Source organism: Variovorax humicola (assembly GCF_037889915.1).
GTDB lineage: Bacteria > Pseudomonadota > Gammaproteobacteria > Burkholderiales > Burkholderiaceae_C > Variovorax > Variovorax humicola.
The window spans coordinates 1-54,628 of record NZ_JBBKZV010000018.1 but is presented as its reverse complement, the minus strand read 5'-3'; the positions used below and the strand labels follow the sequence as shown (position 1 = coordinate 54,628).

Below are 54,628 nucleotides of genomic sequence, written 5' to 3'. Positions count from 1 at the left end.
AGCCGTCACCGCCTCCGGAAAGATGCATGCGGACGCCACCGACACCGCGCACAGCACGCCGATCGCGTCATGGCAGCGCTTCGGGATGAAGGTCCGCGTGTTGAGCGTGCCGCCATCGAGGGCGGGCGAGACCAGCGTCATCTTCGGCACGACCTTGTTCGTCACGTCGCCCAGCCCCATCAATGCGCCCGCCTTCAGCCGGATCGATTCGATACGGGCCTTGAGCGTCGCATTGGCGTCCAGTTCGGCGGGCGATTCATAGCCGGTGCAATCGAGGTCGGCGGCCCGCATCAGCACGACGGGCATGCCGTTGTCGATGCAGGTGACAGCTACGCCATCGATCGAATCGCAGGCATGGCCAGTCGGCAGAAGCGCGCCGCAGCTCGACCCCAGAATGTCCGAGAAGCGAAGCTCGATCGGCGCAGCGGTTCCTGGCACGCCGCTGATCTGCGTGCTCCCGTCGTAGCGCATGCGCTTGCCGGGCGTTTGCAGCACGGCGTCGCAATACGAGGCCGTGTTGACCATGCGGATGCGCACCGTCGTCTGGCCGTCCTGGGCGCTCACCAGGCCCTGGTCGACCGCGAACGGCCCTACGGCCGAGAGGATGTTGCCGCAGGTCGGCGCGTAGTCGATGCGCGACTCGGCCGCGACGACCTGTCCGAACAGGTAATCGACGTCGGCACGCGCGTCGCTGGAGCGGGAGACGATCGCGATCTTCGTGGTCAGGGGGTTGCCGCCGCCGATGCCGTCGATCTGCTTCGCGTCCGGAAAGCCCATGGCCGCGAGCAGCACACGATCTCGTTCGATGGCGCCGGCAGGCAGGTCGTCCGCCAGGAAGAACGCGGCCTTGGATGTGCCCCCGCGCATCAACACGCAGGGGACGCCGTGAAGGGTGGAGTCGGTTGAGGGAGGCATGACGCAAAGTGTCTGCAATTCGCGCACCGCTCGGCGTCAGTTCTGCTTATTCTGCGTTCTGACTTATTGATCGAGTAGGGTTTACCCGAGATGGGAACGACCAAGCTTTCCTTTGAGGCTGGCGTAAAAAGCAAACTCCGATGCCGCCAAGAAAACTTATCGACAACCAGCCGACGGTAGATGCCGCGGCGGCGCGCATCAACCTGCGCCACTTGCAGGCGTTTGCCGCGGTCGCGGCCCATGGCAGCGTGACGCGTGCGGCGGAAAGCCTGTTCCGGGTGGCGTCCGCCATCACGCGCGCGGTGGCCGAGCTGGAAGAAAGCCTCGGGACGCCGCTGTTCGAGCGCAAGGCACGGGGCATGTTGCTGAACGCGTTCGGCGAGGCCGTCCAGGCCAGGGCGAAGCGCGTCGAGGATGAATTCGCCGCCGCCTGCGTTGAACTCGCTCCCGCGGAGCCTGTGCCACGCGGTGCCAATGCGGCGCGGCTCGATGCCCGGACCTTGATGGCATCGATGTTCAACGGGCGCCGGTTGGCCATCGTGGCCGGCTTGTCGGAGATGCAAAACATGCCGGCCGCGGCACGCGCATTCGGCGTCACCCAACCGGCCGTCAGCACCCTGGTCAGCGAACTCGAGGCCCGTTGCGGCCGTGAACTCTTCGTGCGCTCGGCGCGCGGCGTGACGCCGACGCGTGCCGGCCTCGCGCTCGCGTTCCGGTTCAAACGCGTCCTGGCGGAACTGCGCAGCATCGATTCCGACATTGCAGCGATCGGCGGGGTGGTGCAGGGCAGCGTGGTGGTCGGCGCATTGCCTCTGGGCCGGACCCTGATACTGCCGTCGGCCATTGCCGCGCTGGTCAGGCAGCACCCGAGGCTGCACGTGAGCACGGTCGAAAGCCCGTATGAGGCGCTGGCGGCCCAACTGCGAAGCGGCGACGTGGACTTCATCCTCGGCGCATTGCGGCCCCCGGAGAGTGCACCAGACCTTACGCAGGAAGTGCTGTTCGACGACTGCATCTCGTTGATTGCGCGACTTGGCCATCCGCTTGCCGGCTTGCGGGAAATCGGCTTCGACGACCTGCGAAATTCCCAGTGGGTACTTTCGAGGCCCGGTTCGCCCTCGCGTGACCTGCTGGAGCAATTCTTCCGCGATGCCGTGCAGCCGTCGCCTGCGCCGACAGTGGAGACGGGCGACCTCGCCATCCTGCGCGGCTTGCTGTTGCAGAGCGACATGCTGACTGCCATATCGGCGCATCAACTGCACTACGAGATCGAGGGCGGCTCGCTCGTCGTGCTGAACCTTCCGCTCGAGAAGACGCAACGAAAAATCGGCATCACGCAGCGTGCGGGGGCGCTGGCCTCGCCGGGGGCGCGGGCCTTGATTGCGGAGATCAGGGAGGTGGTGGCGCTCAACGAGTCCGCGCATCGGCCGCGCGCTGGAACAATCCCCAGTCACAGCAACAGGAGCAGACATCCATGAGCAAAACAATCATCCATCGCGTCGGCGTGCAGTTCGGCGATTGCGATCCCGCGGGGATCGTGTTCTTCCCGAATTTCTCCCGCTGGACGGATGCGGCGTCGCACAACTATTTCATCCAGTGCGGACTGCCGCCCTGGCATTCGATGACCGAACTCCCCGGCTGCATTGGCTGCCCGTTGCTGGAGATTCACACGCGCTTCGTCGCGTCGGCAACCTACGGCGAGCAACTCGATATCTCGACCCAGGTCGAGGAATGGCGCGGCAAGGTCTTCATCCAGCACCATCGCGTGATGCGCGGCGACACGCTGATCTGCGAAGGCCGCGAAACGCGCGCACTTTGCGTCAAGCAGGAAGGCGGGCGATTGAAGGCCATTCCAGTCCCCGGATTCATCCTCGACGCTTGCGCATGATTCTCGGGAACTGAATCGCTGAGGGAATCCACCAAGGCTTTACGCTGACCGCCACGGCGCATACTGGCGGCAGACCCGCGCCAATCCCCACAGAGGCCGCGGGCGGAAGACAGGAGACGTCTTTGCAGCGAACCAACATCGCCAATCCGACCTATTTCCACAAGGTTGTCGATTGCCAGTATGCGTGTCCGGCCCACACGCCCGTCCCGGAATACATCCGGCTGATCGCCCAGCGCCGTTACGGCGACGCCTACATGATCAACTGGGTCTCCAACGTCTTTCCCGGCATCCTCGGGCGCACCTGCGACCGGCCTTGCGAGCCGGCATGCCGCCGCGGCCGCGTCGAGGAAAGCAACGCGAAAGACCCCGAGCCCGTGGCCATCTGCCGGCTCAAGCGCGTGGCCGCCGACATGAAGGAGGACGTGCGTTCGCGCATGCCGAAGCTGGCGCCGAAGAACGGCAGGCGCATCGCCTGCGTCGGCGCCGGGCCGGCCTCGCTGACCGTCGCACGCGACCTGGCGCCGCTGGGCTATGACGTGACGGTGTTCGACAGCGACGCCAAGGCCGGCGGCTTCATCCGCACGCAGATTCCACGGTTCCGGCTGCCGGAATCGGTCATCGACGAGGAGACGGGCTACATCCTGGACCTGGGCGTGCATTTCCGCAGCAGCGAGCGCATCGAGTCGATGAAAGCGCTGATGGCGCAAGGCTGGGACGCGATCTTCGTCGGCTGCGGCGCACCGCGCGGGCGCAACCTGGACCTGCCCGGCCGGCAGGAGGCAGCCGCCGGCATTCACATCGGCATCGACTGGCTGAACTCGGTCTCCTTCGGCCATGTCACGCGCATCGGCCAGCGCGTGATCGTGCTGGGCGGCGGCAACACGGCCATGGACTGCTGCCGTTCGGCCCGCCGCCTGGGCGGCACCGACGTGAAGGTCATCGTGCGCAGCGGCTTCGAGGAGATGAAGGCCTCGCCGTGGGAGAAGGAAGACGCCCAGCACGAAGGCATTCCCATCATCAACTTCCACGTACCGAAGGCCTTCGTCCACGAGAGCGGCAAGCTGGTCGGGATGCGCTTCGAGATCGTCCATGCGCAGTACGACGACAAGGGCAACCGCAAGCTGGTGCCCACCGGCGCGCCGGATGCCTTCTTCGAATGCGACGAGGTGCTGGTGGCAGTGGGGCAGGAAAACGCTTTCCCCTGGATCGAGCGCGACTGCGGCATCGACTTCGACAAGTGGGGCTTGCCCACGCTCGACAAGGACACCTTCCAGTCTTCGGTGGCCAATGTGTTCTTCGGCGGCGATGCGGCTTTCGGCCCCAAGAACATCATCACGGCGGTGGCGCACGGTCATGAGGCCGCCGTGTCCATCGACAGGCTGCTGCACGCCGAGGCAATCTACGTGCGGCCGCCGCCGATGACCAACCTGGTGTCGCAGAAGATGGGTATCCACGAGTGGAGCTACGACAACGACACCTCCAACGACCTGCGCTACAAGGTGCCGTGGGCCAAGGCCGAGAAGGCGCTGGCCAGCATCCGCGTGGAAGTGGAACTCGGCTTCGATGAGGCCACCGCGTTCAAGGAGGCCGAGCGCTGCCTCAACTGCGATGTGCAGACCGTGTTCACCGAGACTGCCTGCATCGAGTGCGATGCCTGCGTGGACATTTGCCCGATGGACTGCATCACGTTCACCACCAATGGCGACGAAGCGGACGTACGGCCCCGGCTGAAGGCGCCCGCCCTGAATCTGGCGCAAGACTTGTATGTCTCGGGCGGGCTCAAGACGGGCAGGGTGATGGTCAAGGACGAGGATGTCTGCCTGCACTGCGGGCTCTGCGCCGAGCGTTGTCCGACAGGCGCCTGGGACATGCAGAAGTTCCTCCTGAAAATGACCCCGGCCGGCCCGGCGTGCCGCGACGCGAAGCCTGTGCCGCAAGGAGTGCCAGCATGAACGTCCGCATGCATTTGCCGCTTCCCCACATCGAAGCCGTCAACGATTTCGTCATCAAGTTCGCCAACGTCAATGGCTCGGGCTCGGCCTCGGCCAACGAACTGTTTGCCAAGGCCATCCTGCGCATGGGTGTGCCGGTCAGTCCGCGCAACATCTTTCCCAGCAACATCCAGGGCTTGCCAACCTGGTACGAGGTGCGCGTGACCGAAAAGGGGCACCTGGGCCGGCGCGGTGGCACCGACATGATGGTCGCGATGAATCCGCAGACCTGGGACGCCGACGTGGCCGAACTCGAACCCGGCGGCTACCTGTTCTACGACAGCACGCGTGCGCTGCCGCCCTCGAAGTTCCGCGACGACATCCACGTGATCGGCATGCCGCTGACCGAGATCTGCAACGCGGTCTACAACGATCCGCGCCAGCGCCAGCTCTTCAAGAACATCGTCTACGTGGGCGCGCTGGCCATCCTGCTGGGCATCGAGCCCGAAGTGGTCGAGAAGCTGTTCGGCGAGCAATACAAGGGCAAGGAAAAGCTGCTCGCCTCCAACGTGCAGGCCCTGAACCTCGGTTGCGACTTCGCAAGGGAAAACCTGCGCGACAAGCCCGTGGGCCTCAAGGTACGCCGCGCCGACCGCGTCGGCAACCAGATCTTCGTGGACGGCAACAGCGCCGCTGCGTTGGGCTGCGTATATGGCGGTGCCACCGTGGCGGCCTGGTACCCGATCACGCCGTCGTCGTCGGTGGCGGAGGCCTTCCAGAAGTACTGCGCCAAATTCCGCGTGGACCCTGCCACCGGCCAGCACCGCTTCGCCATCGTGCAGGCGGAAGACGAGATCGCCTCGATCGGCATGGTGGTCGGGGCAGGGTGGAATGGCGCGCGGGCCTTCACGGCCACCTCAGGGCCCGGTGTTTCGCTGATGACCGAGTTCATCGGGCTGGCCTACTTTGCGGAGATCCCCGTCACCCTCATCAATGTGCAGCGCGGTGGCCCTTCCACCGGCATGCCGACGCGCACGCAACAAGCCGACATCCTCTCCTGCGCCTATGCCTCGCATGGCGACACCAAGCACGTGCTGCTGTTCCCGGAAGATCCGCACGAGTGCTTCGAGCATGCGGCGGCGGCGCTGGACCTGGCCGACCGCCTGCAGACGCCGGTGTTCCTGATGACCGACCTGGACATCGGCATGAACCAGCGCCTGTGCAAACCCTTCGAATGGGACGACAGCCGTGCCTACGACCGCGGCAAGGTCATGACCGCGGAGGAGCTGGAGGCGGGCAAGGATTTCGGGCGCTACAACGATGTCGATGGCGACGGCATTCCGTGGCGCACGCTGCCCGGCACGCATCCTACGAAGGGCAGCTATTTCACCCGCGGCACCACGCGCGATGCCTACGCCCGCTATTCGGAGCGAGGACCCGACTACATCTACAACGTGGAGCGCCTGCTGAAGAAGTTCGCGACCGCCGCGACCATGGTGCCGCAGCCGGTGAGCCGTGCGGCCGCGCAAGAGACCGAGCTCGGCGTGATCTATTTCGGCTCGACCAGTCCGGCGATGCACGAGGCGCTGGAGGAACTCGAGGAAAGCGGCATCCACCTCGACGCGATGCGGCTGCGCGCCTTTCCGTTCGCGGACAGCGTGTCGGCGTTCCTCGCACAACATTCGTGCGTGTACGTTGTCGAGCAGAACCGCGACGCCCAGATGCGCAGCCTGCTCGTCAACGAGCTCGAAATCGATCCGGCCAGGCTCGTCAAGGTCCTGCATTTCGACGGCACGCCCATCACGGCGCGCTTCATCGTCCAGGCCATCAGCGCGCATGTGCATGCGCACGCCCTCGATTCGAAGGAAGCCGCATGACCTACATCGCCAAGCCCCGGCTGCGCCATCCGACGCTGGCCACCAACAAGGTCGGCTATACGCGGCGCGACTACGAGGGCAAGATCTCCACGCTGTGCGCCGGTTGCGGCCACGACTCGATCTCGGCCGCCATCATCGAGGCCTGCTGGGAACTGGACATCGAACCGCATCACGTCGCCAAGCTCTCGGGCATCGGCTGCAGTTCCAAGACCCCGGACTATTTCCTCGGCGCATCGCATGGCTTCAACACGGTGCATGGCCGCATGCCCAGCGTGCTGACCGGCGCAAACCTGGCCAACCGCGACCTGCTGTATCTCGGCGTTTCCGGCGACGGCGATTCGGCCTCCATCGGGCTCGGCCAGTTCGCTCATGCGATGCGGCGCGGCGTGAACATGGCCTACATCGTGGAAAACAATGGCGTCTACGGCCTCACCAAGGGCCAGTTCTCCGCCACGGCGGACCAGGGTTCGAAAAGCAAGAAGGGCGTCATCAATTCCGACAGCCCGGTGGACCTGGTCGCGATGGCGCTGCAGTTGGGCGCCACCTACGTCGGGCGCGGGTTCTCAGGCAACAAAGCGCAACTTGTGCCACTGATCAAGGGTGCCATCACCCACGGCGGCGCCGCCTTCATCGACGTCATCAGCCCCTGCGTCGCCTTCAACAACCACCCCGGCAGCACCAAGAGCTACGACTATGTGCGCGAACACAACGAGGCGGTCAGCCGCATCGACTTCATCAGCAGCCGCGACGAAATCACCGTGAACATGGGACCGGGCGAGGTGATGGACGTGCGCCAGCACGACGGCACGCTGCTGCGCCTGCGCAGCCTGCATCCGGGCTATGACCCCGGCGACCGCTATGCCGCCATGGCCTACATGCAAGAGCACCAGCAGATGGGCGAGGTGGTGACGGGCCTTCTCTACGTCGACCCGCTGGCGACCGACCTGCACACCGCACTCAACACCAGCGACCGGCCGCTCAACGCGCTGGGCGCGGCGGAACTCTGCCCCGGTGCGCGGGCACTGGAGCGCCTCAATACCTCCTTGCGTTGACAGAAAGTCGGCTGCAACGTAGAAATTGCCGAGGAGGGCGCAACATGGCCGAACGTACCGTATTCCAGTCCATCTCGCGTAAGCACGTGGTCAGCATCGGCCCACAGGCCAGCGTGCGCGATGCGGCATGCGTCATGACGCGCGCCAATTGCGGCAGCGTGCTGATCATGGAACCACCCGACCTGCTGCTGGGCATCCTGACCGAGCGCGACCTGATGACGCGCGTGCTGGCGAAGGGACTCGACACCGAGCGCACCTCGGCGCGCGATGTCATGACGCCCAACCCGATCTGCGTGCCGCCGGAAACGCTGGTGTCCGACGCCGTGGTGCTGATGCTCGAACGGGGTTTTCGCCACCTGCCGCTGGTCTCGGGCAAGAAGATCCTCGGCGTGTTCTCGGTGCGCGACGCGCTGCCGCGGGAGATCGGCACGGCGCTGAGCCAGACCGAATTCCATGAGCAGGTGAACGACGCGCTGGGTTAAGAAATTTGTTGGGCAGGGCGACGGATTCGCAGGGCCGGCCCGTTCAAGCTCTGTCGACGCTTCGGCGTCCCCACGGAGTTCCCGATGAAAACCTGCCTGCCCGTCGCCGCCGCCATGGCCGCGGCCACAGCCATCCTGTCCGGCTGCGTCGTCGCGCCGGTCCCGCCCCGCGCCGCGTATGTCGCACCGGTGCCGGTCGCGCCCCCGGCGGTCTATGTCGCGCCCGCCGGCGTCGCCTACCTCGCGCCCACCTATGCGATGCCGGGCCCGGGCTATGTGTGGCAGTACCACCCGCGCTACGGCTGGGGCTGGCGCCATCCCGTCCATGGCTGGCAGCGCGGCTGGTACTGACGTGCGGCGCGGCGGCCCCTTGCGACATGTCCATTGGCTGACCTCGATGAACCCGACGACGATCTGCTGGCGCGCCTCGCCCGCGACGAGCCGCGGGCCGCGCATGAGCTGGTGGCCCGCAAGCTGCCGCGCCTGCTGGCGCTGGCGCAACGGATGCTCGGCCAGCGCGCCGAGGCCGAGGACGTTGCACAGGAAGCCTTCCTGCGCGTATGGAATCAGGCGCCGAAGTGGCGGCGAGGCCAGGCCCGCTTCGACACCTGGCTTCACCGCGTGGTGCTTAATCTTTGCTACGACCGGTTGCGCAGCACACGCGCCGCGCATGAACAGGCCGTGGACGATGTCCCCGACATGCCCGACGCCTCCCCGACGCCCGAGCAGCACGTCGGCAACGACCAGCGCAGCGAGCGCGTCGCAGCGGCGCTGGCGCGCCTGCCCGCACGGCAGCGGGAGGCGCTCGTGCTGCAGTACTACCAGGAGCTGCCGCAAGCCGATGCGGCCGCGCTCATGGGCATTTCCGTCGATGCTCTGGAAAGCCTGCTGCGCCGGGCGCGGCAGGGCCTGCGCACGCAGTTGCTGGACGAGGGGCCACCGCCATGACACCTGAACGCCTCGTACAACTCGCCGATGCCTGGGGCGCCGACCTGCGTCGCTGGCCCGAATCCGAGCAGGCCGCCGCACAGGCGCTGCTGGCGCACGATGCTGGCCTGCAGGCCGTCCTGGCCCGTGCCGCCGACCTCGATGCCATGCTCGATCTGCACGCCGTCGCGCCGCCCGATGCGCGCCTGCAGCGCGCCGTGCTGGCCGGCGCTCCCGGCGCTCCCGGCGATCAGCGGGATCAGCGGGATCAGCGGGATCAGCGGGATCAGCGGGATCAGCGGGATCGGCTCGATCAAAGCGAACAGCGCGATCAGCGCAATCAGCGCAATCAGCGCAATCAGCGCAATCAGCGAGATCAGCGAGATCAGCGAGATCAGCGAGATCAGCGAGATCAGCGCGGACGCCCGGAGGGCCAGCGCAGCGGCTGGCAACTTCCCCGCCACTGGTGGTGGCCCGGCGCAGGCGTGGCCGGCGTCGGCCTGGCTGGAACCGTCGTCGGTGCGATGGCGGTCGCTACGGCACTGTCGACCGTGGCTCCGGCGCCCCGGTCCACCGGCGCAGGTGGAACCTGGGCAACCACCGTTTTCGACGGCAGCAGTGCGGCCGAATGGAGCGAGGAATGAGCGCCAACGACAACCGAGCCCGCCTGCGGACCTGGATGCTGCTGTCCATGCTGCTGAACGTGTTCCTCGTGGGCGGCATTGCGGGTGGCGCGTGGCGCTGGTGGACCACCGAGGCGCATGCCGAACACGTGGCTCCGGTCGCGCAGACATCGGGGGGCGAGTCCGCCGCGACGGCACCGCAGCGCGGCCTGCGCTTCGCCGCCGATGGCCTGTCGCCAAGGCAGGCGCAGGCCTTTCGCGTCGGCCTGCGCGATGTCCGGCGTGAATCCGTGGACCTGATCCGCGCCAGTCGCGACGGCCGCATCGAAGTGGCTCGCCTGCTGGCGGCGCCCACGTTCGACCGGAGTGCCATCGACACAACGCTGGCTCGCACCCGGGCCGCCGATATCGCGCTGCGCGAGCGGGTCGAAGGGCATGTCGTCTCCTTCGCCGCGGCGCTGCCGCCCGCGGACCGTGCCACGCTGGTGCAAGGGCTCGCGGCCCAGCAGGGATCGTTTCGCGTACCGCCCTCGCCGGCCAGGCCTTGACTTGACTTGAGCACGGAGCTTCACCCATGACCCCCAGCGCAATCGCCCTCAATCGATTCGGACTTGGTGCCCGCCCCGACGAGCCGCCGCCCGCCGACCCGCGCCGATGGCTGCTCGAACAGTTCGGGCGCTACCAGCCGCAGCCGGCGGCCTGGTCGGGCCAGCAGCCCACCGATACGCTGCTGGCGGGCTACCAGGCAGCGCTGCGCGACGTGCGCAACGCCTCCGATGCCGAAAAGGCCGCACGCCAGTCATTGCGTCGCAGCGCGCGCGACGATTACCTCGCTGCCGTCAACGCGCGGCTGGCAAGCGCGCTCGATACGCCCGCACCCTTCGTCGAACGCCTGGTCCATTTCTGGGCCAACCACTTCGCGATCTCGATCGAGAAACCCCTCGTGCTCAACATGGCCGGCGCGTACGAGGCCGAGGCGATCCGCCCCCATGTGCTGGGCCGCTTCGACGAACTGCTGAGGGCCGCGGTGCGGCATCCGGCCATGCTGGTCTACCTCGACCAGGCGCAATCGGTCGGGCCTGACAGCGTGGCCGCGCGTCGGGTGGCCGAACGCAACCCGCAGCGCCCCCGCGGCCTGAATGAAAACCTGGCACGCGAGATCCTGGAACTGCACACGCTCGGCGTGCGCAGCGGCTATACGCAAGCCGAGGTGACCGAGTTCGCCAGGGCGCTCACCGGCTGGAGCCTGGCAGGGCAGGTGGGTGGCGGGCAAGGCGGGCAAGGCGGGCAAGGTGGACAAGCTGGGCAAGCTGGACAAGGCGACCAGCCCATGGCCATGGGCGATCCGCAGCCCGGCGGCTTCCAGTTCCGCCCCGCGCTGCACGAGCCCGGCCCACGCACCTTGCTCGGCCGCACCTACCCCGATGGCGGCGAGGCGCAAGGGCTTGCGATCCTGCGCGACCTCGCGGGCTCGCCTGCAACGGCACGGCATGTCGCCACCAAGCTGGCGCGCCATTTCGTCGCGGATGATCCGCCGCCCGCGCTTGTCGATCGGCTCGCGGCGGCATTCCTGCGCAGCGGCGGCGATCTGCCGACCGTCTACCGCGCGCTCATCGAGTCACCCGAAAGCTGGATCGCTGGGCAAGGCAAGTTCAAGACGCCATGGGACTGGACGGTGTCGTCCCTGCGCGCACTGGGCCGACACGAACTGAAGGCCGCCCAGGGCGCGCAATTGCTCAACCAGTTGGGCCAGCCGGTATGGCGACCCGGTTCACCCGCAGGCTACGACGACATCGCCGCCAGTTGGGCCGCGCCGGACGCGCTGGTGCGTCGTGTCGAACAGGCGCAGCGCTTTGCATCGCTGGCTGGAAACAGCGTCGACCCTCGCGCGCTCGCGCCGCGCCTGCTGCCGGGGGATGCGCTGAGCGACTCCACGGCCACCGCCATCGCACGCGCCGAGAGCGCAAGCACCGGCCTGGCGCTGCTGCTCGTGTCCCCCGAATTTCTTCGGAGATAGATTTCATGACCGATTGTCGATACCCTCGCCGTGATTTCCTGCGAATAGCGGTCGGCAGCGCTGCATTGACGCTGGTCGCGCCGCGCCTTGCACTCGCCGAGGCCGCCACCCAGCGACGCTTCGTCTTCGTGATCCAGCGAGGCGCGGCCGACGGACTCGAAACGCTTTTGCCCTATGCCGACCCCGGCTACGCGCGGTTGCGCGGCGCACTGGCCTTGGACCCCGCAACCGCCAGCCACCTGGACGGCAGCTTCGCGCTGCATCCCGCGCTGGCCGAAACCGCGAAGCTCTACGCCGCCAAGGAGGCCCTGTTCGTGCACGCCGTGGCCTCGCCATATCGCGACCGTTCGCACTTCGACGGCCAGAACGTGCTGGAAACCGGCGGCGCGGCGCCATACCAACTCAAGGACGGATGGCTCAATCGCCTCGTCGGCCTGCTGCCGCGTGCCAGCAAGGAGGCGATCGCTTTCTCGCCGACCGTGCCGGTGGCCCTGCGCGGCCCGGCGGAAGTGGCCTCGTACGCGCCATCCGCCTTGCCGCAAGCCAGCGACGACCTGATGCTGCGCGTGGCACAGCTCTACCAGCACGATGCGCAACTGCACGCACTCTGGACCTCGGCCATGGACACGCGCGACTTCGCGATGGGCGGCGAGGGCGGCGGCATGGCCGGCCCCGCCCGGCCGCGGCAGGACGGTGCCAGCATCGGCAAGGTCGCGGCCGGCTTCCTGGCGCGTGCGGACGGTCCGCGCATTGCCATGATCGAGACCGGCGGCTGGGACACCCACAGTGCGCAGAACGCACGGCTGGCAGCCCAATTGCGCAATCTCGACGCCATGGTCGCTGCCTTGCGGGACGGCATGGGCGGCGCGTGGTCCGACACCGTCGTGCTGGTGGCCACCGAATTCGGCCGCACCGCCGCGGCCAATGGCACCAGCGGCACCGACCACGGCACCGGCTGCGTCGCCATGCTGCTCGGCGGTGCGGTGCAGGGCGGCCGTGTGCTGGCCGACTGGCCGGGGCTGGACAGCGGCAACCTCTACGAGAACCGCGACCTCAAGCCCACGACGAGCGTCGACGCCCTCATTGCCGGGGCGGCCGGCGAGTGCTTCGGCATCGACCCCCGACGCCTGACGCGAAGCCTCTTCCCGCAAACCGCTCCCTTGCCGGGCGGCGCCAAGGGGGCCGCGCTCCCGCGCCTGCTTCGCGCCTAAAAAAAACTGGCGCACAAACTCGATCGGCGTCATCCTTACGCACGCGCCTCGCTGTGGGCACAAAGCTTGCACCCACCTGACCTCGAGGCTACGGGTAAATACATGGCCAGCCTGATCCTGACCATCGAAGGTCAAACCATTCGAACCGTGCGGCTGCTGGAAGGCGAGACGCTGGTTGGACGCGACCCCGAATGCAGCCTCGTGCTGGAGCGCCCGGGCGTGAGCAAGCATCACGCGGTGGTCATCTGCCGCGGCGACGCAGCCGCGATCCTGCGCGATCTTGAAAGCACGAATGGCACGATGGTGAACGGGCAAAGGGTGTCGGTGACGCCGCTCACGCAGGGCGACGTCATCAAGATCTCCGACGTGGAGATGGAGTACGTGCCGATGGTCCTTCCCGACGCGGAAGAACTCCCCGCACCGCCGCACCATGAAGACGAGTCGCAGGCTGGTGGCGCTCCCACGGCGCCAGGGGATCTGCGAGCAATCACGCGCGCGGGGCCGCGCATCGGCGGCCCCGCTGGCGCCTCATGGGTGGGCGACGCGGTCGCCTTCACCATTGCGGCAAGAGGGCGGGAGATCCAGGCTTTCATCTCGGCGGACGCGCTCCTGTCGCACTTCGACGTGCTGGTCTACGGTCCTGATGGTCCGACGCGGGCCGTCGAAGCCTACGAAGAGAACTATGTTTCGATCAACGTCGTTGCCTACAAGCTCTTTGAAGAGTCAGGACGCGAGCCGATCCGGATCCGCAATTCGGATTTCGAGGCGTGATTATTTCTTCGTCGTGGCGTGATGTTGCTTCGAGCTGCCGTGCATGGCCTTGGGCTTCGGCGGCGGCGTGGTCATCGCGGCCTTGCCGGACTCGAAATCCATCTGGGCCGCAGCCATGCGCTCTTCGCGCGTCGTAGTGGTGACCGCTTCAGCCGCGAAAGCCGACCCGGCGAGGGCGATCAAACTGCCGACGAGAACGCTGCGTAGTACAAACATTTTTCACTCCTTTGGTGCCGGTCAGTCCGGCAGCGCTGGCAAGCCGAAAACAATCCGTTTCACTTGCTGCGTTGTTGCAGTCTCTTCGTAGCCACGGCTTTGTCAAGGCTCAGACGAAACCCGCGGTGCGGAGTTCCCAAGCGGCCCGAGGTGAAAATCGAGGCATGCCTCCCTCCAGCTTTCCGCCGCCACATCTCAACCGGCTCGTCGTGACGGCACTCGCGGCCGCAGTCCTGTCGAGTTGCGCTTCCACGCCGCCGCCAACCCTTCCGGCTGCGACTACACGTTCCGCGCCGACGCTTCAGTCGCCCGCCCTTGCCGGCGCGGATGAAGCGACGCAGCGGCAGGGATTCGCGCGCTGGAGGGCGGACTTTCGCGCCACGGCGCGCGCGAGCGGCATCGGCGAGGCGACCCTGCGCACCGCATTGGACAACGCGCAATACCTTCCGGACGTCATCGCGCTCGACCGCGCGCAGCCCGAGTTCACTCGCACGGTCTGGGCTTATCTCGACAACACGGTCACAGCCCAGCGCATCGCAACAGGCCAGGACAAGTTGCAGGAGGTTCGCCGCGAGGCCGATGCCGCCGCCGCGCGCTACGGCGTCCCGCCCGCCATCGTCGTCGCGATCTGGGGCATGGAGAGCAACTACGGCGGCAACTACGGCAACACGCCGACCATCGACGCGCTGGCCACGCTCGGCTTCGATGGCCGCCGGGAGGAATGGGCACGCCGCGAGTTGCTGGCGGCACTGAAGATCGTCGACAAGGGCGACATCGACAGTGCCCACATGATCGGTTCCTGGGCGGGTGCCATGGGCCAGACCCAGTTCATGCCGTCGAACTTCCTGGCTTATGCAGTGGACGCCGACGGCGACGGCCGGCGCGACATCTGGGGCAGCATGGCCGATGTGACGGCCTCGACCGCGAACTTCCTGGCGCGCTCGGGCTGGCAGGCTGGCAAGCCCTGGGGCGTCGAGGTGCGGCTGCCCGCAGGCTTCGACTACGCGCGCGCCGATCCGTCAGTGCGGCAGTCCGCCGCGCAATGGGCCCAGGAAGGCCTGCAGGCCTTCGACGGGCAGCCGCTGCCGGAACTCGCGGACGCCTCGATCCTGCTGCCGGCCGGTGTGCGCGGACCCGCCTTCCTCGTTGGTGCTAATTTCCGCGTCATCCTGCGCTACAACAACTCGACCAGCTACGCATTGGCGGTCGGCCTGCTGTCGCAACGCCTGGCCGGAGGTCCTGGCGTGCAGGCGCCCTGGCCTCGCGATCTGGCGGCGCTCACGCGCAGCGAGATGATCGAACTGCAGACGGCCTTGAACCAGCGAGGCTTTGCCAGCGGCATGCCCGACGGCGTAATGGGGCCGGCCACCCGCGAAGGGCTTCGCGGCTACCAGCGCAGTGTCGGCTTGCCGGCGGATGGCTTTCCGAGCGCGGCGGTGCTTCAGCGGTTGCGAGAGCCCCGATAGGCAGATCACGCCAATGCGCCGATAGCGTCCTGTCCGCATCGTGACGCGCTCCGGCAACTGCTGCCGTCACTACAGCCTGCGAACCTCCACACGCTGGCGCGACCAGTAAGCCCCATCCAGCCGATCGAGCCGCACGTCGCCACCCGTGGAGGGTGCATGCACGAACCGGCCTCCACCGACATAGATGCCTGCATGCGTGGGCTTGCCGGCACCGAACAGCACCAGGTCGCCCGCGCGAAGGTCACTCATGCTGGTGGACTGGCCGAATCCCGCAAGCTGTGCCACCGTACGCGGCGGCGCCGCGCCCACGCGCGAGCGGTACACATAGCCAATGAGCCCGCTGCAATCGAATCCGCCTTCGGGCGTATTCCCGCCATAGCGATACGGGATGCCGACCAGGCCGAGCGCATGGATGGCGATGTCCTCTGCCTGCTCCGGCGAGAGCGTCGAATAGGGGGCCGAAGGAGAAGAGGACGGTGTCAACGCAGGGCGATTGGCGCAGCCGGCCGCGAGCAGCAAGGCGCACATCAGAAGGGGACGATAGAGCCGATTCATGGACCTGTACGAAGTAGTGCGACACCATCACCGCGTTGAGCCGCACATTAACTTGATTCACCCCGCCACCCCATCCGGGCGGACCCCGCCTGCCGGTTTCCAACACCCGGCAATTGCCTACACAGCGCGCCTCCGGGGCAGCGCCAAAATTGAAGGTTTCAACTCGAAAAGGCTTGTTCATGGCAAGTCGGGTTTCGCCTCGATGGCGCATCCAAGACCTGTCGTTCTCGCAACTCGCAACCTCCGCTGCACGCGACGACGAAAACCTGTTCTATCTCGCCACCTGCGCCTCGTTCATCGAGAGCGGCGCAGACCTCTACACCGGCAACCTCGTCAACTACTTTCGCGACGATGAGGAAGTATTCGGTTGGCGGCGTGACCACTGGGAGCCCGAGGAACTCCAGCATGGCGAGGCGCTGCGCAGTTATGTCGCGCATGCCTGGCCGGAACTCGACTGGGACTCCGCATATCGCAGCTTCCTTGCCGAGTACGCGAACTACTGCAAGGTCGAACTACTGGCGCCCACGCGCGCTCTGGAGATGGCGGCGCGATGCGTCGTCGAGACCGGCACGGCCACCAACTACACCGCCCTGGCACGCTGCGCCACCGAGCCGGTGCTGCAGGACCTGGCGTCGCGCATCGCCGCCGACGAGATCAATCACTACAAGCACTTCTACCGGTTCTTCCGGCGCTACCGGGAGGCAGAGAGCGTCGGGCGCACCCGCGTGCTGGTCACGCTCGGCCGGCGCACCCTCGAGCTTCGCATCGAAGACGCCCCACGCGCGATCCGCCATGCCGCGAAGAGCCGCTGTCCCGCCTGCGCCGGCGACCGGGCCTACCTGCGCAGCGTGGGCGCCGGCATGCGCGCGGCCGTGCGCAAGAATCTCCACCCCGGCACCACGCTCAAGATGCTGATGCGACCACTCGCGCTCCCGCGGCCGGTTCAGGCGGTGGTGCAGTACCCGATCGAGAAGTTCATTGACAACGTGTTCCTGCGCTGACGTGTTCGAGCAAAATGGCGAGCCCGCGCCCGCACTCAGCAGAAATCACAGTGGACAAGTAATGCAATCCGTACGAGATGTCGCGACGTTTTCCGAAGTACTCTCACAAGAGGGCCTCGCTGCCGCCCTCGCATTTCTGAACGCGGGCGTGGCGCATCGCTACACCGCCATCTATCGATTCGAAGGCGAGTTGCTTCGTAACGTCGCGTTGTACGACAAGCTCGACCAGGTGCGCCCGGACTTCTTGCTGATGGTTCCCTTCAGGCACAGCTTTTGCCAATTCGTCTTGCGGGACCAGGCTTTCCGGACCGAGGATTCGCGGCTCGACCGTCGACTCGACGGCCATCCGTATCAGGGTGTGGTGATCTCGTACCACAGCGTTCCATTGACGACCCAGGAGGGCGCCTTGTGGGGCACCATGAGTCACTTCGATATGGTCAGCCACAGCCTGTCCGACGAGGAATTCGAGTTGCTTCAGCAGGCGGCCCGGGCTCTTGGAAGCCACTTGAAACAGCTGGACCCGTAGAAGCTGCGGGCGACGTCAGTGAGTGCGGGTATTGGCGAGTTGGGGCGCCTCCGGGTCCGTCGCCTCGCTGTCGATCAGTTCCCGCAACGAATCGTCGAGCACCGGGACCTTGCCGTCTTTCAATCGGACTTCCACAGCGTCCAGGATCGACGTAAGGAGCGCGTCGGGCAATTGACGACCTTTGAGGTAACTTCCGACAAGCGCGTGCGCGGCAAACTGTGAGAGGGCCATGCGTGCATGGTAGTGCGATAAATGCTGCGCCGCAGCATCCGGCTGGGGGCCAAGCGCGCTTTTAGAGGAAGGTGCCCAACTTCAGCACCGACCGTCACTTCCGTTGTACCGCGCCCACATACAATGCTGCACCGCACCATGCCCGCATGGCGCCCACTGATTTCCGCCCCGTCCTGACCAGCAGGACCGGGCCTCGACAACCGGTAATCGGGGCTTCGGCCGCCTGATTGACCGTTCTGGAGCAAATCAATGAACCCAACGCAACTCCCACCGTCCGGCGGCGACCCACCCTCGCTGCTGCGACGTATTCCTCTGGCGATCGGCGCCCTGTTCCGCCTGCTGGCGAATGCCGACCTGGCTGCGCGGTACATCGCGGTCCGCGATGGCGCCGCGCCGGCCCCGGCCCCGTCTTCGGCGACGGCCCCGACTCCCGCGCCGGCCCCAGCCCCGGCGGTCAGGCCGGCGCCCGCACCGCCCGTGTTGAAGGAGCCAAGTCCCGACGCCGCACTGCAGTTGCTCGCCCTGCTGCAGCGCGAAGCCCGCCTGATCGACTTCGTCGGCGAGGATCTTGGCGGTTACGCCGACGCCCAGATCGGCGCTGCGGCACGCCTGGTTCACGAAGGCTGCGCCAAGGTGCTGCGCGAGCACTTCGTCATCGTGCCGGTTCGCGACGAGGCCGAAGGCGGCCGCGTCACCTTGCCTCCGGGCTTCGACGCAGCGGCCATACGCCTGACGGGCAACGTGGTCGGCCAGCCGCCCTTCAGCGGCAGCCTGACACACCGCGGCTGGCGCGTCACGGAAGTGCGCTTGCCCAAGATGGCCGAGCAGCACGACGCGCGCGTGGTGGCACCGGCGGAGGTCGAACTGTGACCGTACCTCGCTTTGCCATCGGCATCGACCTCGGCACCACGCACAGTGCACTGGCCTGGGTCGACATCGCCGGCAGCGACGGTGACGCCACCGCTCACGGCACGCTGCCGATCCCGCAACTGACCGCGCCCGGCGCAGTCGAGTCGATGCCGTTGCTGCCGTCGTTCCTGTACCTGCCGCACGCGGACGAGATGGCGGCTGGCGACTTGGCGCTGCCCTGGGCGGCGGAAGGCCCGCATGCGGTCGGCGAACTGGCGCGCAACCGCGGTGCAACGACACCGATCCGCCTGGTCTCGAGCGCCAAGAGTTGGCTTTGCCACCCCGGCGTCGACCGCCGGGCCGCCATCCTGCCGCACGACGCACCCGCGGACGTCGCCCGGGTGTCGCCCCTGGATGCCTCGACGCACTACCTGGAACACGTCCGCAACGCCTGGGACCACGCGCACCCGGATGCGCCGTTCGCCGAGCAGGACGTGACGGTGACGATACCGGCGTCGTTCGACCCCGCCGCCCGCGAGCTGACGGTCGAAGCCGCCAGGACCGCCGGCTGCAATTCATTGACGCTGCTCGAAGAGCCGCAATCGGCGCTGTACAGCTGGATCGAGGCAAGCGGCGGCGCCTGGCGCAAGCAGGTGCGGCCGGGCGACGTCATCCTGGTCATCGACGTCGGGGGCGGTACCAGCGACTTCTCTCTGATCGCCGTGCTCGAACGCGACGGCAATCTCGAACTGCGCCGCGTCGCAGTCGGCGAGCACATCCTGCTGGGCGGCGACAACATGGACCTGGCGCTTGCGCACGTCGTCGCCCGCAAGCTGGCGTCCGCGGGCACCACGCTGGACGCGTGGCAAATGCGCGCGCTGACCTATGCCTGCCGCAGTGCCAAGGAAAAGCTGCTCGGCAACGCTGGTGCGCCGGCCGACTCCACGGCCCAACCCATCGTCGTGCCCAGCCGCGGCAGCAAGCTCATCGGTGGCTCGATCCGCACCGAACTGACGGCCGACGAAGTGGGCGCGACGATCGTCGACGGTTTCTTTCCGCAGGTCGAAGCCTCGGCGCGGCCGGTGAGCCGCGTGCGCGCGGGCCTGGCGCAACTCGGCTTGCCGTATGCACAGGATGCCGCCGTGTCGCGCCATCTGGCGGCGTTCCTCGGCCGGCAGCTCGGCGCATTGGCCGAGCTGGAAGGCTTCGGTGACGGCAACGTTGCAGAAGGCGCCAGCTTCCTGCACCCGACCGCCGTGCTGTTCAACGGTGGCGTCTTCAAGTCGTCGCTGCTGGCAGATCGCATGCTGGCGACCGTCGACGAATGGCTCGCCGCCGAGGGCGCCGCGCCCGCACGGTTGCTGGACGGGGCCGACCTCGACCTGGCCGTGGCCCGCGGCGCCGCGTACTACGGCTACGTGCGGCACGGTCGCGGCGTGCGTATCCGCGGCGGCACCGCATTCGCGTATTACGTCGGCGTCGAATCGTCGATGCCCGCCGTGCCCGGCATAGAGCCGCCGGTCGAGGCGCTCTGCGTCGCGCCGTTCGGCATGGAGGAGGGCACCGAAGCCGAGTTGCCGGCGCTCGAACTCGGGCTTGTGGTCGGCGAGCCGGTGCACTTTCGCTTCTTCGCCTCGTCGGTGCGGCGCCAGGATGGCGTCGGCACGCTGCTCGACACCTGGGCGACCAGCGAATTGCAGGAACTCGCACCGATCTCCGCGACGTTGCCGCCCGAAGGCCGCAACCCCGGCGAGGTGGTGCCGGTGCGGCTGCAAGCCCGTGTCACGGAAGCCGGCACGCTGGAACTCGAAGCGGTACCGCGCAGCGGCAGCGAACGCTGGAAGATCGAATTCGATGTGCGTGGCGAGCGCCTTCAGGAAGCTTGACGGACCCGGGCCGGCGGCGAGCGCCAGCGTAGAGCCCCGATGACGGCCCCGACCTGGACAGTCGGCATCGACCTGGGCACGACGCACACCGTCGTCGCCTATGCGCCGGCGCGAGGCCACGTGGCGGAGGACGCGATTCGGTTGTTCCAAATCGAGCAACTGGTCGCGCCCGGCGAGGTGGAGGCCCGCCCACTACTGCCGTCGATGCGCTACCACCCGGCGCCCGGCGAACTTGCGCCGGGTGACCTGGCGCTGCCATGGAAGTCGGCCGGCAGTGGCGATGCAGCGGTGATCGGCAGCCTGGCGCGTCGGCTCGGTGCCCAGGTGCCGGGCAGGATCGTGACCAGCGCCAAAAGCTGGCTGTCGCATGCGGCGGTCGACCGGATGGCGCCCATCCTGCCCTGGGGCGCGGCGGCCGAGGTGCCGAAAATCTCGCCGGTGGAGGCCAGCGCGAGCTACCTTGCGCACTTGCGCGCGGCCTGGAACCACCGTTTTCCGCAAGCCCTGCTCGAGCACCAAGAACTCGTTCTGACGGTGCCGGCCTCGTTCGACGATGCGGCGCGCTCGCTGACGTTGGCCGCGGCCACGGACGCGGGCCTGCCAAGGTTGCGCCTGCTCGAAGAGCCGCAGGCTGCGCTGTACGACTGGCTTTTCCGGCATCGCCGCTCGCTCGCGAAGGAACTGGCGAGCGCCCGGCTGGTGCTGGTGTGCGATGTCGGCGGCGGCACCACCGACCTGAGCCTGGTGCGCATCGACCAGGAAGGCGCCGAGCCTCGCTTCGAACGCATTGCAGTCGGCCGGCACCTGATGCTCGGCGGCGACAACATGGACCTGGCGCTCGCGCACCTGGCCGAAACCCGGCTGCACGCAGCGGCGGGCGAGGGCGCCGCGCGCCTGCCGGCCGGCCAGTTCGCCCAACTGGTCGAACGTTGCCGCGTCGCCAAGGAACGGCTCCTTGCCGCCGACGCGCCGGACAGCGCGCAGGTCACGCTGCTTGGCACGGGTTCCCGCCTGATCGGCGGCGCGCGCTCGGTGAAGCTCGACCGCGACGAGGTCCGGCGCCTCGTGCTCGATGGCTTCTTCCCGCAAGTGCCGGCTGGCGAACTGCCGCGCCGCGAGCGCGCCAGCGGACTGGTCGCGTTCGGCCTGCCCTATGCCAGCGACCCGGCGGTGACGCGCCACATCTCGGGCTTTCTGCAACAGCATGCGGCGGCAGGCTGGCCAGACGCGCTGCTGCTCAACGGCGGCGTGTTCCGCGCCGAGGCCATTGCCGCGCGCCTGCACGCGACGCTCGCCGCGTGGCGTGGCGCGCCGCTGCGGGCATTGCATTACGCCGACCCGGACGTCGCGGTCGCGCGCGGCGCGGTGGCCTATGCGCTGGCACGGCGCGGCCTGGCGCCGAAGATCGGCGGCGGCTCCGCACGCAGCTACTTCCTCCCGCTCGACGACGGCGAGGCGCGAGGCATCTGCGTATTGCCGCACGGCAGCGAAGAAGGCCGCGAGGTTCGCCTCGAAGGCCGAAGCTTCGAGCTGCGCGTCGGTGAACCGGTGCGCTTCCGCCTTGTGTCGACGACAGGCGGTGGCGGGGCCGGCCAGCCCGCACCGCTGGCAGGCGACCTGGTCGACTTCGACAAGTTCGAAGTGCAGCCGCTGCCGCCATTGGCCACGGTGGTCCGGGCCGGTGGCGTCGCCGCGCGACACGACATCCCTGTGCAGCTGGCAGCCATGCTGACGGAGGTCGGCACGCTCGAAATGCATTGCATCTCCGCGGACGATCCGACGCAGCGCTGGAAGCTCGAGTTCCGGTTGCGCGACGATCACGCGGCGCCCGCATCCGCTGACGCGGGGCCGCATCCGCGCTTCGACGAAGCAGTTGAATGCGTCGAGCGGGTCTTCGGCGCGCGCGACCGCGCGGTCGGGCCCAAGGCCGTCAAGCAGTTGCGCACGCAGCTCGAAGGACTGCTCGGCAGCCGCGAGCGATGGCCGACGGCGCTGTTGCGTCCGCTGTTCGACGCGCTGATGCAGCGTGCGCGCGGCCGTCATCGCTCGGCCGACCACGAGCGCCTGTGGCTGAGCCTGGCCGGCTGGTGCCTGCGGCCGGGCTTCGGTGCCGCGCTCGACGACTGGCGCATCGAACAGTTGTGGCCGCTGTTCGAACACGGCGTGCAGCACGGGCGCGAGCGCCAGGTCAATACGGAATGGTGGACGCTGTGGCGCCGCGTGGCCGGCGGTCTGGACGAGGCGGCCCAACAACGGCTGCTGCAGGATTTCGCGATCAACCTGCGGGGGGAGGAGGCGGGTCTCGAAGAACGTCCGCCGCGGCTTGTGCAGGGCGGGTGGGATGACATGGTGCGCATGGGCGCTTCGCTCGAACGCATCCCGGTCGAGCACAAGGTGGAGATCGGCGATTGGCTGGTCGAGCGCCTGCAGCGACCGACCGCCACGGCCGGCGATCCGCAGCCGCGCGACACCTGGACGCTCTGGGCCATCGGCCGCATCGGGGCGCGCGCGCCACTCTACGGCAGCGCGCATGGCGTCGTGCCGGTCGCCACCGCAATCACCTGGCTGGACGCGCTGCTCGCACTGGATTGGAAACGGGTGGACGGCGCGGCCGCCGCTGCCGCGAACCTGGCGCGCCTGAGCGGCGATCGCGCGCGGGACCTGCCGATCGAAGTGCGCGATCGCGTCATCGCCCGGCTGAAGACCCATCGGGCGCCGCCGGCGTGGACCGACCGTGTGCACGAGGTGGTGGCGCTGGACGAGGCCGGCGAACGCGGCGTGTTCGGTGAAGCCTTGCCGCCGGGGCTGAAGCTGATCCGCTGAACCACCCCCGAAGCGCCTGCTCGACATCGCCCGTTTTGGGGGGGCTCGAGCGCTTCTATCGCGACGTGCGGGCCTTTCGCATCCACAAGGGCACCAGCCAGGTCCACCAGATCGGCATCGGCAAGGCGCTCCTGCGCAACGCAGCCCAGGCCGAACCGGCATCGCGTGGGGGTCAGCTCTTCAGCGCATCCGCCACGCCGTAGACCTCGTGGCGCGCCTGCACTTCGGCTACGTGATGGCTCAGGATGGCGAGGTCGTAGGAGGTGCCGTCGCGATCCTTCACGTGGTCGCGCAGCACCGCCTCGGCGCGGAAGCCGAGCTCTTCGAACACCGCGATGGCTGAGCGCTGGTCGACCGTCATCTGGACGTAGAGCTTCTCGAGGCCCAGGCCCAGCGCGAGCGCGAAGCACTCCTGGATCAGCAGGCGTCCGAGCCCGCGTCCACGCCATGCGGGAGAAATCATGACGCGCAGTTCGGCGACGTGACGCGACCAGGAGCGCGGGTCCGTGACGATGGCCGTGCAGCCGACGAGTTCGCCATCGCAGCGCGCGGCGAGGCTGGTGATGCTGCCTTGCGCGATCGAATCGAGCCAGGCCGTGACCACCTTCGGATGGCTCACGTCGCGCCGCACGAAGAGCAGGTCGTGCGTGGGCAGCTTCTGCACGAAGGCGGCGACGGCGGCGCCTTCGGTGGGCGCCAGCAGTTCGACGTCGACGGTCGCGTTGCCGAGCTGGTGCTTGCGCGGATAGGCGCGGATGTGGTTGGTGTCGGTGTTGTTCATGTGGACCTCTTTGCAAGCCATTGATCGAGTGCGGGCCACATGCGCTTGACGGCATTGGGGCCGGCCACCAGGCTGACGTGGCCGCCCGGCAGCATGATTTCTTCCTTGTCCTGCGAGCCGGCCTGCGCCACCAGCGGCGCGGCGCACTCGGGCGGCACGAGGTGGTCGTACTGCGCGGTCACGTGCAGCAGCGGCACGGTGATGTCGTGGATGTCGACGGTGCGGCCGCCGACGCGCAGCGTGTTGTCGTACAGCCGGTTCTTCCAGACCAGTTCCTTGACGGTCTGGCGCAGGTACTCGCCCGCGAGCGGCAGCGTCTCCGCGCCGAAGCGGTCCATCATGCGGTAGCCCTTGACGTACTGGTCGTTCCACATGTTGTCCCACAGCCGGATTTGCGCGGCCATGCGCCCCGCCGGCCGCTGCGACTCGAAGGCGCCCATCACCACTTGCGAAGGCACGTTGCCCAGCGTGTCGACCAGGCGGTCGACGTCGAAGTGGCGCTGGTCGGCCATCGCCTGGAACAGGGTCATCTTCTTCCAGTCGATCGGCGTGGTGAAGCACACCAGGTTCTTCAGCGGCCCTTCAGGGTGCAGCGCCGCGTAGATGGTCGACAGCACGCCGCCCATGCAATAGCCCACCACCGTCACATCCGGTTCGCCCGAGTGCGCCTGCACGCGGCGGATGCAGTCCGGGATGAAGTCGAGCGTGTAGTCCTCGAACTTCAGGCGCTTCTCGTCCAGGGTGGGCGCGTCCCAGTCCATCACGTAGACGTCGTAGCCGCGCTTGAGCAGGAACTCGATCAGGCTCTGGCCCGGCGCCAGGTCGAAGATGTAGCTCTTGTTGGTCGTGGCCATCACCAGCAGCAGCGGCACGCGGTAGACCTCGGCGCTTTGCGGGTGGTAGTGGTAGAGGCCCAGCGTGCCGCGGCGGTGCAGCAGGCTGCGTGGCGTGGTGCCGACGGCCGGCGCCGGCGAGCCGAGGTATTCGAGGCCCTTGAAGCTGCGCTGGATGGCGCGGTCGACTTCGGTGCGCAGGCGTTTCGCGAGCGAAACGTCTTCGGTCTTGACGGGTGCGTTCATGTCTCACCCCTTGCGCTTTGGCGGGCGGGCAGGGCTGGCCACTGCAACGGGAGCAGGAGCCTCCGCACGGACGCCGCCGGGAACTGCGTTCGCCTCGGCAGGCGCACTGCCGATCGCCAACGCAGGCGCAACCTCCGGCGCCCGCTTGGTACGCGCGGGCCGATGCGTCGGTACGGGCGGCGGCAGCAGCATGTCGAGCTTGTCCTCGATGCGGCGCATCGCGGCGGCGATGGCCTCGACCTCGCTTCGGCTCGGCAGGCCGAGGCGCTCGTAAAACCGGGCCAGGTTCTTGTCGATCAGATGGTGCGTGCCGAGCGAGGCGCGCAGGACGAGCGCCAGCGCCTGGGCGAACGGTTCCGTCTGCATGTTGCGCGTGGCGACGTTGTTGACACCGCCTTCGAGACGGTTGATGGCCTCGCGCCACATCGCGAGTGGGTCGAGGAGTTGTCTGGTTTTCATGTGGATTTTTCCTTGGAGGAACGCAACCACGTCTTCGTGCCGATGTCTCCAGCCGGGCGATGCTTGCGTACGGCCTCAATGGTCGGGCGCAGGGCGTCGCGTGACACTACCCGCTACGGGTAGTCGGCACACCGTTCCTTCGCGCTGGCTTGCGGCGGTTGCGATCGGGAATTCCCCAGCTCGCCGAGGCGTGGCGGATGGTTGCACTGGCCATGGGTCGCAGGCCTTCCGTCATGCGGGTGGTCGAGAAAGACATCGACGGACCCGGTGGGCCGATTGCGCTGCGGATCTTCGTGCCAAGCCAGTCGCAACGGCTCAGGCCCGCCTTCCTGTGGTGCCATGGCGGAGGGTTCGTGATCGGTGATCTGGACACGGGCGATTCGATCTGCCGCCATATCGCGCTGGCCGCCGACTGCATCACGATTGGCGGCCCGGCCCTCGCCGCAGAAGACGTCCGTCCCGGCAGCGATCGAGAGCGGACAGATCGCCGTCGCCGGGAAGCGGGAGAAGGTGGGCGAGTTGCTGGGCATGCCGGAGACTTTCTCGCTCGGCTTCCCGGTCGTCGAGCCGCGCCCGGCGCGCCGAGGCGAGCCCAGCGACGGCGCGGAGCCGCTGACTACGGCGCGTCGGTCAATCGACCTGCGCGATCCGCAGGAGGTTGGTCGTGCCCGGTGCGCCGAATGGCATACCGGCAGCGATCACCACGGTCTGGCCCGCTTGCGCGAAGCCGCCCTTCGATGCGGTCGCCACGGCGACCTCGGTCATCTCGGTGACGTTCATCACGTCGTGGCACAACACCGGGTTGACGCCCCAGACCAGCGCGAGCCGCCGTGCCGTCGCGCGGCGCGGCGTCATGCCGATGATCGCGGCACGCGGCCGTTCGCGCGCCATGCGCAGCGCCGAAGACCCCGAACTCGTGTAGGCGACCATCGCCGCGACGTCGAGCAGTCCCGCCACCGAACGTGCAGCCCAACTGACCGCGTCGGCGGTGTTGGCCGATGGCCGTGTATGCGACGACTCGATGGCTTCGCGGTACTGCGGGTCGGCCTCGGTCCGCTCGATGATGCGATTCATCATCGCGACAGCCTCCACCGGAAACTTGCCCGATGCCGACTCGGCCGACAGCATCACCGCGTCGGCGCCGTCGTAGATCGCGGTCGCCACGTCCGACGCTTCGGCGCGCGTCGGCACCGGCGCGCCAACCATCGATTCGAGCATCTGCGTTGCAACGATCACCGGTTTGCCCAGGCGCCGGCACTCGCGCACGATGCGCTTCTGGATGGCGGGCACCTGCTCGGCGGGCATTTCCACGCCCAGGTCGCCGCGCGCCACCATCACCGCATCGGTCTCGGCCAGGATGGCATCCAGCGCCTCGATCGCGGCAGGCTTCTCGAGCTTGGCGACGATGCCCGCGCGGCCCTGCACGATCGCCTTGACCTCGACGATGTCTTCCGGGCGCTGCACGAACGACAGCGCAATCCAGTCGATGCCCAGCGTCAGGCCGAAGTCCAGGTCGGCGCGGTCCTTCTTCGTGATGGCCGACAGCGGCAGTACGACGCCCGGCACGTTCACGCCCTTGCGGTCCGACAGCATGCCGCCGTTGACGACCGTCGTATCGGCAAAGTCCTTGCCCGACTTCTCGACCTTGAGCCGAAGGCGGCCGTCGTCGAGCAGAAGCTCCGCGCCCGGCTTGAGGGCGGCGAAGATCTCGGGATGCGGCAGCGGGGCGCGGGTCGCGTCGCCCGGCTTGTCGCTGTCGAGGTCCAGGCGGAACGGCGCCCCTTCGACCAGCTTCACCGGGCCGTTCGCAAACGTGCCCACGCGCAGCTTCGGACCTTGCAGGTCGAGCAGCACGCCGATCGGGCGGCCGATGTCGGCTTCGATCGACCGGATCAGGTCGAGCCGCTGCTTGTGGTCGGCGTGGGTGCCGTGGCTGAAGTTGAGCCGAAACACGTCGGCACCGGCGCGCACAAGCGCTTCGATGGTGGCGCGGTCGGCGCTGGCCGGACCGAGCGTGGCGACGATCTTGGCATTGCAGTTACGTTGCGTGGTCATAGGGTTCCAATGGTGGGTGCGTCGTCGATGACGATGGCGCGGAAGTCGTTGACGTTGGTGAGGGTGGGGCCGGTCACGACCGAGTCGCCCAGGGCCTGGAAGAATCCGTGGCCGTCGTTGTTGTCCAGGCTCTTGCGCGGATGGATCCCGAGCGCCCACGCGCGCGCCAGGGTGTCGGGGGCGAGGCAGGCGCCGGCGATCTCCTCGATTCCGTCGACGCCATCGGTGTCGCCGGCAATCGCATGCACGCCGGGGAGCCCGTCCAGGGCGACACCCAGCGCCAGCAGGAACTCGACGTTGCGGCCGCCGCGGCCATTGCCCTCGATCGTCACCGTCGTCTCGCCGCCTGACAGCAGCACGCAAGGTGTCTCGAACGGCTGGCCGCGCAAGGCGACCTGGCGCGCGATGCCGGCGAAAGCCTTGCCCAGATCACGGGCCTCGCCCTCCAGGCTGTCACCCAGGATGTAGGGCGTGTAGCCGGCGGCGCGCGCCACGTCGGCGGCGGCTTCGAGCGCAATCTGCGGCGCGGTGATGATCCGCGTCGTGCTGCCCGCGAGCCGCGGATCGCCGGGCTTGATGCTTTCGGCTTCGGGGCTCCGAAGCAACGCAAGCACGGCGGGCGACACGTCGATGCGGTAGCGCTCGATGATCGCCAGCGCGTCGGCGCAGGTCGTGGGATCGGCCACGGTGGGTCCGGAGGCGATGTCCATCGGCGAGTCGCCCGGCACATCGGAGATCAGCAGCGTCAGCACACGTGCCGGATGGCAGGCCGCCGCGAGCCGGCCCCCCTTGGTCGCGGACAGGTGGCGGCGAACGCAATTCATCTCGGAAATGCTGGCGCCGCATTCGAGCAAGGCGGCGTTGACGGCCTGCTTGTCAGCGAGGGTGAGTCCCGGGCCCGGTGCGACCAGCAAGGACGAACCACCGCCCGAGATGAGTGCGATCACCAGGTCGTCGGCGCTGAGTCCGCTCACCAGCTGGCGGATGCGCTCGGTGGCCCGCAAGCCGGCTTTGTCGGGGACGGGATGCGCGGCTTCGACGATCTCGATGCGTTCGCAAGGCACGGCATAGCCGTAGCGGGTGACGACCAGGCCTTCGAGCGGGCCGTCCCAGTTGTCTTCGAGGGCGCGCGCCATGGCGGCCGACGCCTTGCCTGCGCCGATCACGATCGTTCGGCCCTTCGGGGGTGGCGGCAGATGGCGCGCAAGGCAGAGCGCAGGCTGGGCCGCGGCAACGGCGGCGTCGAACATGCTGCGCAGCAACGGTCGCCTGTCGGGCGGGGGTTGAGTGGTCAAGTGGATGTCTCCTGCAATCGATGGACCGTGGATCGGTTTGTGCAGGCAGTCTAGGAATGGACGACGAGAAAGACGAGTGACATCGCGGCAAGCTCCGCACTCCTGGCCGGAATAGCCTTTGGCGACAAGGACTTGCGAGACCAGGAATGCGCAGGCCTAGGTATAAACCCTTAGTGCACTGGACTACACCGAACACGCGGCGGAAGGCGGGAAGCGGCCCGTCGGGATCAGGCCAATGAATCAGCGTCCGCAGGCCACACGACCTGGGCAGCCGCCAACAGCGCCTGCAGCGTGAGGGAGTCTTCGTTCGAGCGCAGGTACAGCAACGACAACGGGCAAGGCATTCGAACCCCGGGCCAGACCACCGCCTGGCCATTGCGAAGCGCAGGCGCGGCGATGCGTTCGCGCATGAGGCCCAGCGCCACCCCGGTTTGAACCAGTTCGATCATGGAGGCCTCCTGATCCGCCTCGACAACGGTGTGACAGGCAAGGCCCCGCTCGGCGAACATCTGGTCGACCAGCCCGTGCTGCGAGCTTCCGGGCGGCGCGGCCAGCCAGGGCATTGCCGCCAGGTCCTCCCAGTCCGCGTTGCGCAATTGCGCCTCCCAGGCCGCAGGTCCGACCACAACATAGTGCTCCAGCGCCAGTTGGCGGACGGCGATCTCCGGATCCTTCAGCGTGCCGAGATAAAAGCATGTGTCGACCTGCTTTTCCCTGAGCATCTGCACCACGCCGCCCGAGATTCCGTGCAGCAGCGACACGTCCACATGCGGGTAGAGCTCCAGGAGCGTCGCGAGCAGGGGCCCCAGGCGAATCGACTCCGGATCGATGATCGTGCCGAGCTTCAACGCGCCGGACACCGTGCCACGCATCGAGGTGGCCATCGAGGCGATTTCCTGTGCCGACTCGACCGTCTTCACGGCCAGCGGGAGCAAGCGCCTGCCGGCTCCCGTCAGCACCATTCCGGCGGGCGTCCGAGCGAACAGCAGCACGCCCAGTTCCTCCTCGAAGCTCTTGATCTGCTTCGACAGGGCCGATTGCGTCAGGTGCAATTGTTCGGACGCGCGCACCAGTTGCCCGGTGCGGGCCACGGACAAGAATGATCTCAGTTGGTTCAGTTCCACGGGGGCATTGTGGCCGCGCTTCCACACGGATTTGCCGTTCACTGCCTCGCGGCGTATCGTGGTTGCCACGAAGGAGGAAACCATGCCTTCACCAAGAAGCCCCGTCCACACAGGAACGCGCGGCGTGCCGCCGATGCCGCCGGGTTCGTTCAGCCCGCCTGACGCCATGGCGCCGTTGTCCGATGCCGAGTTGTGTGAGCGTGCCGTCCAGACCATCTGGCGCAGCCTGGATGAGCGCGATCTGGTGGACGAGCATGTACGTGAGGAACTGGCATCGGTCATCGAGCCGCTGGTCGCACTTTCCCTGGGGCAGCTTCCGCAACGGTTGATCGACACCCTGAGGTTGCCGAATCCGATCGATGCCTCCCGCCTTTATTGGTTGACGCGCAGGCTTCTGACGCTGGTTCCCGTACTGCAGGCGGCGGAGATTGAATTCGACAAGCCGGGAGACCATCCGCCTGCGCCGCCTGCCTGACGGGTGAAAGCCCGGGCATAGGGCAGGGCGTCAACGAAACCAACGGCACCGGCACATTCGCGAGCCGCGAGAATGGGGCCCACCGCGACCTCGGCGCGGATTCTTGCAACTCTCAAAACACATGACCTGTTCTTTTGATTTTTCCGAGGCCAGCGTGGCCGAACTTTCGCGCTCGGACGCGCAGCGGGCACTCCTCGAAGATGTCGGCAATGGCGATCTGACAGCCGGATTGGTGGCCCCCCGGCGCCGGGCAACTGCCCATGTGCGGACACGCGAATCCGCGGTGCTTTGCGGGGCTCCATGGGTCGAAGCCGTTGTGCGCCAACTCGACCCCGAGGCGCGCGTGACGTGGCACGCCGCGGAAGGCGCGCATTGCAGTGCGGATCAGACCGTGCTGGAACTCACCGGCGATGCGCGCAGCTTGCTCAGTGCCGAACGCACCGCGCTCAATTTCCTGCAATTGCTCAGCGCCGTGGCGACGCGCACCGCCACATACGTCGACGCGGTGCGCGGCACGCGAGCCCAGATCGTCGACACACGCAAGACGCTTCCCGGCTTGCGTCTCGCGCAGAAATACGCCGTGCGTACCGGTGGCGGCACGAACCATCGAATCGGCCTGTACGACGCCATCCTCATCAAGGAAAACCATATCGCGGCTGCAGGGGGCGTGAGTGCGGCGCTGCAGGCCGCGGCGCAAGTCGCGGCACAGGCAAAGTTCGTCGAGATCGAGGTCGAGACCCTTGCCCAGCTCGACGAGGCGCTTGCCAACGGCGCGCGCATGGTGTTGCTGGACAACATGGACCTGCCCACCCTGAATGAAGCCGTGCGCCGCAACGAGGCGGCCGGCGATGCGCGTGCGGTGCTGGAGATCTCCGGCGGGGTCACGCTCGACAGCATCCGTTCCCTGGCCGAGACCGGCGTCGATCGAATCTCGGTCGGTGCGCTCACCAAGGACGTCAAGGCGATCGATTTTTCGATGCGCTTTCGCGAGGATTGAACGATGGATAGCGCAGTCATCGATGTCGACTACGAACAACCGCTTGCGCTGGATGGCGGTGCCGGGGGCGCCTGCGACACGCGGCACGCCTGGGCCCGTGTGCCGCCCGAGCCCACCCTGGTCGAGCGAAATGCATTGAAGGATCGCATCCGTCGCCTGCTGCGCGAGCGCAACGCGGTGATGGTGTCGCACTTTTACGTGCATCCCGACCTGCAGGACCTTGCCGAGGAAACCGGCGGCCTGGTGAGCGACTCGCTCGAGATGGCGCGCTTCGGCCGCGACCATGCGGCACAGACGCTGGTGGTCTCCGGCGTGCGCTTCATGGGCGAGACTGCGAAGATCCTGTCGCCCGAGAAGCGCGTGCTGATGCCCGACCTGGACGCGAACTGCTCGCTGGACCTTGGCTGTCCCGCCGATGCCTTCAGTGCGTTCTGCGACCAGCATCCCGATCGAACGGTTGTCGTGTACGCCAACACCAGCGCCGCCGTCAAGGCGCGGGCCGACTGGCTCGTCACGTCGAGCTGCGCGCTGGATGTCGTGCGGGCGCTGCACGCGCAGGGTCGGAAGATCCTGTGGGCGCCCGACCGCCACCTTGGCGACTACATCCGCCGCCAGACCGGCGCTGACATGGTGAGCTGGCAGGGCGCGTGCATCGTGCATGACGAATTCAAGGCGCTCGAACTCGAGCTGCTCATGAAAGACCATCCAGCAGCCCGCGTGCTCGTGCATCCAGAATCGCCGGCCGACGTGATTGCGCTGGCCGATGCGGTCGGCTCGACCTCGGCGATCCTGAGCGCCGCGAAGCAGATGGACGCAACGGAGTTCATCGTCGCGACCGACACCGGCATGCTGCACAAGCTGCGCAAGCTGAACCCGGGCAAGACCTTCATCGAAGCGCCAACCTCCGGCAACGGCGCCACCTGCAAGAGCTGCGCGCACTGCCCCTGGATGGCGATGAACGGCCTGGCGGACGTGGCGCGCGTGCTGGATACGGGCGCTGGCGAAGTCCACGTCGATCCGGCTCTGGGGCTGCGCGCGCGCGTACCGATCGACCGCATGCTGGCATTCACGGCGGGGCTCAAGAACGGCCTTCCGGCGGGCAGCCTCGTCGCGGGCATCGGTGCGGTGTGAAATGAACACCCCCGATGCGCCTGCGGCGCCTCCCCCTCAAGGGGGCGCACCCAGCGGCCCGGCAAAGCCGGTTCCGCGGGTGCCCACGAACAGACTTCGCGGTGCTCGTCCTGGGTTCATACGTCGCGGGTCATGCGGTAGCGTGGTAATAACATCAAACACCCCCGATGCGCCTTCGGCGCCTCCCCCTCGAAGGGGGCGCACCCAGCGGCCCGGCAAAGCCGGTTCCGCGGGTGCCCACGAACAGACTTCGCGGTGCTCGTCCTGGGTTCATGCCTCGCGGGTCATGCGGTAGCGTGGTGGAAAACTGTTAAGACATGGCCGGGTCGTCGCGTGCCCATCCGTTTTTGCCACGGGCGCCTGCGGGCGTCGGGCTGCCATACTCCGCGCCGGGAAATTTCCCACGTCAAAAGAAGTTAGGGTATTCATGTCAGGTCACGGTTTTCACGTGCACGGCCCGCACGATCATGAGTTGGAGCACGCCGCGTCGGGTGGTCATCACGGTTCCGAGGCAGAAGGCAAACCCGGCCATGCCAGCATGACGAGCAAGATCGCGGTGTGCACCGCGATCATCGCTACCGTGGGGGCGATCTTTGCGTACATGGGCGGCGCCACCCAGGCCAACGCCGGCCTCTACAAGAACAACGCCGCCATCAAGAAGACGGAAGCCTCCAACCAATGGAATTACTACCAGGCCAAGAGCACAAAGCAGTCGCTCGCCGAATTCGCACGCGACACGTCGACCGACGATCGCAGGCAGGCCTGGCAGGAAAAGGCGGCCCGCTATGAGCGGGAGAAGGCAGATATCCAGGGCATCGCGCAGAAGCTGGAAAGCGAGGCCGAGGACTGGGACCGCAAGTCCGATGCACAGATGCACCAGCACCACCGCTGGGCCCAGGCCACCACGGTGCTGCAGGTGTCGATCGCGCTCGCGGCGATCGCACTGCTGACCCGGAAGAAATGGCTCGAACGGGGAATGTTCGGCGTCGCGGCTGCCGGCCTGCTGGTCGGCTTGCTGGCGGCGCTGCACATTTGAGCGCCGGGCGGGGCGTTCAGGCCATCGAGTCGATCTCGAGGTTGTCGATGAGGCGCGTGCCGCCCAGGCGCGCTGCGGCCAGCGCAACCAGCGGCTCGCCTGGCGCGGGCGCTCGCAGGTCGGCCCGGCGACGCAGGACCAGGTAGTCGGGCTGCCAGCCGCGCTGGCGCAATGCATCCGTGGCGCGCGCCTCGATGGCCGCGAAATCGCGCTCACCAGATCGCACGGCCTCGGCCATGGCGCGCAGCGCCTTCGAGAGCTGCACCGCCTCCGCGCGCTCGGCCTCGCTCAGGTAGCCGTTTCGAGAAGACAACGCCAGGCCGTCAGCGGCGCGTCGCGTGTCCACAGCCACGATCTCGATGGGCAGCGCGAACTGCCGCACCATGTGCCGGATCATCATGAGTTGCTGGTAGTCCTTCTTGCCGAACATGGCAACGCGCGGCTGTACGCAAGAGAAAAGCTTCATGACCACGGTGCACACGCCGACGAAGAAGCCGGGCCGGAAATGGCCTTCGAGGATGTCGGCCAGGGCCGGGTCGGGATGCACCTTGCAGGTCTGCGCCTCGGGATAGAGCGCGCGCTCGTGGGGCGCGAACAGCACGTTGCAACCGGCCGCGCGCAGTTTTTCGCAGTCGCTGTCCCAGGTGCGCGGATAGGTGTCGAAGTCTTCGTGCGGCAGGAATTGCAGGCGATTGACGAAAATGCTGGCAACCGTGACGTCGCCCAGTGGCTTGGCCTGGCGCACCAGGTCCAGGTGGCCGTCGTGCAGGTTGCCCATGGTCGGGACGAAGGCGGGTCGTCGGTACGCGGCGAGGTGTTCGCGCAGTTCGTCGATGGTGCGGGCGATGTGCATGTGCGTGCTATTGATGGATGGAGCGAGCCGGCGGCTCACCAGGCGTGCAGCCGGTCGTCGGGGAAGCTGCCGTCCTTCACGGCACGTACGTAGGCGTGCAGCGCCTCGGCGATTCCACCGCCTTCGGCCATGAAGTTGCGAACGAACTTCGGCATCTTGCCGAGGTTGATGCCCAGCATGTCGTGCATCACCAGGACCTGTCCGGCCGTTGCCTGTCCGGCGCCGATGCCGATGGTGGCGCAATGCGTCAGCTCCCGCGTGAGCGAAGCGGCGAGCGCCGCAGGCACCATTTCCAGCACGAGCATTGCCGCGCCGGCGTCTTGCAAATCCAGCGCGTGCCGGCGCAATACTGCCGCCGCTTCGCTGTCCCTGCCCTGTACGCGATAGCCGCCGAGCGCATGGACAGTTTGCGGGGTGAGCCCGAGATGGGCACAAACCGGAATGCCGCGCTCCACCAGGAAGCGGACCGTTTCGGCGGTCCAGCCACCGCCTTCCAGCTTGACCATGTGGGCGCCGGCCTGCATCAGCACCGTGGCGCTGCGCAGCGCCTGTTCGCGCGATTCCTGATAGCTGCCAAAGGGCAGGTCGGCGATGAGCCACGCGGTACCCTGCACGCGGCGCAGGCCGCGCGAGACGCTGTCCGTGTGATAGCGCATGGTGTCGAGCGTGACGCCCACGGTGCTGTGCAGCCCCTGGCACACCATGCCGAGCGAATCGCCCACGAGCAGGCATTCAACGCCGGCGGCATCGGCCATTGCGGCAAAGGTCGCGTCATAGGCCGTGAGCATGGAGATCTTCTCGCCGCGCGCATGCATGTCCGCCAGGCGCGGCAGGCTCAAGGGCTTGCGCAACGACGGGGGCGAAGCGGGCGGCAACGTGCCGTACGGGCTGGCCGATTCGGTGGTCGTCGTAGTGGTCGTCATGAACGTGCCTTGACGTTGATGGCGTCAGGCCGCGACGGGTTCGCCGGACGCGGCCTGCACCGGAATGTGGGCACGCTCTTCCTTGATGCGATTGGCGCCATCGACGAACACCAGTTTCGGCCTGTGCGCGGCCACCTTGTCTTCCGGTACGAGGCCGAAGGCGGCAATGATGATCAGGTCGCCGACCGAGGCCTTGCGCGCGGCGGAGCCGTTCACCGAGATGATGCCGGTGCCGCGCTCGCCCCGGATCGCGTAGGTCACGAAGCGCTCGCCGTTGTTGATGTTCCAGATGTGGACCTGTTCGTTTTCAGACAGGTTGGCGGCATCGAGCAAGTCTTCATCGATGGCACAGGAGCCCTCGTAGTGCAGTTCGCAATCGGTAACGGCGACGCGATGGATCTTGGACTTGAGCAGGGTACGGAGCATGGCTGGGAACTTTCTCTTCGAGAGATTGAAGCATGGAGGAGGGCGGTCTCAGCTTTCGGCTGGCACCAGAATGGTCGGCACCGCGGTTGCGGCCAGCAAGGGGTAGTCACGGCTGAAATGCAGGCCACGGCTTTCGTGCCGCGACTGCGCGGAGCGCACGATAAGTTCGGCCACCTGCACGAGGTTGCGCAGTTCGAGCAGATCTTGCGTGACCCGGAACTGTCCGTAGAACTCGTCGATCTCGCTGGACAGCAGCGCAATGCGGTGCGCCGCGCGTTCCAGCCGCTTGTTGGTGCGCACGATGCCCACGTAGTCCCACATGAAGCGCCGCAACTCGTCCCAGTTGTGCGAGATGACCACGATCTCGTCGGCGTCGGTGACGCGGCTGTGGTCCCATGGCGGCAGGTCCGCCAGTGCACGTGCAGGCGCTGCGGCAATGGCTTCCACTGCCGCGCGCGCGAACACCATGCACTCGACGAGCGAGTTGCTGGCCAGGCGGTTGGCGCCGTGCAGGCCGGTGCAGGCGGTCTCGCCGATGGCGTAGAGCCCTTCGACATCGGTGCGCCCGCTCAGGTCGCTCACCACGCCGCCGCAGGTGTAGTGCGCGGCCGGCACGACGGGAATGGGATCGCGCGTGATGTCGATGCCAAGCGACGCGCAGCGCGCCAGGATGTTCGGGAAATGCTCTTGCAGGAAGGCCGGGCTTTGATGCGAGATGTCCAGGTACACGCAGTCGAGGCCGTGCTTCTTCATTTCGAAATCGATCGCGCGTGCCACCACGTCGCGCGGCGCGAGTTCGGCGCGCTCGTCGTGCGCGGGCATGAAGCGGATGCCGCCCGCGGACTCCGGCAGCTTGAGTTGCCCGCCTTCTCCCCGTACCGCTTCGCTGATCAGGAACGACTTCGCGAAAGGGTGATAGAGACAGGTTGGATGGAACTGGATGAACTCCATGTTCGACACGCGGCAACCCGCGCGCCAGGCGGCAGCGATGCCGTCGCCAGTGGCCGTGTCGGGATTCGTCGTGTAGAGATAGACCTTGCCTGCGCCTCCCGTCGCAAGGATGGTGTGGGGTGCGCGGAACGTGACCACCTCGTCCGCGGCCACGTCCAGCGCGTAGAGGCCCACGCAGCCCGTGTCGGCGAGCCCGAGCTTGGCGCCCGTGATCAGGTCGACGAGCGTATGGCCTTCGAACACCGTGATGTTGGGCGTGCGCCGGACCACGTCGATAAGGCAACGCTGCACCGCGGCGCCTGTGGCGTCTGTCACGTGCGCCACGCGGCGTTGGCTGTGGCCACCTTCGCGCGTGAGGTGCAGCAAGCCGTTCTCTTCGGAGAAAGGCACGCCGAGCGTTTGCAGCCAGGCGATGGCTTCGGGCGCATGCTCGACGACGAAGCGCGTGGCCGCGAGGTCGCAAAGGCCCGCGCCCGCAATCAACGTGTCGTCGACATGCGCCTGGATGGTGTCGCCTTCGCCCAGCACTGCGGCAATGCCACCTTGTGCCCACTGGCTCGCGCCATCGCTCATTGCGCGCTTGGTAAGGACGGCCACGCGGTGCGTGCGGGCGAGATGTACTGCGGCACTGAGACCTGCAAGGCCGCTGCCAACGATCAGAACATCGAAGTCGTGAAGAGTCAAAGTCCGTTCAATCCTGAAAAATGGGCACGAGTGCCGTCAAAAAGGGCGAACGATACCGGACTTCAGAGTTACGCCTCCGTGCACTTAGTCAACCCGGGCCATCGAGCAAGAGGCACTCCGCCAAATGATGGGTTGCCAACTTTGCGCTGCAGATGGTGCCCGAGGTCGTGGCCTATACGTTGACGATGCCCATGCTCACCCCCGCTTCGGGTTGGCTGGCCGACCTGTTCGGCGCGCGGGCTGCCTATTTCTGGGCCATCCTGCTGTTCGCCATTGGCTCGGCACTGTGTGCGAGCGTGCAGTCATTGCCGCAACTCATCGCCGCGCGATCAAAGCGCTCCGCAAAGGGCAAACGAATATGCGGCATCCTGTGCTGCAACGAAGCCGCGCCTGGTGGGCAGATTCAGATTTGCATAGGGCTTGGAGGCAGGCTCGCGCGTGGCCGCGTTCGAGAAAAGGCGAAAGACGCCCTGACGTGACGCGGGCGCTGGCGGGATTTCGCCACGCGCCTTCACCACGATGTCTTCAATGTGCGTCTTGTTGTGCCGAACAATCGCTTGGCGATCGCCGTCGACCACGCAAAGCGTTCCCTGCTCGGTTTCCAGCACATCCCGAAAGCGATCCCAAACCGCCGAGATGGACGGCTTGATGCCTGCGAGTTCGCATCCTGCGCTTTCGGCATGCGCAACCAGTTCGGCGTGAAGCTCGTTGGAGATGCACGAGACCAGTTGGCCCTTTCCTGCGGATTGTTCGGCGAAGCAGAATCGCGCCTGAGAGGCGTCCTGCTCGTAGAGCTGCTCGAACCGCTCGCGCGCATAGGCGTCACGAAGTACTCGGTCCTGGTGGGCAGGAGACCAAGGGAGCATGAAATATTGCGCCTCGGTCGTGCCCACGATCCAGACGATGGTCCGACGAGCAGGCGCGTCGGCGATCCACGTCGCCAGCGCGTCCATTGCGATAGCTCGCTCGCCGGCAATGAATTCGAAACTGGCCTTGCGTGAGACTGCAGACTTACCCCAGGTGCGCTTCATTTCGCAGGCGATCAATGCGCCTGCCGACAAATGCACCCGAATCTCTGCGCTGGTAAGAAGACTTGCGATTTCCATGTCCATGATTGGACGGAAAACCGAAACTAAAGGTAACTAACAATAGTGGTAGGTATGGTTCAAAGACAGCCGCAAACCGGCGCTGAAATGCGACTTTTCGCACAGATCGGAGGTTGCTTGAAAGGGATGGCGCCGACAGCCGGTGAATGTCTGCGCAATGAAATTCTGGGCGGCGACCGGAGTCTTGCCGGGGCTCGGAGTGCCCGTGCAGCGCTCAGTAGAGCAGCCCGGACATCAGCGCCTGGACCACGGCAGCAGTCTTGTTGGCCGTCTTCATCTTCTGAATCACATTCTTGATGTGGAAGTTCACGGTAGGCACCGAGATGCTCAGGATGTCGCCGATCTCCGCAGCCGTCTTTCCGTCTGCACTCCATTTGAGAACTTCGATTTCGCGCGGGGTCAACGGCGCATCGAGCTGGACTGCAAGCTTGGGCTTCATCAGCCGCGCCAGGGACAGGTGCGCAGCTTGCACCAGCCATCGCATCTCGATTTCCTTGTCCTGCAGTTCAGTGTCCGTCAGTGCCTCGCTCGAACGGGACAAGGTAAGCATGCCGCCGACGCCGAATCCATCGAGACTCGACTGCGCCCAGCCGACGCGCAAGCCGTGTTCCTTGGCTTCGGACCAGAACGTCTCGGTGGACGCAAAGAGTTTTTCGCCCCACACCAACGGATCCCGGCTGAGGTGGCCGTGGCGAACACTGGGGTCGATCGCCATGTAGCCAGCTTGCTGGTATCGCAACTGCCACGCCGACGGATAGTTGTTGAGGGTCAGGACTTTCGGATTCGAAATTGGCGCTGCCAGTCGCAGGCCATAGGCGCAATGCTCGAACCCCAGTCGTTGCGCTTCGGCAAGCAGTGCAGCAAACACCACTTCCTCGCTTTCCGCACGATCAAGCGCGGTCAGCAGATTCTCTTTGAATGTCTGCATGGAAGGCCGGAAGAAAGTCGCACGAGAGCTGCGGTGAGTTGCATGGAAGCGAGTCCGTGATTTGCTCGCGATGGAGGCATTGCCAAGTCCATCAATCTAACCCATCAGCAACTGTTACGGAATCGTAAATTGGCGCGGTACGTAGCAGCGATTCGTTCGATCCGTGCATTTCGCCTCAGCTATGGGGAGCCTGTCACAAGTGGTGGGTTGATCAAATGCGCGGACGCACGCAAGCTCTCCGTCCCGAACTCAATGCGCGACGCACCCTTGCGTTGTGCGACTTTTCATAGGGATCAATCGATGAGTGCAACTTCAATGGACGGCCTGCTGCGACTGCGACAACACGATCTCGACAGCCTCAACCTGGTCCACCTCATATCAGGGATCGACGAGGACCTGGTCGACCAGGCCGCAACACCGTGTGGGGCGAGCACCACGCTGTGTGGCTATACCGAGTGGGTCAGCACGCAGGAACCGAGCGTCACGTTGGGCTGGGACTGGCAGCTCGAGACCCGCCCGACCTCGTCGCGTGTGGTACGCCTGGGACTTCCGCGCACCAACGTGCTCGTCGTCAGCGGCGAGCGCAATCCGCTGCCTTGGGAGGAAAGCCTTGAAGTACTGGCATCCTTCATCGACAACTTCGACTGGAACGCGCCGGCGTTCGATGCCGTGTGCAAGCGCTATTCATCCTGACCTACCAGATCTGATAGTTTCGCCCGCGGCATACCGACGCTGAAATGCCCCGATACCATCATCGGGAAAGTAGCAAATGGAAATATTGGCAGGCCGCCCTGGTTCTCTCGCGCAACAGGTTCTTGAAGACGTCGGGCGCTATAGGTATAAAGTATTCGTCGAGACATTGGGGTGGGACCTTGTGACAGAACATGGTCTTGAGAAAGACCAGTTCGATCACGCTGATACTCTCTATATCGCAGCCCGCGATGACGACGGTCACATCGTGGGAACCGCGCGATTGCTGCCGACGACCAACCCGTACCTTCTGGGCGAAGTATTTCCGCAATTGATGGGCGGCTCCGCGCCGCCTTGCGACGCACGCATCTGGGAGCTATCGCGTTTTGCAGCGGTCGACTTCAACGCCACTCACGGCGGTGCGATGCGTCAGTTTTCTTCTGAAGTGGCAACGCAACTGCTGGAGAAGGCGATCGCCGTGGCGGCAGAGCAGGGCGCGCAGCGCATCATTACCGTGTCTCCGCTGGGCATCGAGCGGCTGTTGCGCCGCGGCGGGATCCGCGCCTACCGTGCAGCGCCGCCGATGATCGTCGATGGCCATCCGATCTTTGCATGCTGGATCGACGTGGACGAGCGAAACCAGAAGGCACTGGTGAAGACAACGCACTGATTGCGAAGTCACAAGGGCAACCTAGCGCCGGGCTTGCAGGTCGTCATGGAATGCGCCTCCGAGTTTCTGAAGCAGTCATGCCGCCGAGGGCATGAACCGCTCCAATCGTGCGCTGTTCGCGTTGCGTCTGCTCAGAGCTGGGAACTCTCGAAAAACGACTCGGTTTCGGGGATCTCTTCGCCGGAAAGAACTGCTGCCGCGTGTCGCGCCGCATCTGACGCGACCATTGCGTCCTCGGAACATTTGAGCAAGGCTTGAGTTCGCAGCTGCGGAGGCAGGTCCGGGAAGTCATGCATCAGCTTTTCGGCCGTCTGCAATGCCACGATGGCCGCGCTCAGGCACATGTGCAGACCCACGCGCATACGGTTGCCGCGTTCATTTTCTTCGGCCATCCAACGCTCGGCTTCCTGTTGCGCGGGCGTAAGTTGCGCAAAGTCCGACGGCGAGAGTGTGGGCACCGCCTGGATGCCAAGGTATCTTGACGTGATGATGTCCTCGACCGACGTCCGCGCGCGCTCGATTACCGTGAGATCACTTGTGTTCATGAGTTCGTGACGAGCTTCGTGCATTCTGGCCACCCAGTCCGCATTCCACCAATTGCTTTCGATGCAAAGTTTCGCACGGTGAGTTCGTCCGGCGCGCGCCGATGGCGCGCGGGTGATTGCGTCAAGCGTTAAAAGGTCACGCTGCCTCGAATTGCGAGGCTTGTGCACAGCGAGAAGGGCTGGATCGCGTCAGTGACCTTGCCCCTGTTGGCCGCACTCCATAGGCAGCCGCAAGCGAATTCGATTTCCTGACTACGCTCCAAGAGAAGGTCGGTTCATTCTCTGCATCGCGGAGCGCAGGGCTTGCAATGCTGCAGCGTCTGGTTTCGTGTCCTCGTCCAATGACAAGACCCGCTCGCAAAGTTGCTTGAACACCGCCTGCTGGCGCGGCGTCTGCGCCCGGTGCGCGCGCGCCGCAGCGGAGCAAACCTGGAGCCACGAACCTATCGTCTCCCGGTTGACGTCTGGCTCCACTTCAAGCAGCAGCACCAGCTGCGCCAGAAATTTTTCAATCGCATCGATCCGTTCGTCGGGTGTCGGTCCTGGATTCATGGATGCCCCTTTTGCGGCCGAACTATTTCTTCTGCGCGAGGTACTCACGCACTTTTTCCACCGAGTTGCTGCCGGCGTTCCTGACGGCAAGTCGAAGCTCCGGTTCGGTGAGTCCAAGGGCCTTGGTCCACCATTGGACTTCGTGCGGTTCCTCAAGGGAGATGAGCTTTCTATCCAGCGCGGTTTTGCTTGGGTCGTCGGGCATGTGAGTCTCCAATTCTGCAAGGTGATCGCGGGCGGCTGACTGCCGCTCCGCGGCTGCCAGCGCTTGCAGATGGTCGACCAACCTCTCTCGGTTTGCCACGTGGAACTCTCCCCATTGTTCTGACAGAAATTGTCCTGTGTCACATCATCGCCACCGGTGCTGCTATCGGAACGGCCATCGATTTCGACCAGCGCGGCTGGCGGTACGAGATCAAGATTGACGGCCAAACCGAAACTACGCGAGAGCCTTCAGACTCGAGGAACTGGCCAGAAAGAGTCTGGCCAACGTCCTCTACCAAACGCTGATGACTGTCCAATCAAATTGTACGGGGCGAACCTTATTCTGACCTGAACACAAAGGACACGAAACGGCGCCAGAGATCAGGCGCGGGTATGACACCTGCCGACGACGTACGCCCCCATGCTGAAGCCCCGCGGCAGTGCCGCTCGGACATTTTGCACACCCTCGACGCTGTACGCTTAACCAGTGTATTGCGTCGCTCGACAGTTCTCGTGCGTGAATGCCCCGTGGGTGTTGGCGGGTCCCGCGGCCTCCAGGATCGAACGACCCAGATATTCACCGATCCATTGGCGCGCCTTATCGGCCAGCTCCGCGTGCGCGTCAGCTTCGGTTAAGTCGCTCTGCATAAGAGACAGCCTGCACATCGGCATGCCCGCTCGCTTCACTTGGGCAACGTATTGATTGCGGCCCTCGCGACTGAAGTCCATCGTCCATTCGGCGGGGGCCAACGGCATGGCTGTGGGGGAGGGATCCAGGTTCATCGCACGCTCCGCGCAACAAAACGGTAGCGCAAAAGTATCACAAACGTCTATTGGACGACAACTGCCGACTCGGCTGGAGCTGTATGCTTATCCAGTGTTTTGCGTCGTCTATCTATTGCGTTTCCGCGGCTCATGGCTAGGCCGAAGCCAGGTTGTAGAGGCGCACCCCTTTCGCGGCATCTTGGACTTCCGGCGAGTGGCACCCGAGGCGCGCCACCGCTTCGGCGCTCAGGCGATGGTGGCAAAGTTGCTCGATCCGCGCCGACTCGAGCACAGCCTCACGCACGACCTCCACTGGGCCAAGGTGGTCCAGATCAAGGAAGGCGGCGTAATGATCGAAGGCACGGAACTGCTGTTCAAGGGTGCCAAGAGCGCGGCAATCCGGTGCGTACAGACCTGGTGGTGCATCGTCGACCGCGAGGAAGGGTTCGCCGCGCTGGATCGCATGCGCGCGCCAGGCGTGACTACCGGCTTTCATCCCAACGACGACTAGCGGCACGGTCTAATGGACGACAAGGGTAGCGGGCGCCAACGTCCTGTATGCCTGTATGCGCTGAAGTACGCTTAATTTTGAATTTAACATAATATACATTGTATTTTTTGGCCGTGGGAGCATTCGAGCAAAGTTCAAATGTTGCAAAGTTGGCTGCTCCGAGCACCGAGGCATGGCCATGTCGACACCTGCTGCGACGATCACTATGACGAACGCGAAGCCAATCGGCTCAAGACGATTCATGCGGTGGTCGATCGCATTGCTACGGGTCGCCCAAGCTGCGCAGCGGCTCGGCATGAGCCGAAAGCAGATCGAGCGACCGGTGAGTCGCTATTTGGACGACGAGCCCTCCGGCTTGGTCTCACGCAAGCGCGGGCGTCTCAGCAATAACCAACTGGCCCCGGGGATTGCCGAGCGCGCTGTCAAACTCATTCGCGAGCGCTACGCCGACTTCGGCCCAACGCTGGCCGCCGAGAAGCTGGAGGAATGTCATGGTGTTCATCGATGAAATCGATGACGCCACCAGCCGGCTGATGCAATGATGCAATTGCACTTCGTGCCGACTGAATCGGCCTTGGCGTACTTCGAGGCCACGCGGGCCTACCTCGAGGAACATGGCAAGCCCGTGGCGTTCTATAGTGACAAGGCCAGCATCTTCCGTTCGGTGCGTGACTCGGTCGACTTCGGCCGCGGCGTCACTCAGTACGGCCGTGCGCTGTTCGAGCTGAAAAATCAGGGGCAGGCGCCCTACCCTCGCAAGGCTCTGCCTGGCGCCAAATGCTCGAGCCAGTTCACCAGCGAAGACCTCGAACTGGCCGTGATGGAGCGTCTGCAAGCCATTCGGGTCATCACGCAGCGCTGAAATGACGATCGTGGTGCCTTCGGTTGGCAAGCCTGTGCGCATGCAAAGGGGCCAGGCAGTCACTGCGTTCGCTGGAGTCATTCAAGAATGAAGAAATGCGACATTTCAACTTTGCTGGCAATGCGACATTTGAACTTGGGATTGTCATGGGCTGTAGGCCCCGAGTAGTAATGTCCGTTTTCTCCCGAATAGCTATCTCGCCCGCGCGGCATGGCCGCACCTCAAGGCCAGTCGCGGCGTGATCGTGAACATGGCTTCGCTGACGGCGCTGATGAGCTTCGAGAACCTGGGATCGTTGGCTCACACCACGGCAAAGGCCGGGATCATCGGATCATCGGCATGACTCGGCAACTCGCGATGGAGGGCCGTCACCACGGCATACGAGCCAACTCCATCTCGACCGGCGTCATCGAAACCAACCAGACGCGAGCAGCTGAAGAATCCGGAATGGGCCCGCTACATGCTCGGCAGACTGCTGGTCGACTCGGTCGTCCCGAGGAAGTGGCGCGGGTCGCCCTGTTTCTGGCGTCCGACGACAGTTCGTACGTCACCGGGACCGACATCGTCGTTGACGGCGGAATGAAGGTCTGGTGACGAATCGCCCCTGCCCTTCGCCATGGCGACGGCTCAATGCGAAGGGGAAAGCCTGAAGTCGTTCGAGATGCTCCTGTACCCCGCCCTACTTTCGCGCGACCGCAGAGGCGCCGTGGCCACGGCGTTTCGGGGGCCTTTCAATCGCGTCCACCCCGTGTGTCCGACGATCCTCGTACAACCAATTGACCAGGCAGCAGGATCTGGCGGGGTGGTGCCTGCTCACCGTGCAACCGGTCTATCAGGCAGGTTGCTGCCGTGCGTCCGATCGCGTCGGTGGGTTGTGCAATGGCACTCAGCCCGGGCCCGATCAGTGGTGCCCACTCGGGATCGTCAAACCCGAGAAACCCCACATCGGCGCCAAACTTCCAGTTGCACTGCGCCGCGATGCTTGCGATCCGCAACGTGACCACGGCATTGCCGGAAATGACGGCAGCGCGGCGACCATCCTTCGCGGATCTTGCGCGGGCGATGAGCGCACGTATTGCGTCCTCCAGCAAGCTTCCGCTCTCCTCCGAATACTCGAAGACTTGTCCTGCCACACGTGTCGCGTGCGATGAACTGAATTTGTTGAACGCGGTTGCACGTTCACGCCGACTGCTGACGCCCTTCTTCGGCTCGGTGACGTACATGAGTTCACGGTAGCCATTCTCGACAAGGTGGTTGCAGGCGGCCACCATCGCGCCCGCGCTGTCCAGGGCCACGAAATCGGCCGTCATGCCGCTGTGTCGGCGATCCACCAACACCGCCGGCTTGCCGTTGCGCTCAAGGGCCTCCATGACCCCGGCGCCTCTGCCCAGCGTGTTCAGAATGAAGCCGTCGACCTGATAGCCAGCCAGCGCGTCGATGGCCTCGCGCTCGCGTCCGATCGCATTTCCCAGGTTGAACAGCATGACCAGGTAGCCACCTTCCTGACATGCCTTCTCTGCCCCCCTCAACACCGCTACGGAATAGGGATTGGTGATGTCCGCCACGATCAAGCCAATCAATCGCGAGCGACCCCGGCTCAACGCTTGTGCCATCGGGCTGGGCGCGTAGTCCAGTTCTGTTATCGCCTTCTTGACGCGTGCCGCGATGTCGGGCGTCAGCAACTCCTCGTGATTGAAATATCGCGAAACAGTGGCCTTGGACACGCCGGCGGACGCCGCTACGGCCGCGATGGTGGGGCGTCGAACTTGCAACCTCTCGTTCATGGATAGCTGACGGTGCACGTCATTGAACAGTGCCGATCGAGGATGAGAAAACGGTCGATTCTAGAATCCGCCCTGCCGCAGTTCTTCGCGCGTCGGCAGGCCTTCGGTATCGCCCAGCACCTGCACCGCACGCGCGCCGATCCACGCGCCGCGACGCACCGCATCCGGCACGCTGCGCCTTTCGAGCAAGGCACTGACCACGCCGGCCGCGAAGCCATCGCCCGCGCCCACGGTGTCGATCACCTTCTTCACGGGAAAACCGTCGACATAGCCGCTGCCGGCCACGTCGCTGTCGAAGTAGGCGCCGGCGGCGCCGAGCTTGACCACCACGAGCTTCGCGCCGCGGTCGCGATAGAACCGCGCGACGCCCTCGGCGGTGTCATGGCCGGTCAGAAGCAGGCCCTCTTCGATGCCCGGCAACACCCAGTCGGCGAGCGAGGCAAGGTGGTTGATCCAGTGGCGCATCACCTCGGTCGAGGCCCACAGCGTGGGGCGCAGGTTGGTGTCGAACGAGATCGTGCGTCCGGCGGCGCGCATCACGTCCATGGTCTTGATGGAGGCCTGCAGGCTGGTGTCGGAGATGGCCGGGAAGACGCCGGTCGCATGCAGATGGCGGGCCGAGCGCAGCCAGGCTTCGTCGACATCGGCCGGCCCCATGTGGCTCGCGGCGGAGCCCTTGCGGTGGTACTCGACCGGCGGATCGCTGCCGTCGGTGACGCGGCCCTTGAACTGGAAGCCGGTGCGCTGGGCGGAATCGCAGATCACGTGCGAGCAATCGATGCCCTCGGCCTTCATGCTCGCAATCAGCGAGCGGCCCATGGAGTCCGTGCCAAGGCGGCTGGCCCATCCCACCTTGAGCCCTAGGCGCGAAAGGCCGATGGCCACATTGGTTTCGGCGCCGGCCGTGCGCTTGTGGAAACCGGTGGCTTCCTCGATCGGGCCCGGCTTGTCCGCCACCAGCAGCAGCATCGCCTCGCCGAACAATGCCACGTCGAATTCAGTGTCGCTCATGTTGATCAATGGGCCTGGTGTGAACTGAGGATCTGTCCGAGGAACTGGCGCAGCTTCTCATGCTTCGGATTGCCGAAAAACTCCTGCGGCGGCCCCTGCTCCACGATGCGTCCATCGGCCATGAAGATCACGCGGTCGGCCACGCTGCGCGCGAATCCCATCTCGTGCGTCACGCACAACATGGTCATGCCATCTTCGGCCAGGCCGATCATGGTGTCGAGCACTTCCTTGACCATCTCCGGGTCGAGTGCCGAAGTCGGCTCGTCGAACAGCATGATCTTGGGGCTCATGCACAGGGCGCGTGCAATCGCCACGCGCTGCTGTTGCCCGCCCGAGAGCTGGCTCGGGTACTTGTTGGCCTGCTCGGGAATGCGCACGCGCTTGAGGTACTTCATCGCGACCTCTTCGGCCTGCTCCTTCGACATGCCGCGCGAGCGCATCGGCGCCAGCGTGCAGTTCTGCAGGATGGTGAGATGCGGGAACAGGTTGAACTGCTGGAACACCATGCCGACCTCGGCGCGCACCGCATCGACGTTCTTGCCGCCGGCCGTGAGTTCGATGCCGTCGACCACGATCTTGCCCTGCTGCACGACTTCGAGCCGGTTGATGCAGCGGATCAGCGTGGACTTGCCCGAGCCCGAAGGGCCGCAGACGACGATGCGTTCGCCGGCGCGCACCGACAGGTCGATGCCGGTCAGCACCTGGAACTGCCCGTAGAACTTGTTCACGCCTTCGAGCCGGATGATGGGCTCGCCCAGTGCGTGATCGGGCAGGTGCACGTTGACTTCTTCCATGACGTTCCTCACGAGTTGGGCATGGTCGGGAAGTCGGTCCCGAGCCATTTCTGATAGAGCTTGTTGAGTTCCCCGTTGGCCTTGTTGCGGGCGACGAAATCGTCCAGGGTCTTCTTGAGTTCGGCCTGGCCGGGGCGCATCGCGATGCCCATCACCTGCTGGCGCAACACGAGTTTCTGCTCGTAGGTGTTGGCCGGCGCGCGCTTGGCGATCTGCGCGGCCACGGTGGTCGAGCAGCCAATGGCATCCACCTGGCCCGACATCAGCGCCTGCATGGCCGAGGCGTCGTCGTCGAAGCGGCGCACCTCGGTGCCCTCGGGGGCGACGGCCGCGAGCGCGATGTCCTGCGTGCTGGCGCGGGCGACGCCGACGCGCTTGCCCTTGAGGTCGGCCGGCGACTTGATCTCGACCTTCTGCGCGCCAAAGAGCACGATCGAAGCGGCGGCGTACGGTACCGAGAAATCCACCTGCTTGGCACGCTCGGGCGTGACCGCCAGCGAAGCCACCAGCACGTCGACCTTGTTGGTCAACAGGAAGGGAATGCGGTTGGGCCCGGTCACCGGCACGAGGTTGGCCTTGACGCCGAGATCCTTGGCCAGGAGCCTGGCGACGTCGGCGTCGTAGCCGTCGGGCTGGTTCTGCGCGTTGGTCGTGCCGTACGGCGGAAAGTCCACCAGCATGCCGACGGTGAGTTCACCCTTCTTCTTGATGTCGGCCACGCTCTGGGCCGACGCGAAAGGTGCGAACACGGTGAGCGCGGCGGCTGCGAGGCCGATGGCCGCTGTGCGGCGGGTCACCTGGCGGGTCATCTGGCGAGTCAACTGAATCATGTGAATGTCTCCTTGGGTTGTGCGTGCAAAACTGTCGAAGGATCAGCGGGCCAGCGCCACGGCACGCCTGCGTTCCATCTGCGCTGCCAGCAGCGAGAGCGGCCAGCAGATGATGAAGTACAGGGCTGCCACGGTGCCAAACACCTCCACCGGCTGGAATGTAGCGTTGTTGATGATCTGGCCGGCACGCGTGATCTCGGTGAAGCCGATGATCGCCGCCAGCGAGGTGCCCTTGATGATCTGCACCACGTAGCCCACGGTGGGGGCCAGCGCGATCTTGAAGGCCTGGGGCAGCACCACGTCGCGCATGCGGGAGGTGTAGTCGAGATTGAGCGCCTGTGCTGCTTCGACCTGGCCGCGCGGAATCGACTGGATGCAGCCGCGCCAGATTTCGCCCAGGAAGGCCGCGCTGTTGAGGATCAGCGCCACGCCCGCGGCGACCCATGGATTGATCTCGATGCCGATCACGGGCGCGCCGAAGAAGATCAGAAAGAGTTGCAGCAGCAGTGGCGTGCCCTGGAAGATCTGGATGAAGCCGGTGGACAGCACCTGGGCGGCCCGGCTATCCGAGGTGCGCGCCAACGCGATCACCAGGCCGAGGATTGCACCGCCGATGAAGGCGATCAGCGACAGCGCCAGTGTCCACTTGGCCGCTTCGAGGATGAAAAGGAATTCGGAAAAGCCGAAGGTACGCATGGTGTTTGTCTCCGCTTGGCGTTGATGGGCAGGTGCTCGTTCAGCGCCGGTCGGGGTAGTTGAGCGCGCCGTTGTAGATGAGCTTGAACAGCGTCGAGAAGGTGAGCGCGAGCGCCAGGTAGATTGCCGCCACGACGATGTAGATCTCGAAGCTGCGGAAGGTCTGCGATTGCAGGTTGGCCGCCACCGAGGTCAGGTCATCTGCGGAGATGACCGACACCACCGCCGAGCTCAGCATCAGCAGGATGAACTGGCTCGTGAGCGCGGGGTAGATCGCCTTGAGCGCCGGCTTGATGATCACGAAACGGAAGATCTCCCAGCCCTTGAGGTTGAGTGCGCGTCCGGCTTCGATCTGGCCCTTCGGAATCGATTCGATGCCGGCGCGCACGATCTCCGCAGCGTAGGCGCCCAGGTTGACCACCATCGCCGTCAACGCGGCCGTGTAGGGCGACCAACGCAGGCCGATGGAAGGCAGGGCAAAGAAGAAGAAGAACAGCTGCACCAGGAACGGGGTGTTGCGGATCACCTCGATGTAGGCGTTGACGATGAAGCGCAGCCAGCCGGGCCCCGAGGTCTTGCCCCAGGCGCAGAAAACTGCAACCACCAGGCCAAGCAGCGTGGCGACGAGCGAGAGCTGGATGGTGATCCAGGTGCCCTTGAGCAAGAGCGGCCAAGCCGCCAGAACGGCGTCGAACTGAAACTGATAGTTCACTTGAAGTGTCTCCGTGTCCGTTGATTCGATGCGATGAATGGATTGTATGAAACCGGTTTCAGTACACCACTAGGGATTTCCCGAAGTGGTTCGAATCAGGGCCGTTGTCAGACCGGCGACTGCTGCGAACGTGCGATCTCGTCGAGCAGCGCGACGCTCATCACTTCGAACGGCGCCGGCTTGCCGGTGTAAAGCTCGACCTGGCCGCAGAACTGATGCAGCAGCATGCGGCTGCCATTCACGGTGCGACAGCCCACCGAGCGCGCGTCGCGGATGAGTTTTGTCTCGACCGGTATGAACGCCGCGTCCATGACGAAGAGGTGCTGCGCCAGTTGGCCGGGCGCGAGCGGGCTGACATCCGGCGCGCGATAGCCGGCGGCGGTGGCATTGACGACACCATCGAAATCCGAGGCATTGAACGCCGACGGCGCTCCCGCAAACTCGATGCCGAACTCGCGCGCAAAGGCCTCGCCGCGCTCGGCGGTGCGATTGAACAGCGTGACCTTCGCGCCGGCGCGTCGCATGCCCCAAGCGATGGCGCGCGCCGCACCGCCTGCGCCCAGCAGCGCGACACGCCGGCCTTCGAGCGGGCTGGCCTCCTCGATGGCGCGCACCGCCCCGATGCAGTCGGTGTTGTAGCCCGTAAGAACGCCGTCGCGGTTGTCGATGGTGTTGACGGCCCCGATCTCGCGAGCCGTGTCGTCCAGTGCGTCCAGGTGGGGTATCACGGCCTGCTTGTGCGGCATCGTCACGTTCATTCCTCGGATGCCGAGCGTGCGAATGGCCTGCACGCCACCCGCCGCATCGTCGACACCGAAGCACACGAAGGTGTAATCCACACCCAGCGCGCGGTACGCGGCGTTGTGGACCTTGACATTGAACGTGAAGGGCTGACCCGCGAGCGAGCCGCACAGCGTGGGGATGGAACTGGGCATGGTGCTACACCTTGGAGAGGTCGAATGCGGCGACCGGCGGTTGGCCGGCCAGCGTCTTCAGGAGGTTGTCGGTCGCGAGCTCGGCCATGGCGCGGCGCGTCTCGTGTGTCGCAGAGCCGATGTGCGGCAGCGGCGTCACCTTCGGATGCGTGCGCAGCCGCGAATCCTGCGGCAACGGCTCGACCGCGAACACGTCGAGGCCCGCCGCGCGCAGGTGGCCGCTGTCGAGCGCGTCGAGCAATGCCGCCTCCTGCACGATGGCGCCGCGCGAACCGTTGACGAAGATGGCGCCCTGCTTCATCCGGGAAAACGCGTCGGCGTCCATCAGTCCGCGGGTCTCCTCCGCGAGCGGCAGCGTCAGGGCGACGATGTCGGCGCGCGCCAGCACCTCTTCGAATGGCGCTCGCGACGCCCGGCCCGCCAACTCGGATGGAACCGGCACGTCGAATGGATCGTGGAACAGCACCGGCATGCCGAAGCCCAGCGCAGCGCGTCGTGCGACAGCCTGCCCGATGCGCCCGAATCCCAGCACGCCGAGAGTCTTGCCGTGCACGTCCCAGCCGAACAACTCTTCGCCGATGTTGCGTGTCCACTGCCCTTCCCGCACCAGCGCGGAGAGTTCGACGAGCCGGCGCGAGGTGGCGATGACCAGCGCGAACACCGTGTCGGCGGTGGTTTCCGTCAGCACGCCAGGGGTATGGCACAGCACGATGCCACGCTGCTTCAAATAGGCCAGGTCGTAGTTGTCGATGCCGACCGAGATGCTGGATACGACTTCCAGCGCAGGTGCGCTTGCCAGGTCATCGGCCGTGAGCTTGAAACTCGATCCGATCAGGCCCTGCGCGTCATGCAACGCGGCACGGAAGCGCGGCAGTTCATCGGGGCGGCGTGGGTCGGCAACGGTCACGTCGTGCTGCGCGCGAATGCGCTCCAGCAGATCGTCCGGAAGCTTTCTGAACACCACCACCTTCTTGCGTGATTCACTCATGTTCGTACTCCTTGATGATTCAGCGCGGCATCGAACGGATCGACGATGGTCCGCCGGGAACAGCGAGGCGTTCGCCGGTGTCGCGCAGCTTGCCGGCATCGACCGCGAACACGGCGATCTGCTTCTCGACATTGAACTGGACGAGGATGTATTTGCTGTCGGCAGTGAATACCACGCCCTGCCCGCCCTCGCCGGCCGGCAACTCGCCGACACGTTGGGCCTGCCCGTCCCGGATCTCGAACAACACCAGCTTGCCGCGCTCGCGGCGGCCCGGATTGTCGGGCTTCAGGTTCGAGCCGTCCATCGACTGCGCAGCGATCCAGCGACCGTCAGGCGAGATCGCAGCCCCTTCGGGCAGCGAAGGCACCGTCATGTGCTGAACCGCGCGGAAAGGCCGCCTGGAGATGTCGATCAGCGTCACCGTGTCGGCGTCGCCCGCCAGCATGCCCACATCGCCCGGCAGGCCCGCCAGTCCGACATTGCTGACCACCGCCCAACGGCCATCGCTGGACACGTCGACCGAATAGGGCGCGATGCCGCTGGAGACCCTCTCGCGACTTGTCGTGACCGCGCCGGGCGCCACGTCCAGCACCACCACGCCCTGCTCGTCGCGAAGCGCCACCAGTGCCGACATGCCGTCCGGCGCGAAGCTGATGCCGGCCAGGCGCCCTTTCGACAGCGCCAGGTCTCCGGTGGCGACCAGCGTCTTGCCCTTGATCTCGAACGACGCGACGGTGCCGCCCACGGTGGCCGCCAGCAGCATGGTGCCGGCGCGGTTCACGGCCAGTCCCTGCGGATGGTGCGCGACCGGCACCTTGCCGACCACGCGCGGCGGCGTGGCCTCCAGGTCGACGACCTGGAGGTAGTTCTCCAGGATGTTCTTCTGCGTCGCATGGTCGTAGCGGTTCGGCGCCGAGACGATCGCGAGCTTGCCATCGGGCGTGATGGCAACGGCCTGAGGCGGGCCGGCGATGGTGGCTGCAACCTCGACCGTCGCGACGATGCGCGGCGGAAAGCGAGAGGCATCGATCACGTTGAGCGTGTCGGGGCCGGCATTCGACGGAAATGTGTCGGTGCCCGCGACGCGCTGGTACTTGGCGTCATTGGTCGAAACGATAAGGTCGGCTGCAAGCGAGGGAGTGGTCATGGCAATGCCGCAGGCGAGCGCGGCTGCGAGTTTGAAGGTCATGAGGATGTTTCGCCTTGGAGGGCGGGGCGCGCCAGCGCGCAGGCTTGGCGTGCGAGTTCGGTGATGCGGGCCCAGTCCTTGCCCGCCACGGCCTCGGCGGGCGTGAGCCACGATCCGCCGACGCACGCGACGTTGGGCAGTACGAGGAAATCCGCGGCGGTGGCCGCGGAGATGCCGCCGGTCGGACAGAAAGTCACATCGGGAAACGGACCGGCCAGGGCCTTCAGCATGCCGATGCCACCGGCCTGCTGCGCCGGGAAGAGCTTGAGTTCCGTGAAGCCCGCCGCGCGCGCAGCAATGACGTCGGACGGCGTCATCACGCCCGGCAACAAGGGCAGCGCACTGTCGCGGGCTGCGGCGATCAACTCAGGCGTCAGGCCCGGACTCACGCCGAACAGCGCGCCGGCCTTGAGCGAGGCGTCGAAGTCCTGCACCCGCGCGATCGTTCCGACGCCAATGATCGCGCCTTCGACCTCGTTGGCGATGGCCTCGATCGCCTTCAGTGCCACCGGCGTTCGCAAGGTCAACTCGAGCACGCGAACGCCGCCGGCCACCAGCGCGCGTGCCAGCGGCACCGCGTCCTCCAGCCTGTCGATGACGATGACCGGGATGACCGGGCCGGTGCGCATGATGTCCAGGATGTCCATGACGCGAGCTCCGTGCTTCGCACTGCGGTGCGAGCTTGCCTGAGGCTGCGCGGCGTTCATGCTGCAACGCCCTCGGCAAACACGAAATGGCCATGCAGGGGTGCGTCGTGGGCGGCGCTCACCGCAGTGGCGGGCTCGGCCGCCTGGAACGTGACGGCGCCCTCCTCCGCGCCCAACGCGTTGGCACGGAACGCCGCGAACAGTTCGCGCCCCATGCCATGGCGCGACTCTTCGAGATCGGCGAGCGCGGGCTGCCGCGCCTGCCACTCGGCCGCGTCGACGCGCGCTTCGAGCAGGCCGCGCTCGCCGTCCAGCACGATCATGTCGCCGTCGCGCACCCGCGCGAGCGGTCCGCCCGCGAGGCACTCCGGCGTCACATGGATCGCCGCCGGCACCTTGCCCGAAGCGCCCGACATGCGGCCATCGGTGACCAGCGCCACGCGGAAGCCCTGGTCCTGCAGCACACCCAGGAGCGGCGTGAGCTTGTGCAGCTCGGGCATGCCGTTGGCGCGCGGGCCCTGGAAGCGGACCACCGCGACAAAGTCGCGGCGCAATTCGCCGCGATCGAAGGCCGCCATCACCGCCTCCTGCGTGTCGAACACCAGCGCCGGCGCCTGCACCACGCGGTGCTCGGGCTTGACCGCCGAGGTCTTGATGACGGCCCTTCCGAGGTTGCCGCCCAGCAGCTTCAGG

58 protein-coding genes and 3 pseudogenes (1 of these 61 cut by a window edge) are annotated in these 54,628 nt (G+C 66.1%); 30 read left to right on the top strand and 31 right to left on the bottom strand.

Going from position 1 to position 54,628, the window contains the following annotated elements:
• A protein-coding gene (locus tag WKW80_RS23705; protein ID WP_340366024.1) for a 4-oxalomesaconate tautomerase crosses the window boundary here: on the bottom strand, nt 1-915 show its 5' portion. Its footprint begins 219 nt before the window's first position; only the first 915 of its 1,134 coding nucleotides appear in the window; it begins with the start codon at nt 913-915; the stop codon falls past the left edge of the window.
• Between the two features lie 140 nt (nt 916-1,055).
• Here WKW80_RS23705 and WKW80_RS23700 point away from each other — a divergent pair, with 140 nt between their 5' ends.
• From WKW80_RS23700 to WKW80_RS23640, 13 genes are all read left to right on the top strand, one after another.
• The gene (locus WKW80_RS23700; protein ID WP_340366023.1) at nt 1,056-2,393 is read left to right on the top strand and encodes a LysR family transcriptional regulator; all 1,338 of its coding nucleotides are present in this window, start codon (nt 1,056-1,058) and stop codon (nt 2,391-2,393) included.
• Nucleotides 2,390-2,803, top strand: coding sequence for an acyl-CoA thioesterase (locus tag WKW80_RS23695; RefSeq protein ID WP_340366022.1), 414 nt, complete (start codon nt 2,390-2,392; stop codon nt 2,801-2,803). The genes WKW80_RS23700 and WKW80_RS23695 overlap by 4 nt, the downstream gene beginning before the upstream one ends.
• A 122-nt stretch (nt 2,804-2,925) precedes the next feature.
• A complete protein-coding gene (locus tag WKW80_RS23690) occupies nt 2,926-4,755 on the top strand; it encodes an FAD-dependent oxidoreductase (RefSeq protein ID WP_340366021.1) in 1,830 nt (609 codons plus the stop codon).
• On the top strand, nt 4,752-6,611 hold the full coding sequence (locus WKW80_RS23685) for a 2-oxoacid:acceptor oxidoreductase subunit alpha (RefSeq protein ID WP_340366020.1): 1,860 nt from the start codon (nt 4,752-4,754) through the stop codon (nt 6,609-6,611). Before WKW80_RS23690 ends, WKW80_RS23685 begins: the two co-directional genes overlap by 4 nt.
• Entirely contained in the window at nt 6,608-7,663 is a 1,056-nt protein-coding gene (locus WKW80_RS23680) for a 2-oxoacid:ferredoxin oxidoreductase subunit beta (protein ID WP_340366019.1), read from the top strand. The genes WKW80_RS23685 and WKW80_RS23680 overlap by 4 nt, the downstream gene beginning before the upstream one ends.
• 44 nt (nt 7,664-7,707) lie before the next feature.
• On the top strand, nt 7,708-8,145 hold the full coding sequence (locus tag WKW80_RS23675; RefSeq protein ID WP_340366018.1) for a CBS domain-containing protein: 438 nt from the start codon (nt 7,708-7,710) through the stop codon (nt 8,143-8,145).
• Between the two features lie 84 nt (nt 8,146-8,229).
• Complete coding sequence (locus tag WKW80_RS23670; protein ID WP_340366017.1) at nt 8,230-8,496, top strand: hypothetical protein; 267 nt, start codon at nt 8,230-8,232, stop codon at nt 8,494-8,496.
• A 33-nt stretch (nt 8,497-8,529) separates the two neighbouring features.
• A complete protein-coding gene (locus tag WKW80_RS23665; protein ID WP_340366016.1) occupies nt 8,530-9,093 on the top strand; it encodes an RNA polymerase sigma factor in 564 nt (187 codons plus the stop codon).
• Complete coding sequence (locus WKW80_RS23660) at nt 9,090-9,716, top strand: hypothetical protein (protein WP_340366015.1); 627 nt, start codon at nt 9,090-9,092, stop codon at nt 9,714-9,716. Before WKW80_RS23665 ends, WKW80_RS23660 begins: the two co-directional genes overlap by 4 nt.
• Nucleotides 9,713-10,243, top strand: coding sequence for a periplasmic heavy metal sensor (locus WKW80_RS23655; protein ID WP_340366014.1), 531 nt, complete (start codon nt 9,713-9,715; stop codon nt 10,241-10,243). The genes WKW80_RS23660 and WKW80_RS23655 overlap by 4 nt, the downstream gene beginning before the upstream one ends.
• A 26-nt stretch (nt 10,244-10,269) precedes the next feature.
• Complete coding sequence (locus WKW80_RS23650) at nt 10,270-11,712, top strand: DUF1800 domain-containing protein (RefSeq protein ID WP_340366013.1); 1,443 nt, start codon at nt 10,270-10,272, stop codon at nt 11,710-11,712.
• 5 nt (nt 11,713-11,717) lie between these two features.
• Nucleotides 11,718-12,923, top strand: coding sequence for a DUF1501 domain-containing protein (locus WKW80_RS23645; protein ID WP_340366012.1), 1,206 nt, complete (start codon nt 11,718-11,720; stop codon nt 12,921-12,923).
• Nucleotides 12,924-13,025: 102 nt separating this feature from the next.
• Nucleotides 13,026-13,694 carry a DUF1488 family protein gene (locus tag WKW80_RS23640; protein WP_340366011.1) on the top strand — a complete coding sequence of 223 codons (669 nt, stop codon included), beginning with the start codon at nt 13,026-13,028 and terminating at the stop codon, nt 13,692-13,694.
• Here the strand turns inward: WKW80_RS23640 and WKW80_RS23635 are convergent, their stop codons facing one another.
• The gene (locus WKW80_RS23635) at nt 13,695-13,910 is read right to left on the bottom strand and encodes a hypothetical protein (protein WP_340366010.1); all 216 of its coding nucleotides are present in this window, start codon (nt 13,908-13,910) and stop codon (nt 13,695-13,697) included.
• Nucleotides 13,911-14,074: 164 nt separating this feature from the next.
• On the opposite strand from WKW80_RS23635, the gene WKW80_RS23630 reads away from it, so the two are divergent.
• Nucleotides 14,075-15,376 (top strand): lytic murein transglycosylase, encoded by a 1,302-nt coding sequence (locus WKW80_RS23630; RefSeq protein WP_340366009.1) that lies wholly within the window; start codon nt 14,075-14,077, stop codon nt 15,374-15,376.
• A gap of 69 nt (nt 15,377-15,445) precedes the next feature.
• Here the strand turns inward: WKW80_RS23630 and WKW80_RS23625 are convergent, their stop codons facing one another.
• Nucleotides 15,446-15,931, bottom strand: a complete 486-nt coding sequence (locus WKW80_RS23625) for a C40 family peptidase (protein WP_340366008.1) — start codon at nt 15,929-15,931, stop codon at nt 15,446-15,448.
• Nucleotides 15,932-16,110: 179 nt separating this feature from the next.
• Between WKW80_RS23625 and WKW80_RS23620 the strand changes: the two genes are divergently transcribed.
• On the top strand, nt 16,111-16,932 hold the full coding sequence (locus WKW80_RS23620) for a ferritin-like domain-containing protein (protein WP_340366007.1): 822 nt from the start codon (nt 16,111-16,113) through the stop codon (nt 16,930-16,932).
• Between the two features lies 1 nt (nt 16,933).
• Nucleotides 16,934-17,458, top strand: a complete 525-nt coding sequence (locus WKW80_RS23615; RefSeq protein WP_340366006.1) for a GAF domain-containing protein — start codon at nt 16,934-16,936, stop codon at nt 17,456-17,458.
• 15 nt (nt 17,459-17,473) lie between these two features.
• Here the strand turns inward: WKW80_RS23615 and WKW80_RS23610 are convergent, their stop codons facing one another.
• A complete protein-coding gene (locus tag WKW80_RS23610) occupies nt 17,474-17,689 on the bottom strand; it encodes a hypothetical protein (protein WP_340366005.1) in 216 nt (71 codons plus the stop codon).
• A 249-nt stretch (nt 17,690-17,938) separates the two neighbouring features.
• Between WKW80_RS23610 and WKW80_RS23605 the strand changes: the two genes are divergently transcribed.
• Genes WKW80_RS23605 through WKW80_RS23590 form a run of 4 tightly spaced genes read left to right on the top strand, consistent with a single transcriptional unit; the run spans nt 17,939 to nt 23,450 of the window.
• Nucleotides 17,939-18,559 carry a DUF2760 domain-containing protein gene (locus WKW80_RS23605; RefSeq protein ID WP_340366004.1) on the top strand — a complete coding sequence of 207 codons (621 nt, stop codon included), beginning with the start codon at nt 17,939-17,941 and terminating at the stop codon, nt 18,557-18,559.
• The gene (locus WKW80_RS23600) at nt 18,556-20,424 is read left to right on the top strand and encodes an Hsp70 family protein (RefSeq protein WP_340366003.1); all 1,869 of its coding nucleotides are present in this window, start codon (nt 18,556-18,558) and stop codon (nt 20,422-20,424) included. Before WKW80_RS23605 ends, WKW80_RS23600 begins: the two co-directional genes overlap by 4 nt.
• A gap of 39 nt (nt 20,425-20,463) precedes the next feature.
• Nucleotides 20,464-23,247 (top strand): Hsp70 family protein, encoded by a 2,784-nt coding sequence (locus WKW80_RS23595; protein ID WP_340366002.1) that lies wholly within the window; start codon nt 20,464-20,466, stop codon nt 23,245-23,247.
• A gap of 35 nt (nt 23,248-23,282) precedes the next feature.
• Nucleotides 23,283-23,450 (top strand): acyl-CoA dehydrogenase family protein, encoded by a 168-nt coding sequence (locus WKW80_RS23590; RefSeq protein ID WP_340366001.1) that lies wholly within the window; start codon nt 23,283-23,285, stop codon nt 23,448-23,450.
• On the opposite strand, the gene WKW80_RS23585 is transcribed toward WKW80_RS23590, so the two are convergent.
• Genes WKW80_RS23585 through WKW80_RS23575 form a run of 3 tightly spaced genes read right to left on the bottom strand, consistent with a single transcriptional unit; the run spans nt 23,420 to nt 25,566 of the window.
• A complete protein-coding gene (locus WKW80_RS23585) occupies nt 23,420-24,028 on the bottom strand; it encodes a GNAT family N-acetyltransferase (RefSeq protein ID WP_340366000.1) in 609 nt (202 codons plus the stop codon). The two genes, WKW80_RS23590 and WKW80_RS23585, sit on opposite strands and share 31 nt — an antisense overlap.
• Nucleotides 24,025-25,107, bottom strand: coding sequence for an alpha/beta fold hydrolase (locus tag WKW80_RS23580; RefSeq protein ID WP_340365999.1), 1,083 nt, complete (start codon nt 25,105-25,107; stop codon nt 24,025-24,027). The genes WKW80_RS23585 and WKW80_RS23580 overlap by 4 nt, the downstream gene beginning before the upstream one ends.
• A gap of 3 nt (nt 25,108-25,110) precedes the next feature.
• Entirely contained in the window at nt 25,111-25,566 is a 456-nt protein-coding gene (locus WKW80_RS23575; protein WP_340365998.1) for a hypothetical protein, read from the bottom strand.
• A 197-nt stretch (nt 25,567-25,763) separates the two neighbouring features.
• Between WKW80_RS23575 and WKW80_RS37380 the strand changes: the two are divergent.
• Nucleotides 25,764-25,946 (top strand): annotated as a pseudogene (locus WKW80_RS37380) (alpha/beta hydrolase); the annotation flags it as partial.
• Nucleotides 25,947-26,196: 250 nt separating this feature from the next.
• Here WKW80_RS37380 and pyk read toward each other — a convergent pair.
• From pyk to WKW80_RS23555, 3 genes are all read right to left on the bottom strand, one after another.
• The gene (pyk, locus tag WKW80_RS23565) at nt 26,197-27,621 is read right to left on the bottom strand and encodes a pyruvate kinase (RefSeq protein WP_340365996.1); all 1,425 of its coding nucleotides are present in this window, start codon (nt 27,619-27,621) and stop codon (nt 26,197-26,199) included.
• The gene (locus tag WKW80_RS23560) at nt 27,618-28,871 is read right to left on the bottom strand and encodes a glycerate kinase type-2 family protein (protein ID WP_340366074.1); all 1,254 of its coding nucleotides are present in this window, start codon (nt 28,869-28,871) and stop codon (nt 27,618-27,620) included. The genes pyk and WKW80_RS23560 overlap by 4 nt, the downstream gene beginning before the upstream one ends.
• 272 nt (nt 28,872-29,143) lie before the next feature.
• On the bottom strand, nt 29,144-30,040 hold the full coding sequence (locus WKW80_RS23555) for a LysR family transcriptional regulator (protein WP_340365995.1): 897 nt from the start codon (nt 30,038-30,040) through the stop codon (nt 29,144-29,146).
• Nucleotides 30,041-30,206: 166 nt separating this feature from the next.
• On the opposite strand from WKW80_RS23555, the gene WKW80_RS23550 reads away from it, so the two are divergent.
• The 4 genes from WKW80_RS23550 (at nt 30,207) to WKW80_RS23535 (ending at nt 33,679) form a co-directional block, all read left to right on the top strand.
• On the top strand, nt 30,207-30,515 hold the full coding sequence (locus WKW80_RS23550; RefSeq protein WP_340365994.1) for a hypothetical protein: 309 nt from the start codon (nt 30,207-30,209) through the stop codon (nt 30,513-30,515).
• A 121-nt stretch (nt 30,516-30,636) separates the two neighbouring features.
• Nucleotides 30,637-31,512: a carboxylating nicotinate-nucleotide diphosphorylase gene (gene nadC, locus WKW80_RS23545; protein WP_340365993.1), complete on the top strand. Its 876-nt coding sequence runs from the start codon at nt 30,637-30,639 to the stop codon at nt 31,510-31,512.
• A gap of 3 nt (nt 31,513-31,515) precedes the next feature.
• Complete coding sequence (gene nadA, locus WKW80_RS23540) at nt 31,516-32,643, top strand: quinolinate synthase NadA (RefSeq protein ID WP_340365992.1); 1,128 nt, start codon at nt 31,516-31,518, stop codon at nt 32,641-32,643.
• Nucleotides 32,644-33,070: 427 nt separating this feature from the next.
• Nucleotides 33,071-33,679, top strand: coding sequence for a DUF4337 domain-containing protein (locus WKW80_RS23535; RefSeq protein ID WP_340365991.1), 609 nt, complete (start codon nt 33,071-33,073; stop codon nt 33,677-33,679).
• A gap of 16 nt (nt 33,680-33,695) precedes the next feature.
• Here WKW80_RS23535 and panC read toward each other — a convergent pair whose 3' ends face one another.
• From panC to WKW80_RS23500, 6 genes are all read right to left on the bottom strand, one after another.
• Entirely contained in the window at nt 33,696-34,532 is an 837-nt protein-coding gene (gene panC / locus WKW80_RS23530; protein ID WP_340365990.1) for a pantoate--beta-alanine ligase, read from the bottom strand.
• A 35-nt stretch (nt 34,533-34,567) separates the two neighbouring features.
• A complete protein-coding gene (panB, locus tag WKW80_RS23525; protein ID WP_340365989.1) occupies nt 34,568-35,455 on the bottom strand; it encodes a 3-methyl-2-oxobutanoate hydroxymethyltransferase in 888 nt (295 codons plus the stop codon).
• 24 nt (nt 35,456-35,479) lie between these two features.
• Nucleotides 35,480-35,881: an aspartate 1-decarboxylase gene (gene panD / locus WKW80_RS23520; RefSeq protein WP_340365988.1), complete on the bottom strand. Its 402-nt coding sequence runs from the start codon at nt 35,879-35,881 to the stop codon at nt 35,480-35,482.
• A 48-nt stretch (nt 35,882-35,929) separates the two neighbouring features.
• Entirely contained in the window at nt 35,930-37,516 is a 1,587-nt protein-coding gene (gene nadB, locus WKW80_RS23515) for an L-aspartate oxidase (RefSeq protein WP_340365987.1), read from the bottom strand.
• 329 nt (nt 37,517-37,845) lie between these two features.
• The gene (locus tag WKW80_RS23505; RefSeq protein WP_340365986.1) at nt 37,846-38,628 is read right to left on the bottom strand and encodes a hypothetical protein; all 783 of its coding nucleotides are present in this window, start codon (nt 38,626-38,628) and stop codon (nt 37,846-37,848) included.
• 208 nt (nt 38,629-38,836) lie between these two features.
• On the bottom strand, nt 38,837-39,550 hold the full coding sequence (locus WKW80_RS23500) for an autoinducer binding domain-containing protein (RefSeq protein WP_340365985.1): 714 nt from the start codon (nt 39,548-39,550) through the stop codon (nt 38,837-38,839).
• 300 nt (nt 39,551-39,850) lie between these two features.
• On the opposite strand from WKW80_RS23500, the gene WKW80_RS23495 reads away from it, so the two are divergent.
• Both WKW80_RS23495 and WKW80_RS23490 read left to right on the top strand, forming a co-directional pair.
• Nucleotides 39,851-40,243, top strand: coding sequence for a DUF4902 domain-containing protein (locus tag WKW80_RS23495; RefSeq protein WP_340365984.1), 393 nt, complete (start codon nt 39,851-39,853; stop codon nt 40,241-40,243).
• Nucleotides 40,244-40,319: 76 nt separating this feature from the next.
• Complete coding sequence (locus WKW80_RS23490) at nt 40,320-40,910, top strand: acyl-homoserine-lactone synthase (protein WP_340365983.1); 591 nt, start codon at nt 40,320-40,322, stop codon at nt 40,908-40,910.
• Between the two features lie 131 nt (nt 40,911-41,041).
• Here the strand turns inward: WKW80_RS23490 and WKW80_RS23485 are convergent, their stop codons facing one another.
• From WKW80_RS23485 to WKW80_RS23470, 4 genes are all read right to left on the bottom strand, one after another.
• The gene (locus tag WKW80_RS23485) at nt 41,042-41,479 is read right to left on the bottom strand and encodes a hypothetical protein (protein WP_340365982.1); all 438 of its coding nucleotides are present in this window, start codon (nt 41,477-41,479) and stop codon (nt 41,042-41,044) included.
• A 228-nt stretch (nt 41,480-41,707) separates the two neighbouring features.
• A complete protein-coding gene (locus WKW80_RS23480) occupies nt 41,708-42,007 on the bottom strand; it encodes a hypothetical protein (RefSeq protein WP_340365981.1) in 300 nt (99 codons plus the stop codon).
• Nucleotides 42,008-42,029: 22 nt separating this feature from the next.
• The gene (locus WKW80_RS23475) at nt 42,030-42,293 is read right to left on the bottom strand and encodes a DUF3606 domain-containing protein (RefSeq protein WP_340365980.1); all 264 of its coding nucleotides are present in this window, start codon (nt 42,291-42,293) and stop codon (nt 42,030-42,032) included.
• 398 nt (nt 42,294-42,691) lie between these two features.
• Nucleotides 42,692-42,994, bottom strand: coding sequence for a hypothetical protein (locus WKW80_RS23470; protein WP_340365979.1), 303 nt, complete (start codon nt 42,992-42,994; stop codon nt 42,692-42,694).
• 181 nt (nt 42,995-43,175) lie between these two features.
• On the opposite strand from WKW80_RS23470, the gene WKW80_RS23465 reads away from it, so the two are divergent.
• The 3 genes and pseudogenes from WKW80_RS23465 (at nt 43,176) to WKW80_RS23450 (ending at nt 44,943) form a co-directional block, all read left to right on the top strand.
• Nucleotides 43,176-43,487 carry a hypothetical protein gene (locus tag WKW80_RS23465; RefSeq protein ID WP_340365978.1) on the top strand — a complete coding sequence of 104 codons (312 nt, stop codon included), beginning with the start codon at nt 43,176-43,178 and terminating at the stop codon, nt 43,485-43,487.
• 178 nt (nt 43,488-43,665) lie between these two features.
• A pseudogene (locus WKW80_RS37375) lies at nt 43,666-44,214 on the top strand (helix-turn-helix domain-containing protein); the annotation flags it as partial.
• A 345-nt stretch (nt 44,215-44,559) separates the two neighbouring features.
• Complete coding sequence (locus WKW80_RS23450) at nt 44,560-44,943, top strand: SDR family oxidoreductase (RefSeq protein WP_340365975.1); 384 nt, start codon at nt 44,560-44,562, stop codon at nt 44,941-44,943.
• Between the two features lie 137 nt (nt 44,944-45,080).
• Here WKW80_RS23450 and WKW80_RS23445 read toward each other — a convergent pair whose 3' ends face one another.
• The 11 genes and pseudogenes from WKW80_RS23445 to WKW80_RS23395 form a co-directional block, all read right to left on the bottom strand.
• Nucleotides 45,081-46,133, bottom strand: coding sequence for a LacI family DNA-binding transcriptional regulator (locus WKW80_RS23445; protein WP_340365974.1), 1,053 nt, complete (start codon nt 46,131-46,133; stop codon nt 45,081-45,083).
• 60 nt (nt 46,134-46,193) lie between these two features.
• The gene (locus WKW80_RS23440) at nt 46,194-47,144 is read right to left on the bottom strand and encodes a sugar kinase (protein WP_340365973.1); all 951 of its coding nucleotides are present in this window, start codon (nt 47,142-47,144) and stop codon (nt 46,194-46,196) included.
• 5 nt (nt 47,145-47,149) lie between these two features.
• Complete coding sequence (locus WKW80_RS23435) at nt 47,150-47,938, bottom strand: amino acid ABC transporter ATP-binding protein (protein WP_340365972.1); 789 nt, start codon at nt 47,936-47,938, stop codon at nt 47,150-47,152.
• Nucleotides 47,939-47,946: 8 nt separating this feature from the next.
• Nucleotides 47,947-48,747 (bottom strand): transporter substrate-binding domain-containing protein, encoded by an 801-nt coding sequence (locus WKW80_RS23430; RefSeq protein WP_340366073.1) that lies wholly within the window; start codon nt 48,745-48,747, stop codon nt 47,947-47,949.
• A gap of 63 nt (nt 48,748-48,810) precedes the next feature.
• Nucleotides 48,811-49,464 carry an amino acid ABC transporter permease gene (locus WKW80_RS23425; RefSeq protein ID WP_340365971.1) on the bottom strand — a complete coding sequence of 218 codons (654 nt, stop codon included), beginning with the start codon at nt 49,462-49,464 and terminating at the stop codon, nt 48,811-48,813.
• A gap of 40 nt (nt 49,465-49,504) precedes the next feature.
• Nucleotides 49,505-50,176 carry an amino acid ABC transporter permease gene (locus WKW80_RS23420; protein WP_340365970.1) on the bottom strand — a complete coding sequence of 224 codons (672 nt, stop codon included), beginning with the start codon at nt 50,174-50,176 and terminating at the stop codon, nt 49,505-49,507.
• Between the two features lie 107 nt (nt 50,177-50,283).
• Nucleotides 50,284-51,111, bottom strand: a complete 828-nt coding sequence (locus WKW80_RS23415; RefSeq protein ID WP_340365969.1) for a shikimate dehydrogenase family protein — start codon at nt 51,109-51,111, stop codon at nt 50,284-50,286.
• Between the two features lie 4 nt (nt 51,112-51,115).
• Nucleotides 51,116-52,099: a 2-hydroxyacid dehydrogenase gene (locus tag WKW80_RS23410; RefSeq protein ID WP_340365968.1), complete on the bottom strand. Its 984-nt coding sequence runs from the start codon at nt 52,097-52,099 to the stop codon at nt 51,116-51,118.
• 19 nt (nt 52,100-52,118) lie between these two features.
• Entirely contained in the window at nt 52,119-53,288 is a 1,170-nt protein-coding gene (locus WKW80_RS23405) for a YncE family protein (protein ID WP_340365967.1), read from the bottom strand.
• On the bottom strand, nt 53,285-53,935 hold the full coding sequence (gene eda, locus WKW80_RS23400; protein WP_340365966.1) for a bifunctional 4-hydroxy-2-oxoglutarate aldolase/2-dehydro-3-deoxy-phosphogluconate aldolase: 651 nt from the start codon (nt 53,933-53,935) through the stop codon (nt 53,285-53,287). Before eda ends, WKW80_RS23405 begins: the two co-directional genes overlap by 4 nt.
• Before the next feature lie 56 nt (nt 53,936-53,991).
• Nucleotides 53,992-54,628: pseudogene (locus WKW80_RS23395) on the bottom strand (dihydroxy-acid dehydratase domain-containing protein); the annotation flags it as partial.

Excerpts from the sequence above, each read along its gene's own strand:
- WKW80_RS23490 (WP_340365983.1), top strand. The coding sequence starts at position 40,320 with ATGGAAATATTGGCAGGCCGCCCTGGTTCTCTCGCGCAACAGGTTCTT.
- WKW80_RS23585 (WP_340366000.1), bottom strand. The coding sequence starts at position 24,028 with ATGAACAACACCGACACCAACCACATCCGCGCCTATCCGCGCAAGCAC.
- WKW80_RS23650 (WP_340366013.1), top strand. The coding sequence starts at position 10,270 with ATGACCCCCAGCGCAATCGCCCTCAATCGATTCGGACTTGGTGCCCGC.
- WKW80_RS23415 (WP_340365969.1), bottom strand. The coding sequence starts at position 51,111 with ATGCCCAGTTCCATCCCCACGCTGTGCGGCTCGCTCGCGGGTCAGCCC.
- WKW80_RS23655 (WP_340366014.1), top strand. The coding sequence starts at position 9,713 with ATGAGCGCCAACGACAACCGAGCCCGCCTGCGGACCTGGATGCTGCTG.
- WKW80_RS23700 (WP_340366023.1), top strand. The coding sequence starts at position 1,056 with ATGCCGCCAAGAAAACTTATCGACAACCAGCCGACGGTAGATGCCGCG.
- WKW80_RS23405 (WP_340365967.1), bottom strand. The coding sequence starts at position 53,288 with ATGACCTTCAAACTCGCAGCCGCGCTCGCCTGCGGCATTGCCATGACC.
- WKW80_RS23450 (WP_340365975.1), top strand. The coding sequence starts at position 44,560 with ATGGCCGCACCTCAAGGCCAGTCGCGGCGTGATCGTGAACATGGCTTC.
- nadC (WP_340365993.1), top strand. The coding sequence starts at position 30,637 with ATGACCTGTTCTTTTGATTTTTCCGAGGCCAGCGTGGCCGAACTTTCG.
- WKW80_RS23560 (WP_340366074.1), bottom strand. The coding sequence starts at position 28,871 with ATGTTCGACGCCGCCGTTGCCGCGGCCCAGCCTGCGCTCTGCCTTGCG.
- WKW80_RS23580 (WP_340365999.1), bottom strand. The coding sequence starts at position 25,107 with ATGAACGCACCCGTCAAGACCGAAGACGTTTCGCTCGCGAAACGCCTG.
- WKW80_RS23495 (WP_340365984.1), top strand. The coding sequence starts at position 39,851 with ATGAGTGCAACTTCAATGGACGGCCTGCTGCGACTGCGACAACACGAT.
- WKW80_RS23435 (WP_340365972.1), bottom strand. The coding sequence starts at position 47,938 with ATGGAAGAAGTCAACGTGCACCTGCCCGATCACGCACTGGGCGAGCCC.
- WKW80_RS23550 (WP_340365994.1), top strand. The coding sequence starts at position 30,207 with ATGGCGCCGTTGTCCGATGCCGAGTTGTGTGAGCGTGCCGTCCAGACC.
- WKW80_RS23425 (WP_340365971.1), bottom strand. The coding sequence starts at position 49,464 with ATGCGTACCTTCGGCTTTTCCGAATTCCTTTTCATCCTCGAAGCGGCC.
- WKW80_RS23485 (WP_340365982.1), bottom strand. The coding sequence starts at position 41,479 with ATGCACGAAGCTCGTCACGAACTCATGAACACAAGTGATCTCACGGTA.
- WKW80_RS23410 (WP_340365968.1), bottom strand. The coding sequence starts at position 52,099 with ATGAGTGAATCACGCAAGAAGGTGGTGGTGTTCAGAAAGCTTCCGGAC.
- WKW80_RS23630 (WP_340366009.1), top strand. The coding sequence starts at position 14,075 with ATGCCTCCCTCCAGCTTTCCGCCGCCACATCTCAACCGGCTCGTCGTG.
- panB (WP_340365989.1), bottom strand. The coding sequence starts at position 35,455 with ATGACGACCACTACGACGACCACCGAATCGGCCAGCCCGTACGGCACG.
- eda (WP_340365966.1), bottom strand. The coding sequence starts at position 53,935 with ATGGACATCCTGGACATCATGCGCACCGGCCCGGTCATCCCGGTCATC.
- WKW80_RS23660 (WP_340366015.1), top strand. The coding sequence starts at position 9,090 with ATGACACCTGAACGCCTCGTACAACTCGCCGATGCCTGGGGCGCCGAC.
- WKW80_RS23640 (WP_340366011.1), top strand. The coding sequence starts at position 13,026 with ATGGCCAGCCTGATCCTGACCATCGAAGGTCAAACCATTCGAACCGTG.
- WKW80_RS23480 (WP_340365981.1), bottom strand. The coding sequence starts at position 42,007 with ATGAATCCAGGACCGACACCCGACGAACGGATCGATGCGATTGAAAAA.
- WKW80_RS23670 (WP_340366017.1), top strand. The coding sequence starts at position 8,230 with ATGAAAACCTGCCTGCCCGTCGCCGCCGCCATGGCCGCGGCCACAGCC.
- WKW80_RS23535 (WP_340365991.1), top strand. The coding sequence starts at position 33,071 with ATGTCAGGTCACGGTTTTCACGTGCACGGCCCGCACGATCATGAGTTG.
- WKW80_RS23595 (WP_340366002.1), top strand. The coding sequence starts at position 20,464 with ATGACGGCCCCGACCTGGACAGTCGGCATCGACCTGGGCACGACGCAC.
- WKW80_RS23500 (WP_340365985.1), bottom strand. The coding sequence starts at position 39,550 with ATGCAGACATTCAAAGAGAATCTGCTGACCGCGCTTGATCGTGCGGAA.
- pyk (WP_340365996.1), bottom strand. The coding sequence starts at position 27,621 with ATGACCACGCAACGTAACTGCAATGCCAAGATCGTCGCCACGCTCGGT.
- WKW80_RS23505 (WP_340365986.1), bottom strand. The coding sequence starts at position 38,628 with ATGGACATGGAAATCGCAAGTCTTCTTACCAGCGCAGAGATTCGGGTG.
- WKW80_RS23680 (WP_340366019.1), top strand. The coding sequence starts at position 6,608 with ATGACCTACATCGCCAAGCCCCGGCTGCGCCATCCGACGCTGGCCACC.
- WKW80_RS23645 (WP_340366012.1), top strand. The coding sequence starts at position 11,718 with ATGACCGATTGTCGATACCCTCGCCGTGATTTCCTGCGAATAGCGGTC.
- WKW80_RS23625 (WP_340366008.1), bottom strand. The coding sequence starts at position 15,931 with ATGAATCGGCTCTATCGTCCCCTTCTGATGTGCGCCTTGCTGCTCGCG.
- WKW80_RS23575 (WP_340365998.1), bottom strand. The coding sequence starts at position 25,566 with ATGAAAACCAGACAACTCCTCGACCCACTCGCGATGTGGCGCGAGGCC.
- WKW80_RS23620 (WP_340366007.1), top strand. The coding sequence starts at position 16,111 with ATGGCAAGTCGGGTTTCGCCTCGATGGCGCATCCAAGACCTGTCGTTC.
- panD (WP_340365988.1), bottom strand. The coding sequence starts at position 35,881 with ATGCTCCGTACCCTGCTCAAGTCCAAGATCCATCGCGTCGCCGTTACC.
- WKW80_RS23610 (WP_340366005.1), bottom strand. The coding sequence starts at position 17,689 with ATGGCCCTCTCACAGTTTGCCGCGCACGCGCTTGTCGGAAGTTACCTC.
- WKW80_RS23470 (WP_340365979.1), bottom strand. The coding sequence starts at position 42,994 with ATGAACCTGGATCCCTCCCCCACAGCCATGCCGTTGGCCCCCGCCGAA.
- WKW80_RS23675 (WP_340366018.1), top strand. The coding sequence starts at position 7,708 with ATGGCCGAACGTACCGTATTCCAGTCCATCTCGCGTAAGCACGTGGTC.
- WKW80_RS23685 (WP_340366020.1), top strand. The coding sequence starts at position 4,752 with ATGAACGTCCGCATGCATTTGCCGCTTCCCCACATCGAAGCCGTCAAC.
- WKW80_RS23605 (WP_340366004.1), top strand. The coding sequence starts at position 17,939 with ATGAACCCAACGCAACTCCCACCGTCCGGCGGCGACCCACCCTCGCTG.
- WKW80_RS23430 (WP_340366073.1), bottom strand. The coding sequence starts at position 48,747 with ATGACCCGCCAGGTGACCCGCCGCACAGCGGCCATCGGCCTCGCAGCC.
- panC (WP_340365990.1), bottom strand. The coding sequence starts at position 34,532 with ATGCACATCGCCCGCACCATCGACGAACTGCGCGAACACCTCGCCGCG.
- WKW80_RS23695 (WP_340366022.1), top strand. The coding sequence starts at position 2,390 with ATGAGCAAAACAATCATCCATCGCGTCGGCGTGCAGTTCGGCGATTGC.
- WKW80_RS23635 (WP_340366010.1), bottom strand. The coding sequence starts at position 13,910 with ATGTTTGTACTACGCAGCGTTCTCGTCGGCAGTTTGATCGCCCTCGCC.
- nadA (WP_340365992.1), top strand. The coding sequence starts at position 31,516 with ATGGATAGCGCAGTCATCGATGTCGACTACGAACAACCGCTTGCGCTG.
- WKW80_RS23440 (WP_340365973.1), bottom strand. The coding sequence starts at position 47,144 with ATGAGCGACACTGAATTCGACGTGGCATTGTTCGGCGAGGCGATGCTG.
- WKW80_RS23445 (WP_340365974.1), bottom strand. The coding sequence starts at position 46,133 with ATGAACGAGAGGTTGCAAGTTCGACGCCCCACCATCGCGGCCGTAGCG.